The organism is Corynebacterium sp. ACRPZ, from assembly GCF_022346205.1.
GTDB lineage: Bacteria > Actinomycetota > Actinomycetes > Mycobacteriales > Mycobacteriaceae > Corynebacterium > Corynebacterium lehmanniae.
Genome location: NZ_JAKRMR010000010.1, coordinates 1 through 56532, shown reverse-complemented (window position 1 = coordinate 56532; position 56532 = coordinate 1). Strand labels below are relative to the sequence as shown.

Annotated in this window: 53 protein-coding genes and 1 pseudogene (1 of these 54 only partly in view); 26 read left to right on the top strand and 28 right to left on the bottom strand. The window is 66.7% G+C overall.

Annotated features, from left to right (window positions below):
* Positions 1-1771 carry the 5' portion of a DNA primase gene (gene dnaG / locus MHX64_RS08060; RefSeq protein ID WP_239356433.1) on the bottom strand. 263 nt of this gene lie to the left of the window's left edge, so 1771 of the gene's 2034 nt are visible here — the first part of the coding sequence; its start codon is at positions 1769-1771; its stop codon lies beyond the left edge, outside the window.
* 33 nt (positions 1772-1804) lie between these two features.
* Between dnaG and MHX64_RS08055 the strand changes: the two genes are divergently transcribed.
* Positions 1805-2197 (top strand): ribonuclease domain-containing protein, encoded by a 393-nt coding sequence (locus MHX64_RS08055; RefSeq protein ID WP_239356432.1) that lies wholly within the window; start codon positions 1805-1807, stop codon positions 2195-2197.
* Positions 2197-2514 (top strand): hypothetical protein, encoded by a 318-nt coding sequence (locus tag MHX64_RS08050; protein WP_239356431.1) that lies wholly within the window; start codon positions 2197-2199, stop codon positions 2512-2514. Before MHX64_RS08055 ends, MHX64_RS08050 begins: the two co-directional genes overlap by 1 nt.
* 81 nt (positions 2515-2595) lie before the next feature.
* Here the strand turns inward: MHX64_RS08050 and MHX64_RS08045 are convergent, their stop codons facing one another.
* From MHX64_RS08045 to MHX64_RS08035, 3 genes are read right to left on the bottom strand one after another with little or no spacing between them, the layout of a single operon-like run.
* Entirely contained in the window at positions 2596-2946 is a 351-nt protein-coding gene (locus tag MHX64_RS08045; RefSeq protein WP_239356430.1) for a hypothetical protein, read from the bottom strand.
* Positions 2947-2948: 2 nt separating this feature from the next.
* Positions 2949-3407, bottom strand: coding sequence for a prevent-host-death protein (locus MHX64_RS08040; protein WP_239356428.1), 459 nt, complete (start codon positions 3405-3407; stop codon positions 2949-2951).
* 40 nt (positions 3408-3447) lie between these two features.
* Entirely contained in the window at positions 3448-4470 is a 1023-nt protein-coding gene (locus MHX64_RS08035; RefSeq protein ID WP_239356426.1) for an endonuclease domain-containing protein, read from the bottom strand.
* 352 nt (positions 4471-4822) lie between these two features.
* Here MHX64_RS08035 and MHX64_RS08030 point away from each other — a divergent pair, with 352 nt between their 5' ends.
* The 3 genes from MHX64_RS08030 to MHX64_RS08020 are packed head-to-tail and all read left to right on the top strand — an operon-like array spanning position 4823 to position 7702.
* Positions 4823-6535: a carbon starvation protein A gene (locus MHX64_RS08030; protein WP_239356425.1), complete on the top strand. Its 1713-nt coding sequence runs from the start codon at positions 4823-4825 to the stop codon at positions 6533-6535.
* The gene (locus tag MHX64_RS08025) at positions 6519-6776 is read left to right on the top strand and encodes a cory-CC-star protein (protein ID WP_034998339.1); all 258 of its coding nucleotides are present in this window, start codon (positions 6519-6521) and stop codon (positions 6774-6776) included. Before MHX64_RS08030 ends, MHX64_RS08025 begins: the two co-directional genes overlap by 17 nt.
* Positions 6767-7702 carry an ArsA family ATPase gene (locus MHX64_RS08020; protein WP_239356424.1) on the top strand — a complete coding sequence of 312 codons (936 nt, stop codon included), beginning with the start codon at positions 6767-6769 and terminating at the stop codon, positions 7700-7702. The genes MHX64_RS08025 and MHX64_RS08020 overlap by 10 nt, the downstream gene beginning before the upstream one ends.
* A 73-nt stretch (positions 7703-7775) precedes the next feature.
* Here the strand turns inward: MHX64_RS08020 and MHX64_RS08015 are convergent, their stop codons facing one another.
* Complete coding sequence (locus MHX64_RS08015; protein ID WP_239356423.1) at positions 7776-9029, bottom strand: deoxyguanosinetriphosphate triphosphohydrolase; 1254 nt, start codon at positions 9027-9029, stop codon at positions 7776-7778.
* A 20-nt stretch (positions 9030-9049) separates the two neighbouring features.
* Between MHX64_RS08015 and MHX64_RS08010 the strand changes: the two genes are divergently transcribed.
* Positions 9050-11053, top strand: coding sequence for a TPM domain-containing protein (locus MHX64_RS08010; RefSeq protein WP_239356422.1), 2004 nt, complete (start codon positions 9050-9052; stop codon positions 11051-11053).
* 18 nt (positions 11054-11071) lie between these two features.
* Here the strand turns inward: MHX64_RS08010 and MHX64_RS08005 are convergent, their stop codons facing one another.
* From MHX64_RS08005 to MHX64_RS07995, 3 genes are read right to left on the bottom strand one after another with little or no spacing between them, the layout of a single operon-like run.
* On the bottom strand, positions 11072-11530 hold the full coding sequence (locus MHX64_RS08005) for a hypothetical protein (RefSeq protein ID WP_239356421.1): 459 nt from the start codon (positions 11528-11530) through the stop codon (positions 11072-11074).
* Positions 11527-12033: a hypothetical protein gene (locus tag MHX64_RS08000; RefSeq protein WP_239356420.1), complete on the bottom strand. Its 507-nt coding sequence runs from the start codon at positions 12031-12033 to the stop codon at positions 11527-11529. Before MHX64_RS08000 ends, MHX64_RS08005 begins: the two co-directional genes overlap by 4 nt.
* 10 nt (positions 12034-12043) lie before the next feature.
* Positions 12044-13426, bottom strand: a complete 1383-nt coding sequence (locus MHX64_RS07995) for a glycine--tRNA ligase (RefSeq protein WP_239356419.1) — start codon at positions 13424-13426, stop codon at positions 12044-12046.
* A gap of 169 nt (positions 13427-13595) precedes the next feature.
* Between MHX64_RS07995 and MHX64_RS07990 the strand changes: the two genes are divergently transcribed.
* The gene (locus MHX64_RS07990; RefSeq protein WP_239356418.1) at positions 13596-14075 is read left to right on the top strand and encodes a metalloregulator ArsR/SmtB family transcription factor; all 480 of its coding nucleotides are present in this window, start codon (positions 13596-13598) and stop codon (positions 14073-14075) included.
* Positions 14076-14090: 15 nt separating this feature from the next.
* Positions 14091-14528: a Fur family transcriptional regulator gene (locus tag MHX64_RS07985; protein WP_239356417.1), complete on the top strand. Its 438-nt coding sequence runs from the start codon at positions 14091-14093 to the stop codon at positions 14526-14528.
* Here MHX64_RS07985 and MHX64_RS07980 read toward each other — a convergent pair.
* Genes MHX64_RS07980 through era form a run of 3 tightly spaced genes read right to left on the bottom strand, consistent with a single transcriptional unit; the run spans position 14525 to position 16958 of the window.
* Entirely contained in the window at positions 14525-15250 is a 726-nt protein-coding gene (locus MHX64_RS07980) for an isoprenyl transferase (RefSeq protein ID WP_239356415.1), read from the bottom strand. The two genes, MHX64_RS07985 and MHX64_RS07980, sit on opposite strands and share 4 nt — an antisense overlap.
* A gap of 9 nt (positions 15251-15259) precedes the next feature.
* On the bottom strand, positions 15260-15985 hold the full coding sequence (gene recO / locus MHX64_RS07975) for a DNA repair protein RecO (RefSeq protein ID WP_239356414.1): 726 nt from the start codon (positions 15983-15985) through the stop codon (positions 15260-15262).
* Positions 15975-16958 carry a GTPase Era gene (era, locus tag MHX64_RS07970; RefSeq protein ID WP_239356413.1) on the bottom strand — a complete coding sequence of 328 codons (984 nt, stop codon included), beginning with the start codon at positions 16956-16958 and terminating at the stop codon, positions 15975-15977. Before era ends, recO begins: the two co-directional genes overlap by 11 nt.
* Before the next feature lie 139 nt (positions 16959-17097).
* Here era and MHX64_RS07965 point away from each other — a divergent pair, with 139 nt between their 5' ends.
* Positions 17098-18135, top strand: a complete 1038-nt coding sequence (locus MHX64_RS07965; protein ID WP_239356412.1) for an HNH endonuclease signature motif containing protein — start codon at positions 17098-17100, stop codon at positions 18133-18135.
* Positions 18136-18191: 56 nt separating this feature from the next.
* On the opposite strand, the gene pdxY is transcribed toward MHX64_RS07965, so the two are convergent.
* The 11 genes from pdxY to MHX64_RS07910 all read right to left on the bottom strand — a co-directional run bounded on the left by pdxY (position 18192) and on the right by MHX64_RS07910 (position 29662).
* The gene (gene pdxY, locus MHX64_RS07960) at positions 18192-19043 is read right to left on the bottom strand and encodes a pyridoxal kinase PdxY (RefSeq protein ID WP_239356411.1); all 852 of its coding nucleotides are present in this window, start codon (positions 19041-19043) and stop codon (positions 18192-18194) included.
* 9 nt (positions 19044-19052) lie between these two features.
* Entirely contained in the window at positions 19053-20117 is a 1065-nt protein-coding gene (locus MHX64_RS07955) for a 2,3-butanediol dehydrogenase (protein WP_239356410.1), read from the bottom strand.
* 58 nt (positions 20118-20175) lie between these two features.
* Positions 20176-21492, bottom strand: coding sequence for a hemolysin family protein (locus tag MHX64_RS07950; RefSeq protein ID WP_239356409.1), 1317 nt, complete (start codon positions 21490-21492; stop codon positions 20176-20178).
* Positions 21489-22055, bottom strand: a complete 567-nt coding sequence (gene ybeY / locus MHX64_RS07945; RefSeq protein WP_239356408.1) for an rRNA maturation RNase YbeY — start codon at positions 22053-22055, stop codon at positions 21489-21491. Before ybeY ends, MHX64_RS07950 begins: the two co-directional genes overlap by 4 nt.
* Entirely contained in the window at positions 22052-23074 is a 1023-nt protein-coding gene (locus MHX64_RS07940; protein WP_239356406.1) for a PhoH family protein, read from the bottom strand. The genes ybeY and MHX64_RS07940 overlap by 4 nt, the downstream gene beginning before the upstream one ends.
* An 11-nt stretch (positions 23075-23085) precedes the next feature.
* Entirely contained in the window at positions 23086-23784 is a 699-nt protein-coding gene (locus tag MHX64_RS07935) for a 16S rRNA (uracil(1498)-N(3))-methyltransferase (RefSeq protein WP_239356404.1), read from the bottom strand.
* Positions 23781-24905, bottom strand: a complete 1125-nt coding sequence (gene dnaJ, locus MHX64_RS07930; protein WP_239356402.1) for a molecular chaperone DnaJ — start codon at positions 24903-24905, stop codon at positions 23781-23783. The genes MHX64_RS07935 and dnaJ overlap by 4 nt, the downstream gene beginning before the upstream one ends.
* Positions 24906-24915: 10 nt before the next feature.
* On the bottom strand, positions 24916-25929 hold the full coding sequence (hrcA, locus tag MHX64_RS07925; RefSeq protein WP_239356400.1) for a heat-inducible transcriptional repressor HrcA: 1014 nt from the start codon (positions 25927-25929) through the stop codon (positions 24916-24918).
* Positions 25930-25938: 9 nt separating this feature from the next.
* Positions 25939-27057, bottom strand: a complete 1119-nt coding sequence (hemW, locus tag MHX64_RS07920; protein WP_239356398.1) for a radical SAM family heme chaperone HemW — start codon at positions 27055-27057, stop codon at positions 25939-25941.
* Between the two features lie 10 nt (positions 27058-27067).
* A complete protein-coding gene (locus MHX64_RS07915; RefSeq protein ID WP_239306268.1) occupies positions 27068-27736 on the bottom strand; it encodes a hypothetical protein in 669 nt (222 codons plus the stop codon).
* Between the two features lie 87 nt (positions 27737-27823).
* A complete protein-coding gene (locus MHX64_RS07910) occupies positions 27824-29662 on the bottom strand; it encodes a long-chain fatty acid--CoA ligase (RefSeq protein ID WP_239356396.1) in 1839 nt (612 codons plus the stop codon).
* A 53-nt stretch (positions 29663-29715) separates the two neighbouring features.
* Here MHX64_RS07910 and malQ point away from each other — a divergent pair, with 53 nt between their 5' ends.
* On the top strand, positions 29716-31860 hold the full coding sequence (malQ, locus tag MHX64_RS07905) for a 4-alpha-glucanotransferase (protein ID WP_370642088.1): 2145 nt from the start codon (positions 29716-29718) through the stop codon (positions 31858-31860).
* Here the strand turns inward: malQ and MHX64_RS07900 are convergent.
* The 4 genes from MHX64_RS07900 to MHX64_RS07885 form a co-directional block, all read right to left on the bottom strand.
* Positions 31857-31997: a hypothetical protein gene (locus MHX64_RS07900; RefSeq protein WP_181888890.1), complete on the bottom strand. Its 141-nt coding sequence runs from the start codon at positions 31995-31997 to the stop codon at positions 31857-31859. The genes malQ and MHX64_RS07900 overlap by 4 nt on opposite strands.
* Positions 31998-32021: 24 nt before the next feature.
* Positions 32022-32186, bottom strand: coding sequence for a hypothetical protein (locus MHX64_RS07895; protein WP_239356392.1), 165 nt, complete (start codon positions 32184-32186; stop codon positions 32022-32024).
* Positions 32186-33412, bottom strand: coding sequence for a hypothetical protein (locus MHX64_RS07890; protein ID WP_239356391.1), 1227 nt, complete (start codon positions 33410-33412; stop codon positions 32186-32188). The genes MHX64_RS07895 and MHX64_RS07890 overlap by 1 nt, the downstream gene beginning before the upstream one ends.
* Positions 33413-33475: 63 nt before the next feature.
* Positions 33476-35431: a M3 family metallopeptidase gene (locus MHX64_RS07885; RefSeq protein WP_239356390.1), complete on the bottom strand. Its 1956-nt coding sequence runs from the start codon at positions 35429-35431 to the stop codon at positions 33476-33478.
* 32 nt (positions 35432-35463) lie between these two features.
* Here MHX64_RS07885 and MHX64_RS07880 point away from each other — a divergent pair, with 32 nt between their 5' ends.
* Positions 35464-36237, top strand: coding sequence for a carboxylesterase family protein (locus MHX64_RS07880; protein ID WP_239356389.1), 774 nt, complete (start codon positions 35464-35466; stop codon positions 36235-36237).
* Here the strand turns inward: MHX64_RS07880 and MHX64_RS07875 are convergent.
* The gene (locus tag MHX64_RS07875; protein ID WP_239356388.1) at positions 36234-36830 is read right to left on the bottom strand and encodes a hypothetical protein; all 597 of its coding nucleotides are present in this window, start codon (positions 36828-36830) and stop codon (positions 36234-36236) included. The two genes, MHX64_RS07880 and MHX64_RS07875, sit on opposite strands and share 4 nt — an antisense overlap.
* A gap of 72 nt (positions 36831-36902) precedes the next feature.
* Between MHX64_RS07875 and MHX64_RS07870 the strand changes: the two genes are divergently transcribed.
* From MHX64_RS07870 to MHX64_RS07805, 14 genes and pseudogenes are all read left to right on the top strand, one after another.
* The gene (locus MHX64_RS07870) at positions 36903-38804 is read left to right on the top strand and encodes an ABC transporter ATP-binding protein (protein ID WP_239356387.1); all 1902 of its coding nucleotides are present in this window, start codon (positions 36903-36905) and stop codon (positions 38802-38804) included.
* Positions 38805-38815: 11 nt separating this feature from the next.
* Positions 38816-41332, top strand: coding sequence for a glycosyltransferase 87 family protein (locus MHX64_RS07865; RefSeq protein WP_239356386.1), 2517 nt, complete (start codon positions 38816-38818; stop codon positions 41330-41332).
* Complete coding sequence (locus tag MHX64_RS07860; RefSeq protein ID WP_239356385.1) at positions 41265-42386, top strand: MalY/PatB family protein; 1122 nt, start codon at positions 41265-41267, stop codon at positions 42384-42386. Before MHX64_RS07865 ends, MHX64_RS07860 begins: the two co-directional genes overlap by 68 nt.
* A gap of 87 nt (positions 42387-42473) precedes the next feature.
* Entirely contained in the window at positions 42474-43904 is a 1431-nt protein-coding gene (brnQ, locus tag MHX64_RS07855; protein WP_239356384.1) for a branched-chain amino acid transport system II carrier protein, read from the top strand.
* Between the two features lie 13 nt (positions 43905-43917).
* On the top strand, positions 43918-44895 hold the full coding sequence (locus MHX64_RS07850) for an LLM class flavin-dependent oxidoreductase (protein WP_239356382.1): 978 nt from the start codon (positions 43918-43920) through the stop codon (positions 44893-44895).
* Positions 44896-44993: 98 nt separating this feature from the next.
* Positions 44994-45773: a GntR family transcriptional regulator gene (locus MHX64_RS07845; RefSeq protein WP_239356381.1), complete on the top strand. Its 780-nt coding sequence runs from the start codon at positions 44994-44996 to the stop codon at positions 45771-45773.
* A gap of 11 nt (positions 45774-45784) precedes the next feature.
* Positions 45785-47212, top strand: a complete 1428-nt coding sequence (locus MHX64_RS07840) for an ABC transporter substrate-binding protein (protein ID WP_239356380.1) — start codon at positions 45785-45787, stop codon at positions 47210-47212.
* On the top strand, positions 47209-48132 hold the full coding sequence (locus MHX64_RS07835; RefSeq protein ID WP_239356379.1) for an ABC transporter permease: 924 nt from the start codon (positions 47209-47211) through the stop codon (positions 48130-48132). The genes MHX64_RS07840 and MHX64_RS07835 overlap by 4 nt, the downstream gene beginning before the upstream one ends.
* Positions 48129-48908 carry an ABC transporter permease gene (locus MHX64_RS07830; protein ID WP_239356378.1) on the top strand — a complete coding sequence of 260 codons (780 nt, stop codon included), beginning with the start codon at positions 48129-48131 and terminating at the stop codon, positions 48906-48908. Before MHX64_RS07835 ends, MHX64_RS07830 begins: the two co-directional genes overlap by 4 nt.
* Positions 48895-50226, top strand: coding sequence for an ABC transporter ATP-binding protein (locus MHX64_RS07825; protein WP_239356377.1), 1332 nt, complete (start codon positions 48895-48897; stop codon positions 50224-50226). Before MHX64_RS07830 ends, MHX64_RS07825 begins: the two co-directional genes overlap by 14 nt.
* A 6-nt stretch (positions 50227-50232) precedes the next feature.
* A complete protein-coding gene (locus MHX64_RS07820) occupies positions 50233-51132 on the top strand; it encodes a ribokinase (protein ID WP_239356376.1) in 900 nt (299 codons plus the stop codon).
* 81 nt (positions 51133-51213) lie between these two features.
* Complete coding sequence (locus MHX64_RS07815; RefSeq protein WP_239356490.1) at positions 51214-52779, top strand: BCCT family transporter; 1566 nt, start codon at positions 51214-51216, stop codon at positions 52777-52779.
* Positions 52780-52903: 124 nt separating this feature from the next.
* Positions 52904-54151, top strand: coding sequence for an IS256 family transposase (locus MHX64_RS07810; RefSeq protein WP_239356489.1), 1248 nt, complete (start codon positions 52904-52906; stop codon positions 54149-54151).
* A 53-nt stretch (positions 54152-54204) separates the two neighbouring features.
* Positions 54205-54492: pseudogene (locus tag MHX64_RS07805) on the top strand (BCCT family transporter); the annotation flags it as partial.
* Here the strand turns inward: MHX64_RS07805 and MHX64_RS07800 are convergent.
* Positions 54493-55671 carry an alpha/beta hydrolase gene (locus MHX64_RS07800; RefSeq protein WP_239356374.1) on the bottom strand — a complete coding sequence of 393 codons (1179 nt, stop codon included), beginning with the start codon at positions 55669-55671 and terminating at the stop codon, positions 54493-54495.
* Positions 55672-55980: 309 nt separating this feature from the next.
* On the opposite strand from MHX64_RS07800, the gene MHX64_RS07795 reads away from it, so the two are divergent.
* On the top strand, positions 55981-56328 hold the full coding sequence (locus MHX64_RS07795; protein ID WP_239356372.1) for a hypothetical protein: 348 nt from the start codon (positions 55981-55983) through the stop codon (positions 56326-56328).
* Positions 56329-56532: the final 204 nt, after the last annotated feature.

Here is a 56532-nt window from a genome sequence, read left to right as displayed (position 1 = left end):
GCATCTCGCCGGCGACCGCGGCGAGGAAGTTGGAGGCGTCGGGGGCGCCAGCGGCGGCGCTGTCGGGGGTGGCGCCCGGCGCTGAGCCGTCGGGGCCCGGGGCACCCGCGGCGGCTGCGGCGGCACCGGCGCGGGCGCAGCCGCCGGCGGCGGTGATGGCCTCGCGGACCTGGTGGTACGCGTCGTGGGTAAACGCGTCCGGGTTGATGCCGTCGAAGTAGTTGCCGGCCGCGGCCGGGTGCTGCAGAGCCAGCTTCAGGGCTTCGCGCTGGGGCCACAGCACTGGGTCGTCGGGGCGCGGCGGGATGAGGATCTCGGACTGCGCGCCGGAGCTGTCAGGGCCGACGGCCGCACCACCAGCGCCCGCACCAGCACCAGCGCCCGCACCAGTGCCGGCGCGTGCCGGATCCTTTGGTGCGCGCTTCTGCTTCTTCGGCTTCTTCGCCTCGGCGCGGACCTGCTCCAGCACCTCGTCCGGGTTCGGCCAGCCGACCCAGCCGGCCAGTCGCCGGGCGTACTCCTGTTGGAGCACTTTGTCGGAGATGGTGGCGACGACGGGGACGGTGCGTCGTAAGGCTTGCACGCGCCCCTCGGCGGAATCCAGCGAGTAGTCCTTCAAAAGCGACTCGATGACGAACTCGTACACGGGCACGCGCGATGCGACGAGGTCGCGCAGGGCACCGTCGCCGCGCGCAAGGCGCAGGTCGCAGGGGTCCATGCCGTCGGGGGCGACCGCGACGAAGGACTGGGCGCCGAACTCCGCATCGGTCTCGAAGGCGCGCATGGCGGCCTTCTGGCCAGCCTCGTCGCCGTCGAAGGTGTAGATCAGCTCGCCGCGGAAGAAACTGTCGTCGAGCATGAGGCGGCGGATCAGGCTCATGTGGTCGCCGCCGAACGCAGTGCCGCACGTCGCCACGGCGGTGTCCACGCCCGCGGCGTGCATCGCCATCACGTCCGTGTAGCCCTCCACCACCACCGTCTGGTGCTTCTCCGCAATGTTCTTCTTCGCCTTATCGATGCCGAAGAGCACCTTCGACTTGTGGTACAGCAGCGTGTCCTGGGTGTTGATGTACTTGCCCAGGCGGTCGTCCTCGAACAGCTTGCGGGCGCCGAAGCCGATGACGTTGCCGGCTGTGTCCTTGATCGGCCAGATCAAACGGCCGCGGAATTTGTCGATCGGCCCGCGTTTGCCCATCGAGGACAGGCCGGCGTCGATAAGCTCCTGCACCTCAAAGCCCTTGCGCAACAGGTGCTTGGTCATCGGGTCCCACGCGTAGGGCGCGTAGCCGCATTCGAAGTCGTAGATGAGCTCGCGGGAAAAACCGCGCTTGAGCAGCATCTCGCGCGCCAGGGCGGCGTCTTCCGTTTCCAGCTGCTCGCGGAAGAACTCGTGCGCCGCCTTGTTCGCCGCCAGCAGGCGTTGGCGCGTGCCGCGGTCCACCTTGCGAGCGCCCGTGGAACCGCCCTGGTAATTGATGTGGTAGCCGATGTGGTCCGCCACCGCCTCGACCGCCTCGGGGAAGGTCAGCTGCTCCATCTCCATGAGGAAGCTGAACACGTCGCCGCCCTTGCCCGTGGAAAAGCAGTGGTAGTAGCCGTGCGCGGGGCGGACGTGGAAACTCGGGGTGCGCTCGTCCTTGAACGGGCTCAGGCCCTTCAGCGAGTCGTGACCGGCAGGTTTGAGCTGCACGTACTCGCCGACGATCTCGTCGAGCGGCGCGCGCTGACGGATAGCCTCAATGTCACTATCCGGAATTCTGCCCCTAGCCATGCGCTCACTCTAGCGCGTGGCACGATATTGCCCATGAAGCGCCTATCCGTCCTGCTCTCGTGCCTGTTTTTGAGCAGTTGCCTATCGACGCCACCTCCGGCCCCTCCTGAGTCGTCGGCTGAGTCAGCTTCCGGGCTGCCCGCGTGCGGCTCGCTTCCCGACGAAGCCTGGGACACCGTCGACCTCATCGAAGCCGGCGGCCCCTTCCCCCACCCGGACAACGACGACCGCCGCTTCGGCAACTACGAACGCATACTCCCCGAGCAGCCACGCAACTACTACCGCGAGTACACCGTGGACACCCCGGGCGTGAACCACCGCGGCGCGCGCCGCATCGTCACCGGCGGCGGAGCGGACGGCCACGTCGACGAGTGGTTCTACACCGCCGACCACTACGAATCCTTCTGCGAAATGGAGGTCAACTAATGCCCGCTGTTTTTGTGATGCGCCCGGTGCGCTCGATCGAGGACCTCGGCGCCGCCATCATCGCCGCCGTCTACGGCGCGGGCGCGGCTGCTTCCCCCGACGCTGCGTCCCCTGACGGTGCGTCCCCTGACGCTGTGTCCGCAGACGGTGCGTCCCCAGACGCCCGCCCGGTGCCGCGCAACCTCGACGCCCTGGCCGACCTGTTGCGCGAGACCCGCGTGAAACGTGTGGTGGTGACGGATTGGGGGATGCCGGAGGCGTCGATAGGCGGGCTGCTCGAAGTGCTTGCCGACGAAGGCGTCGAGCTTTCCCGCTAGACCCCTAGTAAGAAACCCCTATTAAGGCCCAAAATGGCGCATACTAGGGCTCTGTTACTAGGGGTTTGCGGGTGGCAGGGACTACTTCGTCTCGTTCGGGTGGCTGGTATGCACAGCCTCGAGGAAGACCGTGCGGTCATCGATGTAGAACCAGATCCGCGCTGAACCCTTCAGCGTCGGTTTATGTTGCCACCGCTCGTACGAGCGCCCGCCACGCCGCACGGCCCCAAGCTCTCCCTTCAGCCGATAGTTGGTGGAAGTGGTGGTCGTCGGGGTCCTAGTGAGAAAATCCCATGCGTCGGCCATCGGGTTCCGCATGGTCGCCACCAGGTCGCGCCACCCCTTCTTCGCCCCAGCCGAGGCGAAGCGGATGTCGTATTCGACCTTCTTTGAGGGCCGCGGGACCAGCTCCCCCTTCCTCCCGGCCGCCATGGCTAGGGGCGCTCCACCGGTTCACTGTCTGTAAGCCAGTCGGTTTCCTCTTGCCCGAGCCCTGCCGCGATGGCGGTCGCAGTTTCCTTCCAGGCGGTGAACTCTGCGAGGGCGAGGTGTGGTTGTTCGGTGGCGAAGGAGGCGCGTGCTGCGTCGATAAGCTCTTGCGAACATAATTCCCTGTCCGCCTGCGACAGCGCCAACATCCAGGGGAACGCTCGGGCCATTCGCTCACTGAGGCTGCTGACGCCTTCCGTGGCGACGGTGACGAGTTGCGCCGCGAGCTCCAGCAGCTGCGCCCGCCCCTGCGCCTCCCGCGCGGACATGAGCACCAACGACTCCCCATCGCGGCGCGTGACCGTGACCGGGTGCTTCTCCGCTTCGGCGAACACCTCGGCGGACCGCTTGCTCAGGTCGGATGAGCGGCGGGTGTGCGGTGTGGTTCCTGCTGCAAGTGTCATGGCTCAAAGGGTATTCGGAATGTGTTCGGAAGTCGAGGGGCTAGGGTCTGCTTAGCATGTCGACGGCCTCCTGCAGGTCCGGCGGCAGCGCCACGGCGCGCCCCGGGCTGGTCGGCGTGTAGCCCTTTGGCTTCACCTGCACGGGGAGCAGGCCCCGGGCAATCGGCCAGGCGTTGCGGATGCGTTGGATCAACTCATCTTCGTCGCCCCAGAAGTCGCTGGTGTAGAAGTGCAAGACTTTGTATCCGCGCTCCGCGAGCCAGTCGTCACGCACACGCTGCTTGCGCAGGACGTCATGGGGGACCTCCTCGTATTTTTCCCACCCGTCGACTTCCACGACAAGGTTGTCGCCGATGAGGAAGTCAACCCGGTACCGGCCGATCACCGCCTGGGTGCGGTACGGGACCCCGTGGGCATCGAGGATCAGGCGCAGGAGGGATTCGTAGGGCGAATCCGAAAGTCTGCTGGCCAGCGGCAACGCTTTCCGGGCATTGGCGATCCCTTTCGTGCCGGCCAGACGAGCGATGGTGGCGCGGAACTGGTGCAGCAGTTCCGCGTAGAGGTGGTCGCCGTGGCCGGAGAGCACGCTGTCTATCGCTATGACGCCTTCGCGCACGCCGCGTTCGCGGGCAATGTCGACGGCGGTGCGGATCGCGTTGGTGTAGCGCACGGGCCCGTCATAGATGATGTCGGCTTCCGGGATCATCTGTCGGTGGCGGTACTCGTAACCGGTCCAGCTGCTATTGGTGGAGGCTGGGCGCCCGTTGGGCACCGCGAGTGTGACGGGCTCGCCGCGTGCGATTGTCCACACGCCGTTGAGCCGCGCGGCTGAGCAGTCGACGAGCACGGCTTTCCTGCTCTGGCACCCTGCTGCGTAGCACCTCAGGAAGGCTTTCTGGTACTCCTTGAGGTGCTTCCACGTCTCGGCGCAAAAGTACATGGACTTGGTTAGCTGCACCAGCTGGCCTTCACTGATGCGCCGGTGCGTCTCAGTGTCTGCGGACGACACCCTCCGCAGATCGACCAGCTTTTCCCGCAGCTCTTTCTTGCGCGTGTCTTTCATTAGTCCCCCTTGACTAGTTACCCCGCTGCAGAGATTACAGGAGGCGCGTTGTTCTTGCCGGGTTTCGGGGCCGGCCGCCGGGGCCGCTCGGTGCCCGGCCCCCTGGCCCGCTGCCCGCAGACCCCTAGGAACAAACCCCTAGTAAGGCCGAAAATCGGGCATTCTCGGGAGGGCTTACTAGGGGTTTGCGGGTTTGGCCGAGATGCAGGGACCGCTGGCGACGCCACAAGCGCAAGCCAAGCGCGCCGAAGAATAGAAACCCCCTGAGAAACCCCTAGGAAAGTGTCGTGTGCCATAATCCCAACCAATGTGACACAGACCATGTGAAGCACGACACGATCGGAGAAGACCCATGAGCTCGCTCATCCTGGTGCTCGTCGGCCTGGCGATGATGGCTGCCGGCTACCTGCTGTACTCGAAATTCCTGGGCAAACGCGTCTACCAACTCTCGGACGCGTACACCACCCCGGCGCACACGATGGAGGACGGCGTGGATTTCGTCCCCACGAACAAGTACGTCCTGTGGGGCCACCACTTCACGTCCGTGGCGGGCGCGGCACCGATCATCGGCCCGGCCGTCGCGGTGATTTGGGGCTGGGTGCCGGCGTTTCTGTGGGTCACGCTCGGCACCGTGTTCTTCGCGGGGATGCATGACTTGGGGGCGCTGTGGGCGTCGCAAAGGCATCGCGGGCAGTCGATCGGCACGCTGTCGGGCCGCTACATCGGCGCGCGCGGGCGCAACCTGTTCCTCGTGGTGATTTTCCTCCTGCTGCTCATGGTGAACACGGCATTCGCGGTGGTCATCTCCAACCTGCTCATCTCCACGCCGACGGCGGTGATCCCGACCTGGGGCGCGATCGTCGTCGCGCTGCTGATCGGCCAGGCCATCTACCGCTTCAACTGGAACCTGCCGCTGGTGTCCGTCGTGGGTGTCGCGGCGCTGTACGGGCTGATGATCCTGGGCGACCAATTCCCGCTCGCTCTGCCGGAGACGATGCTGGGCATCCCGGACCGCGGCTGGTGGATCATCTTCCTGTTCGCCTACGCGTTTGTCGCCTCGCTGCTACCGGTGTGGGTGCTGCTGCAGCCGCGCGACTACATCAACGGCCTGCAGCTTTTCGTGGGCCTGATCATCCTCTACGGTTCGTTCTTCATCGTGCGGCCGGAGGTTGTGGCGCCCTCGCTTCGCGACGCCGTCCCCGACGGCACCCCCGGCATCTTCCCCCTGCTGTTCGTCACCATCGCCTGCGGCGCGATCTCCGGTTTCCACGGTGTCGTCGCCTCCGGCACGTCGTCGAAGCAGCTGGACAAGGAAACCGACGCGCGCTTCGTCGGCTACTTCGGCGCGGTCGGCGAGGGCCTGCTCGCGCTAGGCACGATCGTGGCCACCACCTCCGGCTTCAAGACGCTGGCGGATTGGGAGGAGATCTACAACGAGTGGAACGCCGGCGGCGTCGATGCGTTCATCCAAGGCGGCGGCGACCTCATGAACGAAGGCCTGGGCATCCCGACCTCCCTGTCCGCCACCATCCTGGCCACCATGGCCGTGCTGTTCGCCGCCACCACGATGGACTCCGGCATCCGCCTGCAGCGCCTCGTCGTCGCGGAAATGGCGGAGCTGGCCGGCGTGAAGCTCTCCGGCGCGGTGGCCACCATCATCGCGGTGGGCTGCGCGCTGGGCCTGACGTTCTCCATGGGCCTGGACGGCTCCGGCGGCATGCTGATCTGGCCGCTGTTCGGCACCACCAACCAGCTCATGGCGGGCCTGACGCTGTCTGTCGTGGTGATCATTCTGACGCAGCTGCGCCGCCCGACCTGGCCGGTGCTGATCCCGCTGGTGTTCGTCACCGCCATGTCGCTGTGGGCAGCGGTGCTGCAGGTGCGCACGTTCCTCGAGGCGGGCAACTGGCTGCTGCTGGTGTTGGATGTCATCATCATCTGCTGCGCCATCTGGGTCATCGTCGAGGCGTTCACGGCGATCACGAAGTCGCGCAAGGAACCGGCTGTGACCTGGCGTGACGATGAGACGATTCCGGGTGAATTGGCGGATGCGCGAACGTCTTAAAGCAATTGCCCGCGGCCTCGACGAGTTCTACAAAGCCCCGTACCGCCGCGAATTCGCCCGCGCCGCGCGCGAAGAGGACGACCTATTCACCCTGCTCGTTGCCTCGGAAACGCTCGGCATCCCCAACCCCGCAAGCTTCTACACACTCGAGCTGATGCCATTGCTTTACGACGAATTCCACGCCTGGCACACCCGCATGGGCATGGAGCGCTCCCCGCTGGACGGCGTGCGATGCTGCTAGCGACCGCGCCGGTGATGTTCTTCGGCGGCAAGGGCGGAGTGGGCAAAACCACCGTCTCGGCGGCCACGGCGGTGCGCCTCGCCGAGGCCGGCCGGCGCGTGCTGTTGGTGTCCACGGATCCGGCGCACAACTTGGGCCACATCTGGGACGCGCAGCTTTCCGACGCCCCCACGCCACTCGAGCCCAACCTCGACGTCGTGGAGCTCGACCCCGCCGCCACCACCGAGCGGCACCTCGCAGATGTGGAGCGCTCCATGCGCGCGATGATGCCGGAGCGCATGCACCCCGAGATCCGCCGCCACCTGGACCTGGCGCGGCACTCGCCCGGCATGCATGAGGCGGCGATGCTGGAGGCGGTGGCGGAGCTCGTCGATAGGCCTGGCTACGACCACATCATCTTCGACACCGCCCCCTCCGGCCACACCTCGCGCCTGCTCGCGCTGCCGGAGCTCATGGCCGCGTACACCGGCGGACTGATGCAGCGGCGCGAGCAATCCGACAAGTTCTCCCGCGCGGTCCGCGGCCTCGGCGGCACTGTCGACGACCCCGTGGAGCGCCGCAACCAGGAAATCCGCGCCACACTGCTGCGCCGCCGCCGCAAGTTCGAGCGCCTGCGCGACATCCTCACCGACCCCGCGGCCTGCGCATTTCACATCGTGCTCACCGCGGAGCGCCTCCCGGTACTCGAGAGCATCGAGCTTTACGACGACCTCACGTCCAACAGCATCCGCGTCCCGGGTCTGGTGGTCAACCGCCGCAGCCCTCTCGATGCCGGCGAGTTCATGGCCTTGCGCCGCGCCGTGGAGGACTCCGCGCTCGCACTGCTCGACTCGCAGCTTCCCGACGTCCCCCGCGTCGAACTGCCCTGGCTCCCCGGCGAGATCGGCACCCGCGCCGCGCTCGCCGCCATCGCCGAGCGGTTGTAATAAAGAAACCCCTCCACAGCCATGCCGTTAAAACGGGGGACCACTACGGGAGGGGATTACAGCGCCTACCTTACTAGAAGTACCCCTCGAAGGCGGCGGCCTTCTTGGCGGTGCGCTCCAGGCGCGACTCGGTCATGGACGCGATCTGGTCCACGATCACGCGCTCTCGCTCAAGGTCCGTCTCGGCGGCGTTGAACCACGCCTGGAACATCGTGTCCAGGGTGCCTGGCGCGCCCGCGCGGAGGTACTCGTGGACGCGGTAGATGCGGTCGCGCTGCCGGTCCTGGCGCGCCTGGTGCGACGGCTGGTCCATCACGTACAGCACGGCGACGGTCTTGAGCAGGCGGACCTCGGCCTCCACGTCCGGCGGGACGACGAGGCGCCCGTGCTGGCGGCCCAGGGTGACGCCCTCGTTTTCCTCGCGGGTGGCGCGGGTGACGGCGCCGACGTAGCGGCCCACCAGCTGCGACGTCAGCGCCTTCAGCCCGGTCCACGCGCTAAGCGAGTAGTCGAACTCGGCAGCCGACGCGATGGCGGGCAGGGAGCGCAACCGATCGGCGGCGTCGACAAGTGAATCGGCGTCGCCGCCGAACGCGGCCGCGCCCTTGTCGGCCAAGGCGGCGAGCTCCACGAAGTCCCAAAGCACCCGCAGCGAGACGCGCCCGGAGACAATGCCATCTTCGACGTCGTGGACGGAATAGGCGATGTCGTCGGAAAAGTCCATCACCTGCGCTTCCATCGGCGGCGCCCCGTCGGTGTGCCCCTCACGCAGCCACGCCAAAACACCAGCGTCCTCGTCGTAGGCCGAGTACTTCCGGTTCACAGAACCGTCCGCGTTCGTGCGCGTCAGCGGGTACTTCACGGCCGCGTCCAATGATGCGCGGGTGAGGTTGAGGCCGAAGGACGTGCCGTCGATAAGCACTTTGGGCTCCAGGCGCGCAAGGATCCGCAACGTTTGCGCGTTGCCCTCGAAGCCGCACGGCGCGACCTCGTTGAGCGCGACCTCGCCGTTGTGTCCGTACGGCGGGTGCCCGATGTCGTGGGTCAGCCCCGCCATTTCGCACAGGTCGGGGCTTAAGCCCAGGCCTTCGCCGATACCGCGCGAGATCTGCGCGACCTCCAGCGAGTGCGTCAGGCGCGTGCGCGGGGTGTCGCCGTCGCGCGGGCCCACCACCTGCGTCTTGTCCGCGAGCCTGCGCAGCGCCGCGGAGTGCAGCACGCGGGCGCGGTCACGGGCGAAATCTCCGCGCGAATCCGGGGCTAGTTGCGCGCCCTTCGGCGCCTCGTCGGCGCGGCGCTGCGTATCGGCGGCGTTGTAAACGTACACGTCGCGCTACCCTAGTCGGCATGACTAGCCGTTACTTGCGCATCCTCGCCGTGTCCGGCGGCCTTTTTGTCGCCGCCGCACCCAGCTTTGCGACGGAATCTCCGCCCACCCAACTGGTAGCCCAGGCCACCGCCACGAAGGCATCCCTCGAGCCCGGTCGGCTGACGCAGCCGGTGACCGACGACGCCGCAGTGCTCTCCGCAGGCGAGCTCGCCGAGATCGAAGACGCGATCCAAAACGTCAGCAAGACCCAGGGCAAGTCCGTGCGCGTGGTGTTCTTGCGCTCGTTTGGGCAGTACACCCCGCCGGAATGGGTGGACAAGGCCGTGGCGGCGAACGGTTCCAACACCGCCGTGCTGGCGATCTCGCCGGATGAGCGGCTGTATAACGTCGGCGGCGGCGAGGAGTGGACGCAGTCCGAGATCGACCGCATGAACGACGCCGCCTACGCGCAGCTGTCCGAGATGAACTGGTATTCGGCCGCGTTGAATGCGGTGAATGCGGTGGCGGGCGGGAGCTCGTCGTCAGGCGATGGCGCAGGCTGGCTCGCAGGTGGCCTGGGTGTCGCCGCGCTGGCTGGCGGCGGCGTGTACGCGGCGACGCGCAAGGGCTCGAAGAAGCAGCAGGCCAAGCAGATCGAGTCCGCGAAGGCCCTCGACCCGGCGGACACCGACTCGCTCGGGCGCCTGCCCACGCCGACGCTGGAGGAGGTCGCGCGCGACGCGCTGGTCTCCGCCGACGACTCGATTACCCAGGGCAAACAGGAGCTCGAGCTGGCGACATCCGAGTTCGGCGCGGACCGCGTGCGCCCGTTCACCTCCGCGATGAACGAGGCCACCACCACCCTGCAGCGCGCGTTTGCCACGCACCAGAAGCTTTACGACGCCATCCCCGAAACCGAACCCGAAAAACGCGCGATGCTGGTAGACATCATCTCCTCCGCTGGACGCGCCGAGCAGGCGCTTCGCGACAAGACCACCGAGTTCAACGAGATGCGCGGCGTGCTCATGCGCGCGCCCGAAGAGGTGGAGAAGGTGCTTGCGCGCACCGTGGACATCCGGGCGCGCCTGGAGCCCGCGCGTGCGACGTTGGCGCAGCTACAGGGCGAATACCCGGCGCAGATTTTGGAGTCCATCGTGGACAACGTGGACCTCGCCGAAGCGTCGTTGGACGAGGCGGAAAAGGCCCTCGGCGAGGCGCGCACGCTGGCCGACAAGCCGGCCGGGCGCCAGGGCGCACTCTTGGACACGCTGGCCGCCGCCACCCGCGCCGTCAACGTCTCCGACACCAACCTCGCCGCCATCGAGCACGCCGAGGACAACATCCGCGCGGCGAAGGCCAACCTGCCCGCGCTGATTTCGGAGATCCGCGGCGAGCTGCGCGAAATCGAGCAGGTCAAGGGTGCTCGTGCGCAGGGCGCGCCTATCGACGTCACTTCGCTCGACACCGTTTCCGCCAAGGCCCAACGCATGCTGGGCGAAATCGGCGACCGCGACCAGTCCGACCCCCTGGCCCTGTACCAGGAACTGACTAGCATGGACGCCGAAATCGACGAGGCGCTGGACCGGGCGAAGGGCATCGCCGGCGACCAGTCCCGCGCGCTGCAGCTTTTCGACCAGCAAATGCAAGTCGCCGGCACCCAAATCCAGCGCGCCGAGGACCTGATCCTGTCCCGCGGCCGCATCATCGGCTCGCACGCCCGCACCCTGCTCGCGGAGGCCAAACGCCAGTACGCGCAGGCCCACCAGCTGCGCGTGCGCGACCCCCGCACGGGCATCGACGCCGCACGCGCCGCCACTGACACTGCGCGCCGCGCCGAGGCCGCCGCGAACGAGGACCTGCGCCGCTACCAGGCCCAGCGCAACCGCCAGACCGCGGACTCGCTGGCAAGCGCCGTGCTGTGGGGCTCGATGCTCTCCGGCGGCTTCGGCGGGGGCGGAGGTTTCGGAGGCGGTGGCGGTTTCGGAGGCGGAGGCGGCGGCTTCTCCGGCGGGCGCCCCTCCAACCGCGGCGGCACCTTCTAGGCGGCGTCGCGCGGGTGCTTAGTAACGCGTGCGGCGCGCCGGCGCGTCGACGAAGGTCAGCGCCCAGGTCATGAACGCGAGGTCTACCAGCTGGATCTCGTCGAACCCGTCGGCGCGAAGCGTCGGCTCCGCCACGTCGACGCCGAGTTCGCCGGAGGGGAAGCCCCGGGTCACGGCGATGAGCTCACCGTCGCAGTCGCGGATTTCGCGCTTCGGGGTGATTGCGCCCGACAGCAGGTCGAAGCCCGAACGGTTTAAGCTGTAGCGGCGGCCAGCGCAATCTGCGGCGTAGCGCGACACGGTAAACCCGGCTTTGCGCAGGAGGTACTCCTCATTGGTCGCAACGTCGAAGGCGCGGAACTTCACCGGATTATCGGACGTGACGCGCAAAACGGTCTCGCCCACCGTGATCGTGTCGGGGGTGGAATGGGCGATGGACCTTTGGTCGTCGATAAGCGAAGCTTCCTGCCAGATCACAGCACTGCCACCACCACGACAAACAGCGACAGGAACACCAGCGTGGCAATCAGCGCGGTGGAGTTGGCCATCTTGCGGGCCTCCAGCACGCAGCGCGTGAGCCACGCCAGGCCGGCAACCTGCACGGGCGGCAGATGGGTCTCCCCCTCGAACTCGAGGATGGCCTTGCGCACCCCGTTGTGGTCCTGGGTGAACTGGGCGACCTTCTCGCCGTCCGGACCCTCGACCACCCAGTTCTTGGACGTCTCCGGGATCAGGGCGAAGGGCGTGCCGTCCACGACAGCGTCGATGCGCTTCGCGCGCTTCAGGCTGTCGGAGGTGCGCACGACGTCCTCGCCGCCGCACGTGGCCACAGCGCCCGACTCGGCGTGCGCGGTCAGATCCCAGCTCTGGCCGCACACGATCGCGCGGTCGTGCTCGAACACGCCGAGGACGTCCGGGCCGTCCTCAGCCAGCAGCTTCGGCGCGTCCCGGTTCGTGCGGTCCCAGCTCACGTAATGCATGAGCGAAAATTTAGCAGCCGATCAGGCGGGCGGCCAGGTAGGACTCCAGCTCCGCCAGCGGCACGCGCTCCTGCTCCATCGTGTCGCGCTCACGCACGGTGACGGCCTGGTCCTCCAGGGTGTCGAAGTCGTAGGTGACGCAGAACGGGGTGCCCGTTTCGTCCTGGCGGCGGTAGCGGCGGCCGATCGCGCCGGAAGTGTCAAAGTCGACGTTCCAGTGCTGGCGCAGCTTGGCCGCGAGCTCCTCGGCCGGGCCGGACAGCTCCGGCTTCTTCGACAGCGGCAGCACGGCCACCTTCACCGGGGCGAGGCGGCGGTCCAGGCGCAGCACGACGCGGGTGTCGGTGCCGCCCTTGGCGTTGGGGGCTTCTTCCTCGTCGTAGGCGTCGATGAGGAACGCCATCATCGCGCGGCCCAGGCCTGCGGCCGGCTCGATGCAGTACGGGATCCAGCGCTCGTTGTTCTCCTGGTCGAAGTAGCTCAGGTCCTCGCCGGAGGCCTCGGCGTGGGTCTTCAGGTCGTAGTCGGTGCGGTTGGCTACGCCCTCGAGCTCGCCCCACTTGGAACCGGTGAAGCCGAAGGCGTACTCAATGTCGACGGTGCGCTTGGAGTAGTGGGAAAGCTTCTCCTGCGGGTGCTCGTAGAGGCGCAGGTTGTCGGGGTTGATGCCCAGGTCGACGTACCAGTTGTAGCGGTTGTCAATCCAGTACTCGTGCCACTTCTCGTCCTCGCCGGGCTTGACAAAGAATTCCATCTCCATCTGCTCGAACTCGCGGGTGCGGAAGATGAAGTTGCCCGGGGTGATCTCGTTGCGGAAGCTCTTGCCGGTGTTGGCGATGCCGAACGGAGGTTTCATGCGTGACGACGTCATCACGTTCTTGAAGTTCACGAAGATGCCCTGCGCGGTCTCCGGGCGCAGGTAGTGCAGGCCTTCCTTGTCGTCCACCGGACCCAGGTAGGTCTTCATCAAACCGGAGAACGCCTTCGGCTCGGTCCAGTTGCCGGGCTGGCCGGTTTCCGGGTCGTTGATGTCTGCCAGGCCGTTTGCCGGCGGGTGGCCGTGCTTTTCCTCGTAGGCTTCCAGCAGGTCGTCGGCGCGGTAGCGCTTGTGGGTGTACAGCGACTCAACGAGCGGGTCGGTGAACACCTCGACGTGGCCGGAGGCTTCCCACACGCGCGTGGGCAGGATGACGGAGGTGTCAACGCCGACGGTGTCGCGGCGGGATTGCACCATGTGCTTCCACCACTGGCGCTTGAGGTTTTCTTTCAGTTCCACGCCGAGCGGGCCGTAGTCCCACGCGGAGCGGGTTCCGCCGTAGATTTCGCCGGCCGGGTACACCAGCCCGCGGCGCTTGCACAGGTTAACGACGGTCTCAATCTTTGATGCGGGCATCAACATCTCCTGGTGGGAAAGTGCGTGCAAATTACGGTCAACAGCATAGCCCGCCTTACGACGCCTCCGGTCACCCGCCCAGTTTGGACATAAGTCCCACTCTGTTTAGGCATTCTTGTATTCTGAACGAATCATCTGTTTCCCATTGGCGCTGAGGAAAGGGGACGCCGTGAGCGAACGCTACAATTTGGCGGACCTTCCAAAGCTGGCGGACGAGGATCTAGACCGCACCGCTGCGCTTGTAAAAGTGTTGGACTCGAAGACTCGGCTGGAGATTTTGCTGCTCCTGGCCGAGGAAGAACAGGTGGTCCATCAGCTTGTCACCGAGTTGGAGAAGTCGCAGCCGCTGATTTCCCAGCACTTGCGGGTGCTGCGTTCGGCGGGTTTGGTGTCGTCGTCGCGAAAGGGCCGCGAGGTGCTCTACGCGCTGGACCAGCCGGACATCATCGGCATCATCCACGAGCTGGCGTCGCTGGAGAAACTCACCGAGGCCAAGGACGAGCTGGCCGAGCTGCGCAAGCGCAGGCGGGAAAACAGCGGGAGCTCCGGCGGCTCCATCGGCGCGGCGATCGTCGACCCGCCGGCGAACGTGCGTCCCGAAGTGGATCCCGGCCTCGCCCCGCAGACTCCAAAGCCTGTGCGCGACTAGCTAGACTGCAATGGTATGACGCAAACGAACCGCCGGGCGCAATCCCGCCCCGTGCCCAAGCTGGGCCCACGCATGACACGCCAGCGCGCCGCCGTCGTGGAGACGTTGCGGGGGCTGGACAAGTTCGCGTCCGCGAAAACCATCCATGAGCAATTGCTTGACGACGGCGCGTCCGTCGGCCTCACCACCGTCTACCGCACCCTGCAATCGCTTGCCGAGGTCAACGCCGTGGACGTGCTGCAGTCCCCCGACGGCGAGACCCTCTACCGCGACTGCTTATCCGGCCACCACCATCACCACCTGGTGTGCACCGAGTGCGGCCGCAGCGAGGAGATCGAGGGCGGCCCGGTGGAGAAGTGGGCCGAGGTCGTCGCCTCGCACTACGGCTACGAGCTGGTCGGCCACGACGCGGAAGTCTACGGCGTGTGCCGCGCCTGCCAGGCCAAGCGCTAGCTGTCGAACTTGTCCACCGCGCCGCCGAAGCGGCGGTCGCGCTTGGCGTACTCGAGCACCGCGTCCCAGAGGTCTTCCTTGGTGAAGTCCGGGAACAGCACGTCCTGGTACACCATCTCCGCGTACGCCGACTGCCAGATGAGGAAGTTCGACGTGCGCTGCTCCCCCGACGGGCGCAGAAACAGGTCCACGTCCGGCATGTCCGCGCGGTACAGGTAGCGGGCGATGGTTTTTTCGTCGACGGTGGACACGTGAGCGTCGATGAGCTTTTGCACCGCATCTGTGATCTCCGCACGCCCGCCGTAGTTGACGCACATGGCAAGCGTGAGGCCGGTGTTGTTTTTGGTCAGCTCCTCGGCGACCTCGAGCTCTTCGATGACGCTGCCCCACAGCTTCGGGCGGCGCCCGCACCACACCACGCGCACGTTTTTGGCGTGCAGCTCGTCGCGCTGGCGGCGCAGCACCTCGCGCGTGAAGTTCATGAGAAAGTGCACCTCGGAGGGGCTGCGCTTCCAGTTTTCGGTGGAAAACGCGTATGCGGAGAGCCACTCGACGCCGCCGAGCTCGATGCACGCGTCGACGGCGTCCATGAGCTTCTCCTCGCCCACCTTGTGCCCCTCGGTGCGCTTCAGGCCGCGCTTTTGCGCCCAGCGGCCGTTGCCGTCCATCACCAGCGCGATGTGCTTCGGGATGAACTTCGTGTCAATTCTCGGTGCGCCCATGGGCGTCAATTATGCCTGCTCCATAATCTTGAAGCTTTTCAGCCCGGTTTCCAGGTTGAATTGCAGGTGCGCGACGGTTGCGCGGTGAATCTGCGCCACGCGTATCGACGGCACTTCGCTGCCCCTCTCCATCAGCCACATCTCGTGCAGCGTTTCGGGGTGGACGTCCATGGAGCCCGGCGGGCGGCAGTTGTTGCACACCGCCCCGCCTTGGGTGGCGTTGAACGCCTTGTGCGGGCCGGGCGCGCCGCAGTTCGCGCAGTTGAACAGGCTTAAGCCCCAGCCGGCGTGCTCGGTGGCCTGCAGGATGAACGCGTCGAGGACCATCGTGGGGTGCTGGTTGGTCTGCAGGTTTTTCAGCGCGTCCTGGACCAGGGCGAACAGCGTGGGGTCGGCTTCGTCGAAGCTGAGCTTTTCCGCCGTCTCCATCACGGCGCAGGCGGCGGCGTAGCGGTCGAAGTCGTCGATGATGCGGGCGCCGAAGTAGGTGACGGTGTCGGCGGAAGCGATCGTCGAGAGGCCTCGGCCCGGGTAGATCAGCGCGTCGACCTCGACGAACGGCTGCAGGCGGGAGCCGAAGCGGCTCTTCGCCTTGCGCACGCCCTTGGCCACGCCGCGGATAAGGCCGTGATTCTTTGTGAGCAGGACGACGACCCGGTCCGCCTCCCCGAAGTCGTAGGTGCGCACCACAAACGCGCGGTCGCGCCAGTTCGGGCGCGGGGCTTTAGAAGCCAAGCCGGCCCAGCGCCTTCGGGTCCTGCTGCCAGTTCTTCAGCACTTTGACGCGCACGTCCAGGTAGACGTTTTGCCCGGTCAGCTCGATGATCTGCTTGCGGGCGCGGTGCACGATGCCGCTTAAGCGCCGTCCGTCCGGGCCCTCGATGATGCGTTTTTGGCCCGGGCGCTCCAGGTAGAGCACGGCGTAAATTTTGACGCGGCGGTCCTCCTGGATCATCTCGTCGATCTGGACGGCGACGGAGTGCGGCAGCTCGTCGCGAAGCCCCCGCAGCGCTTCCTCGCGGATGAGCTCCGCGATGCGCGTCTCCGTGTCCTCGTCCGTGGTGTGGTCCTCGGGGTAGAAACGCGGGCCTTGCGGGAGCTTATCGACGAGCACGTCAAGCAGCGTATCCACCTGAATCTGCTGCGTGGCCGACACCGGCACCAGCTCCGCGTCCTGGCCGAGCAGCTCGTGCAGCTCCAGCAGGCGCTCGCCGACGGTGTCCTTGCCGGTCTTGTCCAACTTGGTCACGATGCCCACGATCGGCGTATTCGGCTTGGTTTCGCGGATTTGGTCCAGGATGTAGCGGTCGCCGGGGCCGATCTTCTCGTCCGCCGGCACCGTGAAACCGATGACGTCCACGTCGGCGAAGGTGTCCTTGACCACGTCGTTGAGACGCTCGCCCAACAGCGTGCGCGGGCGGTGAATACCCGGGGTGTCCACGACAATGACCTGGGCGTCGTCGCGGTTGATCACGCCGCGGATCGGGTGGCGGGTGGTCTCCGGCTGGTCCGCCATAATCGCGATCTTCTCCCCCACCAGCGCGTTCGTCAGCGTGGACTTGCCGGTGTTCGGGCGGCCCACGAAGCTGACAAACCCCGACCTGAAGCCCTCCGGGGTGTCAGTGAAGCCGCCGGCGTCGGCGCGCTCGAAATCGTTCGCGCTGGCCTCTGCGGGCAGATCGTCCGGGAAATCGGGGAAGTCGTTCATGGCCTGGGATTCTACCTGTCAAGCCCTGAGTGGTTTCGCTGTGGACAACCGTGTTGTGGCGGGGTCTTTTGGCGGGGGTTATCCACAGATTTCGTTTTGGGTCTGGTGTTGGGGGTTGCGCTGGCTTAGCTTTCGGGCCATGAACTTCACTGACTTTGTTTCCGCAGGCGTGGCCGTGCTCGCCGACTTCGACCGCGACGTGGCCATGGCCGCCGGCCTATCGTCTGGCCGGGTGCGCGACTTGGCGCGGGTGCACCACACCTACTTCGGCCCGACCCAGTTCACCCGCAAACAACGCGACGCACTCGCCGCCGCCGAGGGGTTACCTGTGGACCAACTCGTGCACATCGAGAAAAAGTTGCTCGCCGTCGAAGGCGCCGCCGAACGCTGGCGCATTAGGTTGGATTTGGTGCGCCACCGCGGCTCCTACAGAGCGTTAACCAAGCGCATCAAACGGCTGATCAAACAACCCGTCAAACCCGCCCCACCCTCGTGCCGGTTCAGCCGCTCGAAGGCAGGCATGCGCACCATGATCCTCACCTACAACGAGCGCGACCTCGCGGACCTGGAGCACCTGCTGCGCCAACTCATCGACGCCGACGACCCCGCCGCCGCCCAAATGGCCCACACGCTTATCGGGATCCTGCGTGACGGCAAGGGTGTGCCGAAGGCGAATTTCCGGCCGATCATCTTGGTGCCGATCGCCGACTGGGCCCGCATCCAATCCGGCCACGCCGATGAAGTCACCCTGATCTGCACCGACGGCACCACCATGACCGGTGCGGAATACATGGAGCACGAATTCGGCGACATACTCGAAGTCGCCGCGTTCCACCCCCAGGAAGGACCCGTCAACCTCTACTACGGTAAGCGCTGCGCCAACCCCAAGCAAAAAGTCATGTCGAAACTGCTCTGCCCGGGTTGCGCGTTTCCCGACTGCAAACACTCCGCCGAAACTACCCAGACGCACCACATTAACGCGTGGCGCTACGGGGGAATGACCAACATGGACAACCTCGCCGAACTGTGCCCCTTCCACAACGGGGTCAACGCCGACAACAGGCAAGGCCCGTTCGGCTACATCGACAACCCGAACGCCCGCATCTACTGGGTCGCACCCAACGGCACCCGCGTCCCAATGACCACCCCGGGCGCGATGGAACTGCTCTTCGACTAACCACACACCGAAAACCCGCCCCAAAAGGGCGGGCACATCGGCATGCCTGAAAACGGTTAGAGGGCCTCGACCTCGAACTGGAGCTGCGGGTTGGCGTAGTAGTCCTGCGCCTCGACGAGCTTGAGCTCCTGCGAGTCTGCCTCGAGGGTCACGCGCAGCAGGTCGAACACAGACGACGCCGTCTTGGCCAGCGCGTCCTTCGCGTCGCGGCCGCGGAGGTAGTGCCCGGTGAACAGCGCCGCGGTGACGTCGCCGGAGCCGTTGCGTTTAAACGGCAGGCGCGGGGTGCGCACGATCCACTTGCCGTTATCGTCGACGGCGATCATCTCGATGGCGTCCTCAGGCGTCTCCGGGCGCTTTACCGAGGTGACCAGCACGGTGGACGGGCCCATCTCGCGCGCGGCGTCGACGGCGGCGAGGGTGGAATCGAGGTCGGTGACGTCGCGCTCGGTCAGGTACCCCAGCTCGAACTGGTTCGGGGTGATGATGTCGGCGGCCGGCACGATCGTCGAGCGGAACAGCGGCGGGATGGTGTCGGCGACGAAGCAGCCGGACGTCGCCGAGCCCATCACTGGGTCGCAGGTGTAGAGCGCGTCCGGGTTTTCAGCCTTGATGTCGCGCACGGTGCCCACGATCACGTCGGCGATTTCGGGGGAAGCCTGGTAGCCGGTGAGGATGCCGTCGATAAGCGAAAATGCGCCGCGGTCCCGGATGCCGTTAAGCACCGCGGCGACGTCGTCGGCCGGAATGATCGGCCCGCCCCACGCGCCGTAGCCGGTGTGGTTGGAGTAGTTCACGGTGTACACCGGCCAGACCTCGTGGCCGATGCGCTGCAAAGGAAAGACCGCTGCCGAGTTGCCGACATGGCCATACGCGACAGCGGACTGGATGGAGAGAATGTTGCTCATACGAGCATTTTAGAGCTCCGGCGACACCAGGATCTTCACGGCGGTCTCGTTGCGGTTGATCAGGGTGTCGAAGCCCTCGTCGACGACACCGTCAAAGCCGATCTTGCCGGTGATGAACGGCTTCAGGTCGACCTTGCCCTCCTCGACGAGCTTGATGGTCTGCTCGTGGTCGTGGGCGTAGCCGATGATGCCGCGGATGGTCAGCTCCTTCATCACCACGGCGTGGATGTCCAGCTCGGCCTTCTTGGACCAGATGGACTCGACGACAAGGGTGCCCTTGAGCTTCAGGCAATCGACGAGCTGGTCAAGCACGACGTTGACGGAGGTGCACTCGAAGGCGGCGTCGACGCCCTTGCCGTCGGTGATCTTCAGGATTTCTTCCTTGAGGTCCTGCTTGGACGGGTCGATGGCGTGGTCGGCGACACCGGCGTCGAGGGCCTTCTGGCGGCGCAGCTCGGACAGCTCGGAGACGATCACGGTGCAGCCGTATGCCTTAGCGACGGCAGCCGTGAGCACGCCGATCGGGCCAGCACCGCCGATGAGGACCACGTCGCCCTCGCCGGCATCGGAGGCGGAGAATGCGTGGTGGGCGACGGACAGCGGCTCGATGAGCGCGGCCTCGTCCAGCGGCACGTCGTTCTTGATCGGGTGGACCCAGCGGCGCTGCACCGCGATCTTCTCGGAGAGGCCGCCGCCGCCACCGGCAAGGCCGATGAAGTTGACGTCCGGGTGGAGGTTGTACGGGCCCGGCTCCTTCGGGTCGACATCGTCGGGAAGCACGTACGGCTCGACGACGACATGCTGGCCGACCTCAAGGTCGTCCACGCCCTCGCCCAGCGCCGCGACGACGCCGGAGAACTCGTGGCCGAGCGTGACCGGCGGCTCCTCGCCGGTGATCGGGTGCGGGTGGCCCGGCTTCGGGCAGAAGATGGGGCCTTCCAGGTACTCGTGGAGGTCGGTGCCGCAGATGCCGCACCAGGCGATGTCGATGAGCACCTCGCCCTTGCCTGCCTCTGGGGCGTCGATGTCCTCGACGCGGATGTCCTTCTGGCCGTAGTAACGTACAGCGCGCATGTGAAGCTCCTCTCGGTGAAAAACCTGCTTACGTGCGCAATTCTACCGAAAAGTAGGATTAATCGCCGTGGAGCGGCTCTGTGGCCTCCGCCACCGAGACGAGCACGGTGCGGGTCTTCACCCGGCCGCGGCGGTCGCGCCCGCCCTCGGCGGTGTAGCGCACCCCGTCGCGCAGAATCGACGCGCCCGGCAGCGGCACGCGCCCCAGCTCGTACGACAGCAACCCCGCCACCGTGTCGACGTTTTCCGTGACGTCCTCGGCGTACTCCAGCTCGTAGTCCAGGTTGTCGGCGAGGTAATCCACCAGGTCGTCCAGCGGCAGGCGCGCCTGGACGCGGAACACGCGCGGCTCCACCTCGGTGATCGGGGCTTCCTCGTCCTCGTCGTACTCGTCGGTGATCTCGCCGACGATTTCTTCCAGCAGGTCTTCCATGGTGAGGAGGCCGGCGACGGTGCCGTATTCGTCGATAAGCATGGCGATGTGCGTGTTCGACTGCTGCATCTCTTTGAGCAGCACGTCCAGCGGCTTCGAGTCCGGGATGAACAGCGGCTCGCGCATGAACTCCGTAATCGGCGTGGTGGGGTCGATCGGGGTGCCGCGGTCGGTGAACATGTCCTTCAGGTACGCGATGCCGACGATTTCGTCGACACTCTCCCCGATCACCGGCACGCGCGAATGGCCGGAACGCACCATCAGCGCGGTGGCTTGGCGGGCGGTTTTCTCGCCCTCGATCCACACCATCTCCGGCCGCGGCACCATCACCTGGCGCGCGTAGCTGGACGCGAGGTCGAAGATGTTCTGGATCATGCGGCCCTCGGTGGTTTCCACCACGCCTTTTTCCTGCGCGACCTCGACCATCTCGCGCAGCTCGATTTCGGTGGCATACGGCCCGTCGCGGAAGTCCTCGCCGGGGTGGAACAGGTTGCCCACCCAAATCAACAGCTTTGCGACGGGCCCGAGCACCGTTTGGAAGACCCCCAGGCCTTGGGCCGCCTTGAGCGAAATGGTGTAGGGGTTGCGCTTGCCCGCGGTGCGCGCGAACACCCCGACGATGGAAAATTGCAGCAGCGTGACGACGATCACCGCCACCGCAATCGCCCACCCGTCCGAGTCCAGCAGATCCATCGCGAGCATCGCCGCGGTGACGGACGCGACGACATCCAGGACGGTTTTGACCAGCACAAGCGTGTTGACGTGGTTCGCGCGGTGGTCCACCACCCGCAAAAGCGCCGCCGCGCCCGGGGTGTCGTCTTTGACCATGCCCTCGACGCGGGCGCGCGAGATCGGGGCCAGCGCGGACTCGATGGAGCCGAGCAGGCCGGACAACAGCAGCGCGGCGACGGTGACGGCCGCGTAGACGAAGGTCAGCGTCACTCGATGCCCTTCATCAGCTTGTCCAGCTCGTCGCGGTCGGCTGCCGACGGAAACGCGTGCGCGCCGGTCGGCTTCGGCTGGTACTCGATACCGCGGCGGGCGAGGTCGTCGTACCAGTCCGCCAGGATCTCGTTTTGCAGGGCGAACATCTCGCGCTCGTCTTTCGGCTCGATGTGGTCGTAGCCCAACAGGTGCAGCACGCCGTGGACGGTGAGCAGCGCCATCTCATGCGCGAGGTCGTGGCCGGCCATTTCGGCCTGCTTGCGGTCGTAGGCCGGGCACAGGATGATGTCGCCGAGCATCGCCGGGCCGGGCATGTCCGCGTCGGGGCGGCCGCCGCCGGGGGTGAGCTCGTCCATGGGAAAGCTCATCACGTCCGTCGGGCCCTCCAGGTCCATCCAGCGCACGTGCAGATCGGCCATCGTGGGCTCGTCGACCAGAGTGATGGTGGCCTCGGCGTCGGGGTGGACGTCCATGGAGCGCATGGCGAACGACGCGACGTCGATAAGCATTTGCTCATTGACCTCCGCCTCGCCGGACTCATTCAGCACTTCAATGCTCACTGGTTCGCCTCCGCTTCCCGCTCGGCCTCGATCGCTTGCTGGCGCTTCTCGTAGCGCAGGGCGTTCTGCGCGTCGTGGCGGTCGTACGCGGCGACGATGCGCGAAATCAGGTGGTGGCGCACCACGTCGCCGGCGCCGAGCTCCTGGAACGAAATGTCGTCGATGTCCGCGAGGATGCGCCGCGCCACGCGCAGGCCCGAGACGGTGCCGCGCGGCAGATCCACCTGGGACGTATCGCCCGTGACCACCATTTTCGAGCCGAAGCCGAGGCGGGTGAGGAACATCTTCATCTGCGCGCCGGTGGTGTTTTGCGCCTCATCCAGGATGACAAACGCGTCCGACAGGGTGCGCCCGCGCATGTAGGCCAGGGGCGCGACCTCGATGATGCCGGCCTCGATGAGCTTCGGGATCGCCTCCGGGTCCATCATGTCGCGCAACGAGTCGTACAACGGGCGCAGGTACGGGTCGATCTTGTCCGAGAGCGTGCCGGGCAGGAAACCGAGCTTTTCGCCCGCCTCCACCGCCGGGCGGGTCAAAATGATGCGCTTGACCTCTTTGTTCTGCAGCGCCTGGACCGCCTTCGCCACGGCGAGGTACGTCTTGCCGGAGCCGGCCGGCCCGATGCCGAAGGTGATGGTGTTGGCGTCGATCGCGTCGACGTAGGCGCGCTGGCCGGCCGTCTTCGGGCGGATGACCTTGCCGCGGCGCGAGATGATCTCCTCGCCGAGGATGTCGGCGACCGAGCCGGGTGCTTCGGCCTCCATGATGCGCACCGCCTGGATCACTGTGTCCACCCCCAGCGGGACGCCGCGGCGCGCCATGGACTCCAGCTCTTCGACGACGCGCAGCGCGTGCGCCGCCTGCTCCGCGTGCCCCTTGACGGTCAGCTCGGTGCCGCGGGCGTGGAAGCCCACCCCGAGCTGGTCCTCCAAAACCCGCAGGTTGTCGTCGTTTATTCCCAGGACGGACTGTGCGTACGCCGAGTCGAGTTCGACCTTGCGCGTCACCATTTCTTCCATGGGGGCCAACCCTACCAGCGGGAGGTCAACGCCCCGATGGCGCAAAGCCCCGCAAACGCCGCCGAGGCGGTGCGCAGCACCTCGGGCCCGAGCTTGACCGGGCGCGCGCCGAGGACCTCCAGTTCGTCGTCGCCGATGCCGCCCTCGGGCCCGACGATCAGCCACACGTCCTCGCCGAAATCGACATCGCGGATCGAGTCGGTGGCGTCCTCGTGCAGAACCAGAGCGTGGCACTCACGCAGCAGCGCGGACAGCTGGTTCGTCGTCACCGGGTCGCGCACCTCGGGCACCCACGCCCGCCGCGCCTGCTTCGCGCTGGCCAAAGCCTGCGCGCGCCACTTCTCCACCTGCTTGGCCTGCTTGTTCGCCGGCCACCGCGCGATCGTACGGTGCGAAATCCACGGCACAATCGCGTCGGCCCCGGCCTGCACCGCCAGGTCCACCGCGAGCTCCGCGCGCTCGCCCTTCGGCACCGCCTGCACCACCGTCACGCGCGGCGTGGGTTGTGGCACGAACTCTTGCCTTTCGACGACTCCATCAACCCGACCAGCCCCCACCGACGTGACGCGGGTGAGCGCGGTGGACCCTTGGCCGTCGATAAGCATGATGCGCTCGCCGGGCTCGATGCGCTTGACGTGCGCGTGCTTGGCTTCGGCGCCGGTGAGCGTGCCGGCGGCGGGGTCGTCGGTGAAAAAGTACGGCAGGCTCATCGGCGGAAGCGGTCGCGCATGCGGGAGAAGAAGCCCTCGCCGTGCTCGTCGGACTCGACGTGGACCTCCGGGTTGTCCGGGTGGCCGTCGCGGAGGTCCTGCAGGGCGGCGCGCTCGTCGTTGGTCAAGGCGGTGGGCACGGTGACCTGGACGTGGGCGATCATGTCGCCGGCGCCCTCGGCGCGCAGCCGCGGCATGCCCTCGCCCTGCAGGTGGATGGTGTCGCCGGGCTGGGTGCCGCCGGGCACCTCGATGGTGGTCTGCCCGCCGGCGAGGTTGTCCACGCTCAGCTCGGTGCCGAGCGCTGCGTCGTACATCGGCACGGTCAGGCGGACGTGCAGGTCGTTGTTCTCGCGCACGAACACCGGGTGCGGTTTGACCTGCACCTCCACGTAGAGGTCGCCGGCGGGGCCGCCGCCGTGGCCGACCTCGCCCTGGTCCGCCATGCGGATGCGCATGCCGGAGTTGATGCCGGCGGGGATGTTCACGGTCAGATCGCGGGTGGCGCGCACGCGGCCGTCGCCGGCGCACTGGGTGCACGGGTCCTTGATCACTTCGCCGTAGCCGTGGCAGGTGGGGCACTCGCGGGTGGTCATGACGTTGCCCAAAAACGACTGCTGCATCTCCTGGACCTGGCCGGCGCCGCCGCAGGTGCCGCAGGGCACCGGCTTCTCCTCGGTCTTGGACCCGGTGCCGTGGCACTTGTCGCACAGCACGGCGGTGTCGACGGTGACGTCCTTCTTCGTGCCCGCGAACGCTTCCTCCAGGGTGATGGCGGTGCGCAGCAGGGCGTCGTTGCCCGGCTGCACGCGCGAGCGCGGCTGGCGGGCGCCACCGCCGCCGAAGAACGCCTCGAAGATGTCGCCGAGTCCCCCGCCGCCGAAGCCGCCCGCGCCGCCGCCGGCCTCCATCGGGTCGCCGCCGCGGTCGACGATTGCGCGCTTCTGCGGGTCCAGCAGCACCTCCTGCGCCGCCGCGATCTCCGCGAACTTCTCGGCGGCCTCCTCGGACGGGTTCACGTCCGGGTGGTACTTGCGCGCCAGTTTGCGGTACGCCTTTTTAATCTCCTGCTCGGTGGCTTCCTGGTCCACGCCGAGGATGCCGTAGTAATCGCGAGCCATAACTTCCCTTCTATTCGCCCCGCAGAATGCGGCTGATGTAGCGGGCCACGGTGGCAACCTTTTGCATGGTACCGGGGTAGTCCATGTGGGTCGGACCCACTACCCCGAGGCCGCCGAGTGCCTCGTCGCCCGAGCCGTACGCTGTTGTAACAATCGAGGCGCGCGAAAATTCCTCGTCCTCGTTTTCGCGCCCGATGCGCACGCTCACCCGCTCGAGCTCCTGCGCCCCGGCGAGCAGTTTCAGCACCACCACCTGCTGCTCCAGCGCGTCGATGACGCCCTGCAAGCCTCCCGACGGCACGACCAGGTTCGACGAGCCCGCAATGATCAGCCGGTCCGGTGCGGCGTCCACAAGCGTGGTGATCAGCACTTCTGCTGCGCGTGAGGTGGGGTCGGCGAGGTGGGGCGGAGCTTTCGTCGATAGGCGAGAAAGCGCCTCCGAGGCGTCGCGCATGGTTTGGCCCACCAGGGCCTCGTTCAAAAGGTCGCGAAGCAGGCGCACCCCGTCCGGCCCAATCGGCGTCGCAAGCTCAACGTTGCGCTGATCCACGCGCCCGGCGTCCGTGATCAGCACGAGCAAAAGCCGCGTCGGGGTCAGCTCCACCACCTCGCAGTGCTTCACCCGCGACACCGTCAGCGTGGGCAGCTGCACCACCGCCGCCTGGTTGGTCAGCTGGGCAAGCAGCTGCACGGAGCGGCGCAGCACGTCCTCTAAGTCCACGCCGTTTTCCAAGAAATCCAAAATGGCGTGGCGCTCGGCGGCGCTCAACGGCTTGACGTCGTGCAGCGCGTCCACGAACGCGCGGTAACCCGCCTCAGTGGGGATGCGGCCGGACGAGGCGTGCGTCTGAGAGATGTAGCCCTGCTGCTCCAGCACCGCCATGTCGTTGCGGATCGTCGCCGAGGACACCCCCATCTTGTGCCGCTCCACCAGGGATTTCGACCCCACCGGCTCTTGGCTTGCAATGTAGTCCGCCACGATCGCGCGCAGCACCGCCTGGCGCCGCTGGTCCGCAGTACCCATTACGCCTCCTTACTCGGCTGCCAGGATATCGGTGATGATGCCGTCTGCAAGCAGCCGCCCTTTGTCGGTCAGCCGCAGCCTGTCGGTTTGCTCGAGCAACCCCGCGCGCACATGCCTATCGACGACCTCCCGTGCCCCCGCCCCGATCCAAACTGCCGGGATGCCTTCCTTCAGCCGCAGGCCGAGCATGACTGCCTCGGTGTGGGCCTCTGTTTCCGTGATGGGTTCAGTGTCCTGGATGGGCAGCGTGGCGCTGGCAAGCAACTGCGCATATCGCTCGGGGCGCTTGACGTTGAAGAAACGCTCGGAGGCGATGAAGCTGTGCGCGCCCGGGCCCGCGCCCCACCACTGCTGGTTGCGCCAGTAGATGAGGTTGTGGCGGCACTGCCCGCCCGGCTTCGCCCAGTTGGAGACCTCGTACCAGTCGTAGCCGTGGGCGGCGAGCGTGTCGGCGATGATCTCGTAGCGGTCCGCGTAGACGTCCTCCTGCGGCGCAGGCAGCTCGCCGCGGCGGATCTTGCGGGCCATGGCGGTGCCGTCTTCCACGATGAGCGAATACGCGCTGACGTGGTCGACGTCCGTGGCCAGGATGGCGTCGAGGGTGCGGCGGACGTCGTCGTCGGTTTCGGTGGGCGTGCCGTAGATCATGTCCAGGTTCACGTGCGCGAAACCGGCGTCGCGGGCCTCGCGGGCGGCGGCGACCGCGCGGCCCGGGGTGTGCTGGCGGTCCAGCACCTTGAGCACCGGCGTGGAGGCGGACTGCATGCCGAGTGAGACGCGGGTGAAGCCGGCGTCCAGCAGGCCGGCGAAGTAGTCGGGGCTGGTGGATTCCGGGTTGGATTCGGTGGTGACCTCGGCGCCGGGGTTCAGGCCGAAGGTGTTGCGGACGGCGGTGAGGATGCGCCCGAGCCCGTCGGCGCCAAGCAGGCTCGGGGTGCCGCCGCCGATGAACACGGTGTCGGCTTGGGGCATACCGCGCGCGGCGGCGAGCTCGAGTTCTTTCTCGAGCGCGTCCAAGTACTGGGCGTGGGAGGAGTCCACCTCAGTTGGGGTGTAGGTGTTGAAGTCGCAGTACCCGCAGCGCGTGGCGCAAAACGGGACGTGGACGTAAACGCCGAATGAATCCATGGCCTTAAGGCTAGGCGCCGCGGCGGGAACGCTTCGCGGCAACCTTGGCCACGATCCTGTCGATGCGGGCGCGCTCCTCCAAAAACTCCGGCGGGTTGGACCCGCGCATGGTGCGCACGAACGCCGGGTGGTCCACGCAGACGGTTTCCACCCAGCCCATCACGGCCTCCTCGACGATCTCGCCGACGCGCGCGTACATCTGCGGCAGCGACACCACGCCGAGCTCGCGGGCGACCATGTCGGTCTGCTCCAGGCAGTAGGACACGATCTCGCCCAGGTGCTGCACCACCAGGTCGGTGCGGCCGGTCAGCGCGTCCTGCATGGTCTGCACCGAGAACGGTGCTTGGAGGGGGAAGAGGTCGTTTAAACCGGAGGCGTCGAGAAGCTCGGGCTCCGGAATGCGCTCCTCCGGCTTCGCACCCGCGGACAGGTGGCCGGCGGCGCGGCCGGAGGTCAGCGCCTGGCGCAGGCCGATCAGCTCAGCGACGACACGGCGGGCGTCTTGGCGGGCATCGTCGACAATCTCGACGAACTCGGCGAGGCAGTCCTCCGTGAGCTCCCCGTCGTAATCCGCAATCGCCTCGGCGAGGTGCTCGGTGTACTCCGCCACCTCGTCGCCGATGTTGTAAATCTCCTGAGTGAGCTCGCGGTGACGCAGCACGGCGGCAGTCTTGTGCATCGCGAGCCCTCCTTGGAAACGCCTGTGGGAAGTGACAAATTGGCATGCTATGCCACAGCCGCGCGCGTGGAAGGAAGGCGCGCCGAACTACCGCTGATACAGCTTGTCGATGTCCTCCTGGAACCGCTGGAACACCACGTTACGCTTGACCTTCATCGTCGGGGTCATCTCATCGTGCTGCTCAGACAGGTCGCGGTCCAGGATGCGGAACTTCTTGATCGCCTCGGCGCGCGAGACGGTGGCGTTGGCCAGGTTCACCGCGTCCTGCACCTCCGCGCGCAGCGCCGGGTCCTGGGCGAGCTCGGAAACCTTCTTGTTCGCCGGGATGTTGTGGTTGGCCTTCCAGCGCTTGAGCTCCTCCTCGTCCAGGGTGACCAGCACGCCGACGAAGGGTTTGCCGTCGCCGACCACCAGCGCGTTGGAGATCAGCGGGTCCTGGCGGATGATCTCCTCCATCGGGCCCGGGGAGATGTTCTTGCCGCCGGCGGTGACGATCAGGTCCTTCTTGCGGCCGGTGATGGAGACGTAGCCGTCCTCGTCCACCTCGCCGAGGTCGCCGGTGTTGAACCAGCCGTCCGTGAGCGCCTCTTCGGTGGCGGACGGGTTGCCCCAGTACTTCTCAAACACGCCGGGGCCCTTGAACTCGATCTCGCCGTCGTCGTTGATGCGCACCGAGTAGCCGTTGACCGGCCGGCCGACGGTGCCGATCTTGTTGGCGTGGGCGTTGTTCACACACGCCGCCGCGCAGGTCTCGGTCAGGCCGTAGCCCTCGTAGATGGGCACGCCCATGCCGCGGAAGAAGTGCGACAAATCCGCGCTCATGGCCGACCCGCCGGTGATGCCGTACCAGACGGAACCGCCCATGGCCTCCTTGATCTTGCCGTAGACGACCTTGTCGTAGACCGCGCGCTTCGCCTTCTGCACCCGCGACGGGCCCTCCGGGGTGTCCAGCGCCTTCGAGTACTCAACCGCGGCCTTTTCGGCCTCCAAGAACATGCGCTTGCCAATCGCGGAGCCGTCCGCGGCCTTGTTGTAGGCGCCCTCGCGCACCTTCTCAAACACGCGCGGCACACCGACGACAAGGTTCGGGCGCACGCGCTGCAGCTCCACCATCAGCGTCGAGGTGTCCGACCAGTGCGACTGCGTCGCGCCCGAGATCGTCCACGCCAGCGACACCGCGCGCGCCAGCACGTGCGCCAGCGGCAAAAACGTCACCATGCGCTGGCCGGGGAAGGACACCGAGCCGATCTCGTTTTCCAAAAGCGCCCAGCACTGATACGCCCAGTTGCCGTGGGAAATCTCCACGCCCTTCGGCCGGCCGGTGGTGCCGGAGGTGTACACGATGGAGCCCAGGGTTTCGTGGCGGATGGCGGCCACGCGTTCGTCGATAAGCGATTGCTCAACGTCTCGCCCCTCAAACTTCAGCGTCTCCACGCCCGAGGCGTTGAACTCGTAGATGCGCTCGAGCTTTGACGGGGAGTCCGCGAACTTCGCCTTGCCCGTCTCGTCCAGCAAAAACGGGCTCATCAGCTGGGTGTGGTCGCGCGTTTCGGTGAACGCGATCTTCGCGCCGGAGTCCTCCAGAATCCACTGGATCTGGTGCATCGAACTCGACGGGTAAATCGGCACCGAGGCGGCGCCCGCGGCCCAGATGGCGAAATCCACCAGCGACCACTCGTAGCGTGTCGACGACAAGATGGCCACGCGGTCCCCCGGCTCCACGCCCGCGGCGACGAGCCCCTTGGCGACCTCGTAGACCTCCTCCAAAAACTCCGCCGCCGTGACGGAGACCCACTCGTAGTTGCGCGGCCGGTAGTACAGCACCAGGTGGGGGCTCTGCTCGCAGGTGCGAATCAGCCGGCTGAGGCACGTGTCCGTGTCGTTGAGCGTGAATCCAAGTTCCGTGGTGTGCGCGTTTGAAGGCATGGTGTCCAAGACTACCCCAGCGTGCTTGCCCCAGCTTTGGCACAATGCGTGGCGTGACCAACGTTGCCCTGCTTCACGCCCTCGCCGAGTCCTATGGCTTCGGCACGTCCTACCGCGCCTCGAACGGACTGGTCACCGAGCCGCCCGCCGAGTCGTTTATCAAGCTGCTGCGGGCCTTGGGGCTTTCGCTTAACGACGATCCGTCGGACGAAGAGCTCCAATTCCACCTCGATGCCCGCCGCGAATTTTGGGCGACCAGGCCCATGCCGCCGTGCGTGGTGGCCACCGAGGGCGCCGAGAAACACTTCAACGTCCACGTCCACGACGGGCACTGGGCGCACTGCTGGATCCGGCTGGAAGACGGCTCCTCGCGCGACGCGTACCAGGACGAGAACTGGGCCCCGCCGTTCACCGCCGCCGACGGTACCGTGTGGGGCGAGGCGACGTTCCACGTGCCGGGCGATCTGCCCGCCGGCTACCACGAGCTGCACTTGGAGTCCGACAACTTGGATGAGGTCTGCCCGCTGATCGTAGTGCCGGCGTCCTTGTCCACCAACGCCGAAGTGGTGCGCGACCCGGTGTGGGGCGTGATGGCGCAGTTGTACTCGGTGCGCTCGCTGGACTCCTGGGGCATCGGCGACTTCCACGACCTCGGCGCGATCGCCGAAGCGGTGGCCGCGGAAGGCGCGGACTACCTGCTGATCAACCCGGTGCACGCCGCCGAACCCGTCCCGCCGATCGAGGACTCGCCGTACCTTCCCACCTCCCGCCGGTTTGTCAACCCGATCTACATCGCGGTGGAGCAGGTGCCGGAGTATGGGCTGTTGGACGAGGGGGACCGGGAGGACGTCGAGAAGCTTGCTGCGGAGTTGAAGGCGATGAACCACACCGCAGACCCCTTGGAGCGCGACCGGATTTTCGCCGCGAAGCTGGCGGCGCTGCGCACGCTGTTTTACCTTTCGGCGGCGGACGAGGCGCGCACGCGGGACTTCGAGCTGTTCTGCGAGGTTGAGGGCGAGGGGCTGCGCCAGTTCGCCGAGTGGTGCGCGGCGCAGGCGAGCGAGTCGGAGCACCACGGCGCGCCGCGGCATGCGGGCGAGGACCCGCAGGAGCTGGTGCGGTTCTACATGTGGCTGCAGTTCATCGCCGACGAGCAACGCCGCGTGGCGCAAGAGCGCGCGGTGGCGGCCGGGATGCGGCTGGGCATCATGACGGACCTGGCGGTGGGCATCCACCCGGGTGGCGCCGACGCAGCGACGTTGCACGAGGTGCTGGTGCCCGACGCCTCGGTGGGGGCGCCGCCGGACCAGTACTCGCAGCAGGGCCAGGACTGGTCGCAGCCGCCGTGGAACCCGCAGCAGCTGGCGGAAGCCGGCTACGGGCCGTGGCGCGATCTTTTGCGCACCGTGCTGCGCCACTCCGGCGGGATCCGCGTGGACCACGTTTTGGGGCTGTTCCGCCTGTTCTGGCTGCCGCGCATGGACACCCCGTTGCACGGCGCGTACATGAACTACGACTTCGAGGCCATGGTCGGCGTGTTAGTGCTGGAGGCGCAGCGCGCCGGTGCCGTGGTGGTGGGCGAAGACCTGGGCACGTTCGAGCCGTGGGTCCAGGACGTGCTTCGCGACAAGGGCATCCTCGGCACCTCCGTGCTGTGGTTCGAGTCCGTGCCGCCGGAGGCGCCGCGCCCGTCGCAGCAGTACCGCAACCTCGCGCTGACCGCCGTGGGCACCCACGACCTGCCGCCCACCGCCGGCTATCTGGAGGGCGCGCACAACGCGCTGCGCCACAAGCTCGGGCTGGTCAAGGAGTCGCTGGAGGAGCTCAACGCCACCGACGCCGTGTGGATCTCGCAGGTGCTCGCCGCCGCCCAGGCGGAGGGGGCGTTCGACAACTCGCCGCTCGCTGACGTGGACTTTCTCGACCGGGACTTGGGCGAGTACGACGACGTGGACGCCCTCGTCGAGGGGCTGACGCGGTTTATCGCCTCCACCCCGTCCGCGATGACGTGCACGAACCTGGTGGACATGGTGGGCGACACCCGCATTCAAAACCAGCCGGGCACCAACCGCGAGATGTATTCCAACTGGTGCATTCCGCTTTGCGACGCCTCCGGTACCCCCGTTCTCATCGAAGACCTCCCCGACGTCGCGCTGTTTACGCGCATCGCCGAAGCCAGCGCACGAAGCGAGCGCTAGAGCGCGCTGACGATCGCGGCGACGACGACGAGCGCGATGAGCACCCACATCACCTGGGTCACCCGCGACTGCGGGTACTTGCGCTGCGGCTTGGGCAGCTTCTGGTCCTGCTTGCGCAGCTCTTCCGGGTTGGCCATGGTGTGTAAGCCTAGCGCCGCGGGCTAGCGGCGGGAAACCAGGCGCGCGGTGGCCCGGGCGACACCGTCGACAAGGCGCAGCAGCGCGTAGCCGGCCGCGGCGCACACCGGCGCGGCGGCGGCAAGGATCGCGGGGACCTGCAGCCAGGGGCTCAGGCCCATCACCCAACCAAGTAGGGCGCTGCTCATCAGATCAGGCCCATCGCGTAGCCGATCGCCGGCACCAGCACCGCCACGGTGGCCACGACGCCGAGGGTGATCAGCAGCGCTTTGGCGATGTTGTTGTCGCGCGGCTCTTCCACGGTGTCCTCGCTGCTTTGCTCCTGAGTCTCAGGCGTGACGACGGGCGCCTCGCTCGGCACACTCGACGGCGTCGCCGCGCCGACCGGGATGGCCGGCTGCAACGTCGCGGCCGGGATCACCACGGTTTTCTTCGTCGGCCCAGAGATGTGGATGGTGTTGCCGGACACCGACGTCACGGCCGGCGCCGGCTCGCGGGGAGTCTGCGGCGACGCCCCTGGCGCCTCAGAGGCAGGCGCGGGCTCGCGCGTGACCTCCGCGACCGGGTTCACCACGGTGCTGCGCACCGGAGTAGGCACCGCCGGCGTGGACGTTTTCTTGCTCGGCGAGGCCGGTTTTGCCGACGCACCGTAGTGGGAGCGGAGGAACGCGTCGATGCGGGAGTCGTCGTAAAGCGCGCCGCTTTGAAGCGAACTGGCGCGCTCGAAGCCCACGACCTCCTCGCCGCGCTCGTCCACAAGCGCGTTCGCCCCGGACATCACGCCGACGAGCCCGCGGCCCGGCGCGTAGACCGGCCCGCCGGAGTCGCCGTAGTCCGGCATGCCGGGGGCGTCGAAGTAGATGGTTTTCTCGATCATGCCCACGAACGGCCCACAGGTGGCGCGGTTTGTGCCGCCGTGCGAGGCGTAGCCGTGGTAGCACAGCGTCTCGCCGGGCTCGATGTCTTCGATGGGCACGTACTCGCCGCCGAAGGGGTTGGCCTCCACCTCGACGCCGTTGAACCAGTAGATCACCGCCCAGTCGTTGGCGTTGGAGGCGCCGTAGTAGGCGGCGGCCGGGTAGATCATGCCGGCAGGGGTGGTCATTTCGCGGCCCTTGCTGTCGGCGAGGTAGACCAGCGAGCCGGTTTGCCACCCGTAGTTGCCGTTGTCGGCGCAGTGTCCGGCGGTGTAGCTGCGGCGCTGCTTCGAGTCGTTGTAGCCGATGGTGCAGGCGGTGAGGTTGTCGTTGCCGAGGTTGTCCACGAACATGCGGGCACCTTGCTTGACGACGAGCCGCTCCGCCGCCGGCGCCTCCACCCCACCGACGAGACCAGAAGCTGCCAGCGCGGACGCCGCGGCGAGCGCAGCGACGCGTGCGCCCACGCGGGGGCGTCGCACTGTACCGTTCGCCATGCAGCTTTCCTTGTCTTGTCTTTTAACGGTTTCCCCGGAACTGTACAGCACGAACCTGTGCAACTACAGGTCGGAGCCAGCGAGCCCGCGGCGCTGAAGCAGCGGGCGGGTGTCCTTGTCGCGGCCGCGGAAGGCGCGGTAGGCCTCGGCGTAGTCGCGCGAGGAGCCCTTGGACAGGATCGCCTCGCGGAACTTCGCGCCGGTCTGCCGGTTGATTCCCTCCTCGGCGACGAGTTCGTAGCCGTCGGCGTCGAGCGCTTCGGCCCACAGGTAGGAGTAGTAGCCCGCGGAGTAGCCGCCGGCGAAGATGTGGTTGAACCAGGTGGAGCGGTAGCGCGGCTCCAGCCCTTCGACGTTCAGGCCGTACTCGCGTAGGACGTTGTCTTCGAAGGCGTTGATGTCCGACGGGACGTCGTCCGCAAGCGAGTGCCACGCAAGGTCGATCGCGCTGGCCGCGAGGTATTCGGCGGTGGTGAAGCCCTGGCCGAATTGGCGCGAGGCCTCCATCGCCTGCAGAAGCGGCGCCGGGATGACCTCGCCGGTGTCCACGTGGCGGGCGTAGTTGCGGGCGATCTCGGGGGCAAACGCGTAGTTCTCGTTGATCTGGGAGGGGAACTCCACCCAGTCGCGCGGGACGTTGGTGCCGGAATGCGACGGGTAGCGCACGTCGGAGAGCAGGCCGTGCAGGGCGTGGCCGAACTCGTGGAACAGGGTGGTCACCTCGTCGATGGTCAGCAGGTTGGAGCTGACCGACATGACGTTGACCACCACCGGCTTCGTGCCGGCAAGGTGAGACTGGTCCACGAACGAGCTCATCCACGCGCCGCCGCGTTTCGACGGGCGCGCGTTGTAGTCCGTCAGCAGCAGCCCGATGCCGGTGCCGTCCTCCTCCTTCACCTCCCAGACGTCGACGTCCTCGCGGTAGCCGGCCAAATCCTCGCGCTTCTCCACCGTGATGCCGTAGAGCAGGTTCGCGGCGTAAAAGACGCCGTCGGTGAGCACCTGCTCGAGCGGGAAGTACTTGCGCAGCTCCGCCTCGTCGATGCCGAGCTCCTCCTCGCGGCGCTTGGCCTGCCAGTACGGCCAGTCCGCCCCGCCGAGCTCCTCGCCGGCCAGTTCCCCGGCGAGCTTGCGCTCGGCCTCGGCGTTCGCGGCGGCCGCCGGCGCCAGGTCGGCGATGAGCTGGCGCGCTGCCGCGGCGGTGCCGGCGGTCTCCTCCGCGATGACGTAGTCGGCGTGGGTGTCAAAGCCGAGCAGCTTCGCGCGTTCCTGGCGCAGCTTCACCGACTCCAGCACGATTGCCGGGTTGGAGTCGCGGCCGCGGGCGCGGGAGGCGTCGAAAAGCTTGTGCCGCGCGGAAGACTCCTCGAGCTCCGACTGCAGCGCCTGGGTGGTGGGCAGCTCGATCGGCACGACGTAGCGGCCGCCGTCCTCGTACGCGGCGAGCTGGTCGTCGGAAAGCCCGGCGAGCTCCTCGCGCGAAAACTCCACCGCGAGCTTTTTCGTGTCCGCGAGCAGGTTGCGGCCGAAGCGCTCAGACAGCTCGCTGAGGCGCTGGTTGATCTCCTGCAGGCGCGACTTGCCAGCGGCGTCAAGGTCCGCGCCGCGGCGGGTGAAGCGGCGCAGCAGCTCGTCGTGCAGCCTGCGCGACTCGGCGTCTTCCGGCACCTCGACGCCTTTAATACGCTGGTAGAGCGAGTCGTTCTGGTAGATCGAGTCCACGTGCGCCGACAACTTCGGCACGATGCGGTCCGCCACCGCGTCGAACTCGTCGGTGGAGTCGGTGCCCTGCAGGTTGAAAAACCACGACATCACCCGGTCCAAGTCTTGGCCGGCCAGCTCGAAGGCTTCGACGGTGTTTTCCCACGTCGGGGTGTCTGCCGTGGTGATGTCGGCGATTTCCGCGGCGTGGCGCTTCAGCGCTTCTTCAAACGCGGGCTCCACGTGCTCCAGCCGGATCGCGGCGAAGTCCGGCAGGTTGTACGGCAGGGTCGAGGGGGTCAGAAGCGGGTTTGTCATGGCGGTCAGTGTATGCGGATACGATCTGCCGCATGGGTGAAACGGAAATCACATGCGCGGCCGGCACCATCGTGGGCACTGCCCGCGGCGGCAAACGCGTCTTCGACGCCATCCCCTACCTCGCCGAAGCGCGCCCCTTCGACGACCCGGCGCCCATGGAGCAGGGATTGCTTATCGACGCCACCGCGCCGAACCCCAACGCACTTGCCATCAGCACCCCGGTTAGCGCGCGGCCCGGCACGGACTGCCCCGTGGTGGTGTGGCTGTCACAACCGGTCGAGCTGGGCGATGGATTCGTCGAGGTGCACGTGCCCCACCGCCGCGGTTTCGAAGGCTTCCTCCCCTTTGCCGCGGACGCCATCGGGCACTTCCGCGGCGTCGCGGACGTCAAGCTCGCCCTGCGCTGGGTCCAGCAAAACATCGAGGCGTTCGGCGGCGACCCCACCAACATCACCGTCGTCGGCGCCGGCGAGGAGGCCGCGGTGGCGCTGTGGCTGTGCCGGCGCGACCACTACGCCGGCGAGTTCCGCCGGGTGTGGGCCGCGGATCCGGTGTTCCCGCGCGCGCCGTACGAGAAACGCAAGTGGATCGTGCGCTACCTGCTGTCCGCGCCGCTGACGCGTGCGAAGCTCAACGAGTTGGCGGAAAACCGGCCGGCGAGGATTGGGCGGAGCTATCGTCGATACGCAAAGTTCTTCGGGCCCATGGGCCCGCAGCCTTACGACGCTACCGAGCTCGCCGACCTCGCAACCGTGCGCGTCGCAGAAGCCCTGGACCCGCACGCGATCGCCCAGTTCGCCCGCTAGTTGTTCAGGTTGCCCTTGAAGGTGACGTTGCCGATGGTGAACTCCGCGTCCCACAGGTTGCCCGTGGACACGTCGAAGGGGTACTTCGCGTTCACGGTCGCGCCCGGGCCCAGCGGGCGGTCCAGGCCCACAATGTCCACCCCAGCATCCTCCGCGATGGGCATGAACTTCGCGTCCTTCATGTCCGGGTTCGAGGTGGAGTTGACGTTGTAGCGCAGCTTCGGCTCGAGGGCGTCTTCCGGCAGCGGCGCGTCCGACTCGTTGGTGATTGCCACCACCACGACCGAGCCGCCGTTCGGCGCGTACGAGGAGCCCTGCCACTTGTACGACAGTTCCATCGCCGGGTCCTTCACGCGTTCGCCGGTGGTTTCGTCGCTGACCAGCGGCTCCGCCTCGTTGACCTCGAAGGGCTTGCGCTGCACACCGATGCGGTCGTCGGCCTGGCCCTGCGGGGCGTCCTCGGCGGCGGTGACCTGGGTGGAGCTGATGGTGTCCTCCCCCATCTCGGCGTCCGCGCAGGCAGAAAGCGCCAAGGCGGCTGCCAGGGCGGTGGCGGCCAGGGCGGCCTTGGGGCGGCGGGTGCAGTGGGACATGTGCGCCTCTTCTTTTGTCGCGGTGGGAAGCTTTGCTGCACCACTTTACAGCCCTAGTAGGGTGTCGAAATTATGCAGTCTTTGATGCGCGTTGTCCGCAGCGCTTCCGCCCTCTGGCCTTTCTATATCGCGGTTGTGGCGGTGTCGACGCTGGTGGCTGGTTTAGGGTTGGTCACCCCGTTTCTGCTGCGGGAGGCGACTGACACGATCGTGGCCAAACTTGGCGACGCCTCCCTGCCCGACCCCACCCAAACCGTCATCTGGCTCGCCGTGGCGCTGTTCGCCGCCGAGGCCATGGCTTCGGTGCTGCGCAACGTCTCCGGCTACTTGGGCGACGTGATGGTCGCGCGGATCCGCCAGATCCTGTCCACGCGGTATTTTGCCAAGCTGCTGGCATTGCCGCAGCGCTACTACGACAACCAGGTCACCGGCACCATCATCGCCCGGCTGGACCGCTCAATCGCCAACGTCACGCAGTTCATCCAGTCGTTCACCAACAACTTCTTGCCCATGCTGATGCAGGTGGTGGCGATTCTGGGCATCACCGCCTTTTACTACTGGCCGCTGACAGTGCTGCTGGCGCTGCTGTTCCCGCTCTACACCTGGCTCACCGCGCTGACGTCGAAGCGCTGGCAGGTCTTTGAGAAGGAGAAAAACGCCAACATCGATGAAGGCAACGGCCGCTTCGCCGAGGTCGTGGGCCAGGTGAAGGTGACCAAGTCCTACGGCGCCGAGGTGCGCGAGCTGGAGAAGTTCGGCCGCCACTACACCAACACTGTGGACATCACCCGCCCCCAGTCGCGCTGGTGGCACTCCATGGACACCCTGCGCGGCGTGGCCATGAACCTGATCTTCTTGGGCATCTACCTGATCCTGTTCACCCGCACCCTGCACGGGCACTTCACGGTCGGCGAGATGGTCATGCTCATCCAGATGGTCACCATGGCCCGCCAGCCGGTGACGATGATGAGCTGGATCGTGGATTCCGCGCAGCGCGCCATCGCCGGCTCGCGCGACTACTTCAATGTGATGGACGAGCCGGTCGAGCCGACGGCGAACCGGCAGCTCGTCGAGGCGACGAAGGCGTCGGGCATGCCGGAGGTCGTCGCAAAGCAGCAGGCTCCTTTGCAGGTGCGCGAGCCGGTGATCGCGTTCGAGGACGTCACCTTCGAGTATTTGGAGGGCGAGCCTGTGCTTCACAGCGTCAACTTCGCCGCCCACGAAGGCGAAACCATCGCCCTTGTCGGCGAATCCGGCGGCGGCAAATCCACGATCGTGAACCTGCTGTTGGGCCTCTACCCCATCACCCGCGGCCGGCTGCGCGTGTGCGGCGAGGAGATCTCGGAGCTGGACGTGGAGAAGTTGCGCGCCACCACCGGTGTGGTGTTCCAGGAGGCGGCGCTGTTTTCCGGGTCGGTGTTTGAGAACATCGCCTACGGCAAGCCCGACGCGACGCTGGAGGAAGTCGTGGAGGTGGCGAAGCGGGCGAACGCGCACGAGTTCATCATGAAGTTCGCCGACGGCTACGACACCGTCATCGGCGAGCGCGGCCTGCGCCTGTCCGGCGGGCAGCGCCAGCGCGTGGCCGTGGCGCGCGCGATGCTCAAGGACGCGCCGATTTTGATCCTGGATGAGGCCACCTCCGCCCTGGACACCAAGGCCGAGCGCGCCGTGCAGGCCGGCCTGGACCAGCTGATGGAGGGACGCACCACCATCATGATCGCGCACCGGTTGTCCACCATCGCGGGCGTGGACACGATCATCACGCTTCGCGACGGCCACGTCGACGAAATCGGCTCGCCTTCCGAGCTGGCCGTCTCCGGCGGCATCTACTCCGAGCTACTGCGCCTGACCGCGTCGTCGTCGGCCGCGGACCGGGAGCGGCTCAAGGCGTTCGGGTTCCACGTCGACGGCGCCGACGACGAGGATGAGGAAAACGACGCGGACAACGCGGGCGGCGCGCTCACCCCCTAGTATGCCCATTTGTGCGAAAAGTAATCCTCTCTGTGCCGATGATGGCGGTGGCGCTCGTACTGTGCCTGCTGAGTTTGCTGATCGGCTGGTACCAGCACAGCTACGTGCCCTTCTACAGCACGGACCGGCGCGAGGTGGAGGACTTTTTGGTCTACTACCGTGGCGCGAAGGCGTTCTGGGCGAGCCCGAACGTCTACGAGTCCCTGATCAACACGGGTACGGCGGGCGATTTGCCGTACTCGTACCCGCCGTCGTCGCTGCTGTTTTTCTCGCCGCTGACGCTGTTCGGGGAGACGGTGGGCCTGGTGGTGTTTTCGCTGGTGTCGCTGGCAGCCCTGTGGTGGGTGATCACGCTTACGCTGCGCAAGTGCCGCATTGAAGACGCCGGCAAGTGGGCGCTGGTGGGCCTGCCGCTGGCGTTTTGGGTCGACCCGGTCCACAACACGTTCCACCACGGCCAGGTCAACATTGTGCTCATGGCCCTGGTGCTCACGGATCTGTGGTGGGATTCGCCGAAGCGCAAGTACCTGCCCACGGGAGTGCTCACCGGTATCGCGGCCGCGGTGAAGATGACGCCGGCGCTGTTCGGGCTGTACTTCATCTTCACGCGCAACTGGAAGGCGCTGGCCGCGGCGTTTCTCACCGGCGTGATGTCGCTGGGTGTTGCGGGTGCGCTAAAACCGGAGGCGCTGGCGTACTACTTCACCACCCAGATCGGGCAGATGTCCGGCGTGCTGGGGCTGAACCGCTCGCACAACCAGTCCGCACGCGGCCTGGTGGCCCGCTACGTGCCGGAAGCGGCGCAGACCTACTTCACCGCGATCATGTTCGCCGGCATCATCGCGCTCGCGCTGCTGGCCTTGCGACGCCTGCTAGCCGCCCGCGCCAACGAGGCAGCGGTGATGTGCGTCGCGCTGCTGTCGCTGCTCGTCGCTCCGATCACCTGGCAGCACCATTACGTGTGGGTGGTGCCGTTGTGCATCATCATGGTCGTCGGCGGCATCCGCAACGCCAACCCGTGGCCGCCGTTTCTGGTGGCGGTGTATTTGACCATTTCGACGATCTTCATCCCGCACAAGCAGATATTGAACCCGATGTCCACCACCCCGGATTCGTACACCGTGCGCGACTTGGCGCAGTCCAGCCTGGTCGTGTGGGCGATTTTGGTGGTGTTTGTGATGTGGGTGCAGGCGCGGGGATTCGTGCTCGTCGATAGGCAAAAGCCCCTGCGGTTCACCCAGTTCGTGGCCTTCCCGCCGCTGGTGGCCTACGCGGTGCTGTGCACGTTTGCAACAGCCTGGTGGCGCAAGATGGAATCGCCGATGCTGTCAGCGTATGAGGGCGTGTTCCACCCGCTGGAGCACCTGCAGATGCTGCGCGGGGCGGGCGACGGTTTCTTCGCCGAACCGGACATCTACTCGGTGGCGTTCAGCTACCCCGACGGGCGGCAGGACTACTTCCTGCACCCGCCGGTGACCATGCTGTTTGGCAGGTTGCTCGGCGCGGGCGAGATGGGCACGTGGGAGGCGCTGCACACCATCGCGGGCACGCTGGCGGTGTGGTGGATTATCTACCTGCTGTTCAGGCGTTTCCGGTGGCCGTCGCCGGTCGCCTGCGCGACGGTGCTGCTGCCGGCGGTGCTGTGGCGGGACCCGGTGCGGTTCAACTTCTACTACGGCGAGCTGGCCATTTTCGCCGTAGCGTTCGTGGCCACGGACCTGTGGTGGACCCGCCCCGCGCAATTCCAGCGCTGGGTGCCCAAGGGAATGCTCACCGGCATCGCCGCGGCGTTCACCCTACGGCCTGCGGTGTTCGCGCTGTATTTCCTGTTCCGCAAGGACTACCGGGCGCTCGGCTGGATGGGCGGCGCGTTCGCGTCCTTTACCGCGCTCGGCGCGGTGGCGCGCCCGGGCATGACGGCCGCGTATTTCACCGACTACCTGTGGCACATCGGCGAGCGCTACGACCTCTCCCAGGCCCAGAACCTCACCCTGTTCGGCGCCGCACAGCGGTTTACCGGCGCAGACGGCGCGAGCGCACTGTGGGTGCTCGCGGTGCTCGTCGTCGGCGGCGCGCTGATCTACGCCGCCCGCGTTTTTATTCAGCGCGGCGAGGCCCCGATGGGCGCGGTCAGCCTGGCGCTCGCGGCACTGACAGTCTCCTCCTGGGCACCGCCGTACGCGTGGGCGTGGATGCTGCCGGGCGTGTTCATCATCGGCGAGTTCGCGTGGCGCCGCCGCGACGTTGCCGCGCTGCTGACCATGCTCACCTACCTGGGCCTTTCCACCGTGTTCGTGCCGCACTCGCAGTTTAAAAACATGGACACCATCGCCGGACGCGACCGGGTGCTCGGCGACTGGGTCATGTCGTCCGTGGTGTGGTGGACGCTGCTCGCCGCCGCGGTGTTCGCCGCGTGGGCGCTGACCCAACGCAGAGAAGATGATGGCTACCGTAGGCCCCATGCAATTCCCCGACCTAAGCACCCTGCAAGCCCGCGGCACGAGGAAGTGGACGCAGTTCAACCCTGACGTGCTGCCGCTGTTTATCGCGGAGAGCGATTTTCCCACCGCGCCCGCTGTGAAGCAGGCGATCGTGGACGCCGCCGAGCGCGAGATGTTCGGCTACACCCCCGCCCCGCACGCGCACCGCCTCGGCGAGGCCGTCTCCGACTTCTACGCGGAGCGCTACGGCTGGCGCCCGGACGCGGAGCGGATCTTCCCGGTCGCGGACGTGGTGCGCGGCGTGATGCTGGCCATCCAGTACTTCACCGAGGGCGATGTGGTGGTCCCGGTCCCCGCCTACTTCCCCTTCTTGGATGTTGCGGAGGTCGCTGGCCGCAAGCGTGTCGACGTCAGCTCCGCCGGGGGCCTCGACCTGGCAGAAGTGGAAACCGCGTTCCAAAACGGCGCGGGCAGCATCATCGTGACTAACCCGTTCAACCCGGGCGGCTACGTGTTCACCGAATCGCAGCTCGACGAGGTCTGCGCGCTGGCGCGCAAGTACAACGCCCGGGTGATCGTGGACGAGATCCACGCCCCGCTGGTCTACGACGGCACCCACGTCTGCGCCGCGGCGAACAACCCGGACGTGTGCATCACGGTCACCGCGACGTCCAAGGCGTGGAACGTCGCGGGGCTGAAGTGCGCGCAGATGATCTTCTCCAACGACGAGGACGTTAAGACTTGGAACGCGATGTCGGGCGTGGCCAAGGACGGCGTGGGCACCCTGGGCATCGTTGCGGCGGAGGCCTGCTACGACCACGGCCGCGAGTTCTTGGACGAGGAGATCGCGCAGCTCAAGGCCAACCGCGACTGGCTGGTGGAAAACCTGCCCAAGGCGGTGCCGGGCATCGAGATTGAGGTGCCGGCGGCGACCTACCTGATGTTTTTGAACTTCAAGAACACCAAGCTTGTCGACGAAAAACCCGCCGCGTGGCTGCGCCGCCACGCGAAGGTGGCCATGAACGAGGGCGTGGACTTCGGACCCGGCGGCGAGCACCGCGCAAGGCTGAACTTCGCCACCTCGCCGGAGATCCTGGAGGAAGCGGTGCGGCGGATGGGCGGAGCCGTCGCAAAGCTTTAGCATCCCACTTCATGGAACCCTGTTCCCATCTAGCGGTCGGTTGGTCTAGACTCTAGGGAACTTCAACCCAACTAGAGAGGAACGACCATGGGTTCCACAGTGGCATCACAGCCCGAAGGCGGCTCGAAGCGCTCCACCAGCGCGATCGTCGTCACCGGGCTGGCGCTGTTTTCGATGTTCTTCGGCGCGGGCAACCTCATCTTCCCGCCCATGCTGGCCGTGGAGGCGGGCGACAACTTCTGGCCGGCGCTGTTCGGCTTCCTCACCACCGCCTCCCTGCTGCCGGTGCTGGCCGTGATCGCCATCGCGCTGTCAGGCTCGAACCTGCGCGACCTAGCGCAGCGCGCCGGCTCGATTTTCGGCGTGGTCTTCCCGGTGCTGGCGTACCTGTCCATCGGCGCGTTTTACGCGCTGCCGCGCACCGGAGCCGTCTCTTTTGAAACGGCGATCACCCCGCTGTTCGGCTTCGAGTCCTTCGCCTCCTCCGGCGTGTTCAACGTGCTGTTCTTCGGCATCGCGCTGGCGCTGTCCTGGAACCCCACCACCATCATGGAGAAGCTGGGCAAGTTCCTCACCCCGGCGCTTCTGGTGCTGCTGGTCGTGATGATTTCCGTGGCCGCGTTCCGCTGGAGCGCCGAACCGGCCGCGCCGAACGAGCCGTACGACGACGGCCCGCTGACCGCCGGCTTGCTCGAGGGGTACCTCACCATGGATTCCATCGCCGCGCTGGCGTTTTCCATCGTGGTCATCTCCACCCTGCGCCACCGCGGCTTCAACGAGGGCAAGGAGCTGGTCGGCGGCACCATCGCCGCGGGTGTCGGCGCAGGCATCATGCTGGGCCTAGTCTACATCGGCTTGGGCCTGATCGGCCGTGTCATGCCGAACGCCGGCGACTTCGACAACGGCGCCGGCCTTTTGGCCGAGGCCGCCAACCTGACCATGGGCGGTGCCGGCCAGGCCGTGTTCTCCGCCATCGTGCTGCTGGCCTGCCTGACCACCGCGGTGGGCCTGATCACCGCGACCGGCGAGTACTTCTCCGAGCAGTTCCCCGGCTCCTACCACGTCTGGGCCGTCATCTTCGCGGTTGCGTCCATGGTGATCGCCACCCAGGGCCTGGAGTTCGTCATGGCTATCGCCGCGCCGGTGATCGGCTTCCTCTACCCGCCGGCGATCACCTTGATCGCGCTGACGCTCATCGAGCCGGCCTTCCGCGCCCGCACCCGTTTCAGCTGGGCGTTCTTCCTGCCGCTGTGGACGGCCGTGGTGTGGTCCTCGATCGAGACGTTGATCTCGCTGGAGTGGGGCGCTGATGCCCTGACCCCGATCGTGCAGTGGGCGCCGATGTTCGACGCCGGGCTCGGCTGGGTCGTGCCGGTGGTCATCGCCTTCGTCATCGGCCTGGTCGTGGACTTTGTCCGCCCCAAGCCCGCCATGATCCCGGGCACCATGGAATCCGTCGAGGGCGAGGACCTCTCGGCGGAGGGCGACGCTGTCCCCGTTCTGCAAGCCAAGGACTAGTACGGTGGGGCGCATGAACGCCCCACTTTCTCTCATCGATTTCTGCACCCGCTACCCCGGCGAATCCGTCGGCGAGGCGACGCAGCGCTCCGTGGCCTTCGCCCAGCAGGCGGAGGCCTTAGGTTATTCGCGCATCTGGTACGCGGAGCACCACAACATGTCCAGCATCGTCTCCTCCTCGCCGGCGGTGCTGATCAGCCACATCGGTGCGAAGACCAGCCGCATCCGCCTCGGCGGCGTGATGCTGCCGAACCACTCCCCGTACGTCATCGCCGAGCAGTTCGGCATGCTGGAGGAGCTCTACCCCGGCCGCATCGACCTGGGCCTGGGCCGCGCGCCCGGCACCGACCAGCAGACCCTGGGCCGGGCGCTGCGCCGCGACCCGCGCGCCGCCGAGAACTTCCCGCAGGACGTCCAGGAGCTGCAGGCGTGGCTGTCCAACACCTCGCCGCTGCCGGGCGTGACTGCCATGCCGGGCTTTAACACCAACGTGCCGCTGATCATCCTGGGCTCGTCCATGTTCGGCGCCTCTTTGGCGGCGCAGCTGGGCCTGCCGTACGCGTTCGCCTCCCACTTCGCCCCGCAGCACCTGGAGCAGGCCACCGCCTACTACCGCGAGAACTACCAGCCGTCCGAGCGCCACCCGGAGCCGTACTGCATCGCCGCGGTCAACGTCACCGCCGCCGAGAGCGAGGAGGACGCGAAGCGCCAGACGAAGGTGGTGCACCGCAACCGCGTGCGCGCGTTTATGGGCCGCCAGGGCAAGCAGCTTTCCGACGACCAGCTGGACACCGTGGTCAACTCCTACCAGGGCCGCCAGATCATCGACATGCTGCGCTACACCGCCGAGGGCACCGGCGAGCAGGTCGCCGAGTACTTGGAGGCGTTCCGCAAGACTGCCCAGGCCGACGAGCTGATGATTTCCCTGCAGGCCGGCAGCCACGACGAGGTGAGCCGGTCCATGGAAATCCTCGCCGAAGCCTGGGGTTAATCGGGACAGGCCTCCAACTAATAGGAGTTATTCGTCGGCTGGTTTAGTATCGGGTGTCGTTACATACCCGGTTGTCGAAAAAGGACGTGATCCTGCACATGGCGCAACTGCCTACCGGCCCACTCCGCCGCCCGCAGCAGCACGAGGAGATCGCGGACTACCTGCGTGATGAGATCTTCGCGGGCCACATTCCGGCCGGCGAGTCGCTGCCCAGCGAGGTGGAGCTGTGCGAACAGTTCAACACCTCCCGCGGGCCGGTGCGTCAGGCTGTGGCCACGTTGCGCGCCGAGGGGTTGTTGTCCTCCGGCCGCGGCCGCCGCTCGCTGGTGCTGTCCAACACGCGCACCGAGACGTTCGAGGAGATTTTGTCCAACACCTCCTGGATATTCCGGATGGGCAAAGACCCCAGCGAGGACGTGGAACAGTTCGGCCTGGACACCGCCAGCGAGGAGCTGGCGGAGTGCATGCGCATCACCCCCGGCGACGAGGTCTTCGTTGTCCGCCGCGTGCGCAGCGCCGACGGCGAGCCCATGGTGATTGAGCAGATGGCGTTTCTGCCGGTGCTCTCGGAGGTCATCGAATCCGTGGACACCTCCGAGCAGTCCATCCACCGCGAGCTCATCCGCGCCGGCGCGGACTTCAACAACATCTCCCGCGCCTTCACTATCGAGCAGGCGGATGCCGACGTCGCGGGCAAGCTGGGCATCGCCGAAGGCGCCCCGGTGCTGCGCGTGAAGATCAAGGCGCTGACGCACAACGGCGACGTGCTCGAGGCCGCGGTGCACACCTTCCGCGTGGACAAGCTGTCCTTCGGTCTGAACAACGTGCGCGGGCACTCATCCCCGCTGTGGTTCCAGGCGGAATCAGAGATCCGCTAACCTCTTCATACATGCATGCAAGGAGTCTGGTGGCCGCCGTCGCCTTGGCCCTCCCCCTGGCCGCCTGCGGTGATGCCGCGCCGCGCGACAACGTGGTCGTGGCCGCCTCCGGCGCACCGGCCGGGCTGGATTTCACCACCACCGGCGGCGCGGCCGCGCCCCAGGCGCTCGTGGGCAATGTCTACGAAACGCTCGTGCGTATCGACGCCTCCGGTGCCCCCGTGCCCCACCTCGCCGAACGTGTGGAGCGCGATGGCGGCACGTTCACCTTCCACCTGCGCGACGGCGTCACCTTCGCCAACGGCAAACCGTTTACTGCGGACGATGCCGCGTTTTCCATCCACTACGTGCAAAATGAGTGGACCAACGGGCTGAAAGCCCAGATGGATCCGGTCACAGACGTCGAGGTGGTGGACGAGCGGACGCTGCGCGTGACCGTCGAGGGCGGGACCGCTGCTGAGGACGCGTGGCTGTGGTCCATGGGCACCTTGACGGGGGCGATGATGACACCGGCAGGCGTCGACAAGCTTGCGACCGCTCCCCTGGGCACCGGGCCGTACACCGTGGCCCGCTTCGATGTGGGCGAGGCCATCGAGTTCGACGCGCGGGAGGACTATTGGGGCGGCGACGTCGCGCGCGACGGGATGATCCGCTACTTCGACGACCCGGTCTCCGCCGTCAACGCGTTGCGCGTGGGCGACGCGGACGTGGTGTGGGGCATGCAGGCGCCGCAGCTGATAGACACGCTGCCCGAGGACATCCGCGTCGAGGTGGGCACCACCAACGGCGAGGTGCTGCTTTCCATGAACAACACCCGCGCGCCTTTCGACGACCCTGACGTGCGCCGCGCCGTGGCGTACGCGGTGGACCGGGCGGCGGTCAACGAGGTGGTCTACAACGGCCTGGCCACCGACACCGGCGGCGCCCCCGTGCCCCCGACGGACCCCTGGTACCCGGGCCGCGACTTCTACCCCTTCGATCCGGACAAGGCGCGCGAGCTGCTCGCGGGGCGCACCCCGGAGATCACCATCACCGTGCCAAACCGGCCGTACGCACAAGAAGCGAGCGAGCTGATCTACTCGCAGCTTCGCGCCGTTGGCTTCCGCGTGCGCCTCGAAACCGTCGAATTCCCCGCGGTCTGGCTCAACCAGGTGCTCAAGGGCCACGACTACCAGGCATCGATCGTCTCCCACGTGGAGCCGCGCGACGTGCCCATGCTCTTTGGCAACCCGGACTACTACCTGGGCTACGACAACGCGGTGGTGCGCGAGCGCATCGCCGCCGGCGACATGGCCGGCGCTGTGGAGCAGATCATGGACGACGCCGCGGCGCTGACCCTGGCCAACGCGCCGAACATCGTGCTCTACGCCCCCGGCGTTTCCGGCCTGGACCCGAACGTGGTCACCGACTCGCTGCCGCTGAACGAGGTGGAGAAATGATCCGCACGCTGGCAAAACACATCCTCCGCTTCGTGCTGCTGCTCGCCGCGGCCAGCGTGGTCATCTTCACCCTGCTGCGCGCCGTGCCCGGCGACCCGGCGCGCGTGGCGCTGGGGGTCTCCGCCACCGAGGAGGCCGTCGCGGAACTGTCGGCGCGCCTCGGGCTGGATCAGCCGCTGCCGGTGCAGTACTTCGACTGGGTTTCGGGGCTGCTCACCGGCGACTTCGGCATCTCCATGTCCTCCGGCAAAGACATCACCGACACGGTGATCGAGCGCGCCGGGGTGTCGCTGACGCTGACCCTTGTGGCGATGACGGTCTCGCTCGCCGTCGCGGTGCCGGTGGGCGTGTACCTGGCGCGGCGCACCCACTCCCCCGACGGCGCGGTCGTCGGGGCGCTGTCGCAGGTGGGCATCATCGTGCCGTCGTTTCTGGTCGGCATCGCGCTCGTGGCGCTGTTTTCGGTGCGCCTGGGCTGGCTGCCGGCCAACGGCTGGGGCACGCCGGCGCACGCGGTGCTGCCGGTGGCTTCGCTCGCGCTCGTGCAGGCCTCGATCCTCACGCGCTATGTCGCCGCCGCGGTGCGCGAGGAGATGGGCAAGGATTATGTGAGGACGGGCAGGGCCCTTGGTGCGTCGATAGGCAATGTGCTGTTCACCTCGGCGCTTCGAAACGCCGCGCTGCCGGTGATCACGGTCGTCGGCGTGCAGCTCGCGTCGCTGGTGGTGGGCGCCGTGGTGATCGAGCGGGTGTTCACCATCCCCGGTTTGGGCACCATGCTTCTCGACGCAGTAGGCAACCGCGACCTGGCCACCGTCCAAACCGTGATGATGGTAGTCGTGGCGTTCACCCTGGTGGTGAACCTGATCGTGGACCTGACCTACACGGTGGTGGACCCGCGGATTCGGAGGCAGGCATGAGCTGGCAGCGCAAAGTTGGCGCGGCGATCGTCGCGCTGGTGGCCTTCGCGGCGCTGCTGTCGCTCGTGTGGACGCCCTACGACCCGCTACAGACGGAGGTCGCCGCGCGCTTGCAAGGTAGTTCCGCGACGCACTGGATGGGCACCGACCAGTTCGGCCGCGACATTCTCTCGCGCGTCATGGACGGCGCGCGGCTAACGCTGACCGTGGCCGTGGGTGCGGTCGCGCTGTCGGGCCTGGTCGGGGTGCCGCTAGGGATCTGGGCCGGGATGCGGCGCGGCGCGTCGAGGTTTGTCATGGCCGGTGCCGACCTGCTGCTGGCCTTCCCCGCGCTGCTGCTGGCCATCGTGTTCACCGCGGTGTTCGGCGCCTCCATCTGGATTGTCGTGCTGGCCATCGGCATCGCCGGCATCCCCGCCTTCGTGCGCGTGGCGCGCGCAGGCACCCTGCAGGTGATGCAGCGCGACTACATCCTGGCCGCGCGCATCGCCAAGGTCTCCGGCCCTGCGATTGCGTGGCGGCACGTGCTGCCCAACATCTGGCCGCTCGTGCTCACCCAGGTCTCCGTCGCGGTCGCGCTGGCCATCCTGGCGGAAGCCGGCCTGTCGTTTCTGGGGCTCGGCGCGCCCGCGCCTTACGCCTCCTGGGGCCGCATGCTGCAGGCCTCCCAGCCGTACCTGGCCACCTCCCCGCATCTGGCGCTGTGGCCGGGTGCCGCGATCGCGCTGACCGTGCTGGGCTTCAACCTTCTGGGACACGCTGATGATCGTCGTTAAGCACCTGCACATCGAGGGCATCCTCCACGACATCTCCCTCACCGTCGGCGCCGGCGAGCGCGTGGGCATCATCGGCGAATCCGGCTCCGGCAAATCCGTCACCGCGCTTTCCATCATGGGGCTTTCCGACCTGCCCGCGGAAGGATCCATCACCGTCGACGGCACCGAAATGGTGGGCACGCCCGACCGCGTGCGCCGGCGCGTGCGCGGCACCAAGGTCGCGATGGTGTTCCAGGAGCCGATGACCGCCCTCGACCCGCTGAAAAAGATCGGCAAACTCGTCCCGCGCGACCTGCTCCGTGACGTCGGCGTCGACCGCCCCGACGCCTACCCCCACGAACTTTCCGGCGGCCAGCGCCAGCGCGTGCTCATCGCGCTCGCCCTGTCGCAAAACCCGGACGTGCTCATTTGCGACGAACCCACCACCGCCCTCGATGCGATCGTCCAAGCCGAAATTCTCGACCTGCTCGACCGCCTCGTGCGCGAGCGCGGCATGGGATTGCTGTTTATCTCCCACGACCTTTCCGTGGTGCGCCGCATGACCGAACGCGTGCTCGTGTTCAAGGACGGCCGCATCGTCGACGCCGACTCCGACTACGCCCGCGCACTCGCCGCGGCCGCCGAGCCCGGCGCGCCCGCTGGACCGGTCCCCCTCGGCGAGCCGGTAGTAACTCTGGACGGGGTGTCGCTGAAGCGCGGCGCGACCATGGCCGTCGACGATGTCACCCTCACCGTGCGTGAAGGCGAACGCCTGGCCATCGTCGGCGGGTCCGGCTCCGGCAAGACGTCGCTGTTGCACCTCATCGCAGGACTGCGCCAGCCCACCGCCGGCACCGTGAACGTGCGTGGCGACGTGCAGATGGTCTTTCAAGACCCGTACTCGTCGTTGGACCCGCGGATGGATGTGGGGTCGTCGATACGCGAGGCGGGCGTGGATCAGGCCCGCGCGGACGAAATGCTCGAGCGCGTCGGACTCGCCGGCACCGGCAGCCGCAAACCCGCGCAGTTTTCCGGCGGGCAGCGCCAGCGCATCTCCATCGCGCGCGCCGCAGCACCCCGCCCGGACATTTTGCTTGCCGACGAGCCCGTCTCCGCCCTCGACGCCACCATCCAAGACCAGGTGCTCGACCTGCTGCGGGAGAGCGTCGGCAAGCACACGCTCGTCTTTGTCACCCACGACCTGAAGGTCGCCCGCGAACTGTGCCCCACCGTCGCCGTGATGCAGGCTGGGCGCATCGTCGAACACGGTAAGACCGCCGACATCTGGGAAAATCCCCAGCACCCATACACCCAGGAGCTGCTCGCCGCCGTAATATAGGCGACCATGAGCGCGAAGATCTGCGTGGTCGGCTCCATCAACGCCGACCTGACCGTCAACGTTGAACGCCACCCCATCCCGGGCGAGACCCTCATGGGTGCCGGTGGCGACATCACCGCCGGTGGCAAGGGCGCGAACCAGGCCTGCGCCGCCGCCCGACTCGGCGCGCCGGTGGCACTGGTCGGCGCAGTGGGCACCGACGCCAACGCCAAACCCGCCACCGCGCTGCTGCACGAAGCCGGCGTCGACCTCACCCACGTCGAGGAGGCCGCCGAGGTCACCGGCCTTGCCGTGATCACCGTGGCCGCCAACGGCGAGAACACCGTGCTGGTGGTGCCGGGGGCGAACGCGCGGGTGGACGCGGAGTTCGTGGACCGGCACGCGGACGCAGTGGAAACCGCCGAGCTGGTGCTGTTGCAGGGCGAGATCCCCGCCGACGGGTTCGCGCGCGCCGTGGAGCTGGCGCACGGGCGCGTGGTGGTCAACCTCGCCCCCGTGGTGGACGTGCCGCGCAAGGCGCTGGTGAACGCCAACCCGCTGATGGCCAACGAGCACGAAGCCGGCCTGATCCTCAAGCAGCTCGGCCTGGATGGCGCGGGCACGCCGGAGGACCTGGCGCGCCGCCTGCTGGGCGCGGGGTTCGCCTCCGTGGTGCTCACGCTCGGCTCCGCCGGCGCCGTCGTGGCCGAAAACGGCGAGCTCACCCACATGGACTCCCCGAAGGTGGAGGCGGTGGACACCGTCGGCGCGGGCGACGCGTTCGCCGGCGCGTTCTGCCACCGCATCATCGAAGGCGACAGCATGGCCGACGCCGCCCGCTTCGCCTGCCGCGTCGGTGCCTTCTCAGTCACCCGGCCCGGCGCGCAGCCGTCGTACCCGTCCGCGGCAGATACGCTGCCCAGCTAACCGCCACTCACGAAAAGGAGTTTCCAGATGGCCGCCGAAACGCCGCGCGGCCAGAGGCCGTCGACAGGCAGCGCCCGCCCCATGCGCATCCATCGCGCGCAGGGCATCTACCCCGACAACATGCACCCCGGGCTCGTCCCCGGCATCAGCGTCGAAGAGTCCCGACACAATTTCGGATTGGACAAGGTCGTCTTCGGCATCACGGCCGCGGCGATCCTCGCGTTCGTGATCTGGGGCGTGACCGCCCCGCAGCAAGTCTCCGCCGTCTCCTTGAGCGCGCTGTCCTGGGGTCTGCGCAACTTTGGCTGGCTGTTCAACATCATCCTTGTCTCCTGCGTGGTCATCATGGCCGTGCTGGCATTCTCCCGCTTCGGCAACATCAGGCTGGGCAAAGACAACGAAGAGCCGGAGTACTCCTTCTTCTCGTGGGTCGCAATGATGTTTTCTGCCGGCATCGGCGTGGGGATCTTCTTCTTCGGCCCCTCCGAACCGTTGGCCATGTACCTCGATCCACCGCCGCTGACCGTCGAAGGCGGCACTGACGAAGCATTGCACCAGGCGATCGCCCAGGCCGACTTCCATTGGGGGATCTCCCCGTGGGCGGTGTATTCCCTCGTCGGTGCCGCCATGGGTTACTCCTGCTACCGGCGCGACCGTCCCACGCTCATGTCATCCTTGTTCGCGCCGATGGTCAAGCGCTCTGGCCCGTTAGGCACTGTCATCGACATCCTCGCGATTGTCGCCACCCTATTCGGCACCGCTGCCTCCCTGGACATTTCCACCCTGCAGATCGGCGAGGGAATCGCCATCATGCGCAGCGGCGAGTCGGCGCCGTTGGGCGTGCTGCTCACCGTGATGGGTGTCCTCACCCTGGGGTTCGTCATCTCCGCCGTCTCCGGGGTTGGCAAAGGCGTCCGAATCCTGTCCAACATCAACATCTCGCTGACCTCCGCGTCGATCCTGTTCATTTTTGCCACCGGGCCGACACTGTTCCTGATGAATCTGTTGCCGTCCGGCACGCTCACCTACGCCGACCGCTTCTTGGACATGGCGTCGCGCTCGCTGTCCTGGGGCGAAGACACCCTGAAGTTCCAATCCGCCTGGACCGCCTTCTACTGGGCCTGGTGGATCGCCTGGGCGCCGTTCGTGGGCATGTTTGTCGCGCGCATCTCCCGCTGTCGCACCCTGCGCCAGTTCGCTGTCGCAACCACGCTCGTGCCCACCGCGGTGCTCATCTGCGCGTTTAATATTTTTGGCGGCACCGCGATCACCTTCTCCCGCGAAGGCCGGGAAGGCTTCGACGGCAGCGCCACCCCGCAACAGGTTCTCTTTAACATGTTCGGCGAAATGCCGCTCTCCGACGTCACCCCATATGTCCTCATCGGTATCTTGTCGGTGTTCTTCATTACCTCCGCCGACTCCGCATCTGTGATCATGGGCTCCATGTCGTCCAAGGGCGACCCTGAGCCCAACAAGCTCGTGGTGGTGTTCTGGGGCCTCGCCATGATGGGCATCGCCGTGGTCATGCTGCTCACCGGCGGCGAGGATGCCCTGTCCGGCTTGCAATCGCTCACCATTCTGTCCGCGCTGCCGTTCTCGGTGGTGATCCTGTTGGGAGTGTCAGGAAGTTTGTGTGTGAGGCTCTGATCTAGAAGGAGTTTCATCGATAATGACTACGGTGTCACCGAAGAAAGGCCACGACCCGGCGAGGGTCAACGAGATCAGCGAGAAGCTGATGGAAAATCCTGAGCTGGCTAGCCTGATAAGCTAGCTGTCGACGTCCGCTGATGATGCAAGCGACCTGGTCAAAGGCCTGCTGCAGGCATCGATCAACGCTGGTCTGCAAGCGGAAATGGATGCGCACTTGGGATACGGCCATTCCGACCGCAAGGCGAAGGCCCGGGTGGAAACCGCACAGGAGAGCAATCACCGCAACGGGTCGTACACCAAGACCGTTAATTCTGGCTACGGCGCGTTGGAAGTGACCATGCCGAGGGATCGTGCCGGCACGTTTGCTCCAACGATGGTGCCCAAAGGCGCACGCCGGCTCACAGAACTCGACGACATGATCGTCTCGCTATACGCCGGCGGGATGACAGTGCGCGATATCCAGCATCACCTCGCGACCACGCTCGGGGTGGATATGAGCCCGGATACGATCAGCACCATTACCGATGCGGTGTTAGACGAGGTCATGATCTGGCAAAACCGCCAGCTCGACGAGTTTTACCCGGTGATCTTCCTCGACGCGCTACGCGTCAAGATCCGTGACGGCCACCGCGTGGTCAACAAAGCCTGCTACATGGCGGTTGGTGTCGACATGGACGGCATCAAGCACATCCTGGGATTGTGGATCGCCGACAACGAAGGCGCTGCATTCTGGGCATCGGTGTGCGCGGATCTGGCCAACCGCGGTGTCCAGGACGTGTTCATCGTGTGCTGCGACGGGCTGAAAGGTCTACCGGAAGCCGTGGAGACAACCTGGCCAAATTCTATGGTGCAGACCTGCATTGTGGACCTGATTCGGGCTGCGAACCGGTGGGTGTCCTACCAGGACCGCAAATCTGTCTCCCGGGCGCTACGTGAGGTCTACACGGCCGCAAACGAAGACACCGCCCGTGCCGGCTTAGACGCCTTCGAGGCCTCAGAATTGGGCCAGAAATACCCGCAGTCGGTCAAAGTCTGGCGCGACCCCTGGGAGCGGTTCATACCGTTTCTGCAGTTCCTGCCGGCCGCACGCCGGGTGCTCTACACCACCAACTCGATCGAATCGCTCAACTCTGAACTGCGCAAAGCCACCCGCAACCGCGGCCAGTTCCCGAACGACACCGCGGCGCTGAAAACGCTGTGGTTGATGATTTGCAACATCGAAGACAAACGCGCTGCCCAGCGAGCGAAGAAAGCGAAACGTGACATCGAACGCAACGGCTATATTGAAGGAGCGAAAGCCACCGGATGGAAACAAGCCATCAACCAACTAGCCGTGGCGTACCCCGGCCGATTCGCGGACTACTTGTAACCCAAGCCCCCGCACACAAATAATCGGACACTCTCATCCTGTTGCTGGTGTATTCCTTCATCAAAGACCTGTCCACCGACCCGATGGCCATCCGCACTTCGTACGCGCGAAACGCCGTGAAATCTGCTGTCATGCGCGGCATAGAGGAGTACGGCGACGACTTCGAAATTGCCATCGAACCCTCCGCCGAAGGCAGGGGCGCCGGCGCCACCTTCGACTCCACTTCCGACGAGTACACCGGCTGGTATCGCCGCACCGACGAGCAGGGCGAACCCGTTGGCTACGACTATGCCACCGGCGAGTGGTCCGACGGCTACAGCTCCCCAGAAGAGGACCGCTAATTACATCCCCGCCATGTCCAGCAAGCGGCCCAGCACCGCCCCACCGTGGCGGCGCAGCCCGTCGTGCTGGAACCTGTCGGTCTCAAACACCTGCGCGCCGATGTGCGCCGCGGTCTCCAACGAAAGCTCGCGCGGAACGAAGATGTCGTCGGTGTAGACCGCCGCGTACGCGTCGTGACCGCCGGCCAAGCCCACGTAGAGGTTTGACCAGTCGTCCTTCTGCGCCAGCGCATCGGCGGCGGCCGAAAATGGGCGCAGCGCCGGGTCTTCGGCGAATTGGAACGGGAAGATGTGCTCGCCGGTGAGGTAAAACTCCGCATCATCGGGGCTCGCGTCGGGTGCAAAGCCGTCCAGCTCGGCGGACACCCGCTCGGCCGCCCACGCCGTCGCCCCCGGCACGGTGCCACCGTAGATGGACTCGTGCACCGCGGCGTACAGCGGCCCTTTGGCAAAGCTCACGCGATCCCCCACCGCCGCCAGGAAGTCTGTGCGGAGCCTGCCGTTAGCGTGGAACGGCGCCTCAAACAGACGCGCGAGCGACTCGAAGCCGCCCTCGCGGCCCAGCTCGATGCCCACGGTGCGCAGCCGCCGCGCGCTGAGCCGCTCGCCGGTGGGCAGCAGTTCCTCCTGCGCCTCGAGGTGGCGGCACACTTCGCGCACCATCCGCTCGGCCGCGGGATACTGTTCGTTGAACTGCAGGTGGCGGTGCTTCAGCTTCGCAAACGTCGCCCAGTACACCTCGTCTATGCCTTTGCTTATCGACGCCAACCCTCCGGTAAACAACGCCCTGCCCACCCTCTCCGGGCGCGCGGCCAGGTAGTGCAGCAGGCAGAACCCGCCGAACGACTGTCCCAGCACATCCCAGCGGTCGAGCCCCAGCTCCTCGCGCACCGCCTCGGCGTCAGCGACGATTTCGTCGGCGCGTAGGTTGGCGAGCACTTTAGCGTCGATAAGCTCGGGTGTCGCGGCGTCGACCCTTGTGGACCTACCGGTGCCGCGCTGGTCCAACAGCACAACCTGGTAGCCGCGGGCAAGCGCCACGTTCACCCACTCGAAGCGCTCGCGGGGCGCCGGAAAGCCCGGCCCGCCTTGGAGGTACAGCAGCGCCCGGGCGTCCGGATCGCCGACGACGCGTGCGAAGACGGTGAAGCCGCCGCGGGTGATCTCGATCTCTCGCATGTGGAGATTGTAGGAACTGCAGGAGTTTTCGCTGCGTCGTATACGTATGCGCGACGGAATGGAAATCGAATTTTCGCCGGTAATAGTGAACGCGTCGCAGCTCGAGCGCGGACAGATCTATCTGCGGATCAGCGACGCACGGTTCGTTCATGAGTCATATGGGCGGGATCGTTGGACCGTGAATCTTGCGGCGAGGCACCACCCGCGCAGCGAACGCTACGAAGTCCCGGCGGCCGTGCGGGCCGTGGTCCACGCTGTCAGCGCACCGCGCAGGCAGCAGTTGCGCGCACCCGCGCTGAACTCAATGCTTTGTTCGTTGAACTTCCCGATGCTGCGAGCACAGCAGGGTCTTCGGCGCAGCCCGAGGAAACTGTACTCGACACCTTGCTGGAGAAAAAGAAGCGTTTGAATCAAACGCTGTGGCTGGTGTACACGGTCGCTCTCGGTGTGATGCTCGTCGGTTTGTTCGCCTTCCAGATGCCGCAGGTCCTTGTGGCGATCCCGGTTGCCGCCGCGTTGACGGTAGTCGCCTACCGTGTTGCGGGCATCGACATGGCGCAGGAGGAGGTCCTTGATCAGATTGAGCAGGGGCGGCGCAAGGAGCGGGCGGTTCAGCTTCACATGGAGAATGAGCGTCGCAAGGAACTGGGTGGGTAGTCCGCCCGCACCACGGAGCAGTTTGCAAACTCCCCTGAGCAATCCCACCCGCGCATTCGGGCCCAGCGCCGCGCACCCTATACAGTGTTCAGCCATGGACGCACCTCGGCGCGCAACCGCGGCAGCTGCAGCCACGCTCGCTGCGGCGACGCTCGCCGGCTGCTCGGCCGGTCACACCGCCACCAACGCCGCGAAACTCAGCGC

What these genes read in the sequence shown, in the direction of transcription:
- MHX64_RS07985 (WP_239356417.1), top strand. Translation starts at nt 14,091, where the DNA reads ATGACGCAAACGAACCGCCGGGCGCAATCCCGCCCCGTGCCCAAGCTG.
- brnQ (WP_239356384.1), top strand. Translation starts at nt 42,474, where the DNA reads ATGGGTTCCACAGTGGCATCACAGCCCGAAGGCGGCTCGAAGCGCTCC.
- MHX64_RS07935 (WP_239356404.1), bottom strand. Translation starts at nt 23,784, where the DNA reads ATGAGCCTGCCGTACTTTTTCACCGACGACCCCGCCGCCGGCACGCTC.
- MHX64_RS07845 (WP_239356381.1), top strand. Translation starts at nt 44,994, where the DNA reads ATGGCGCAACTGCCTACCGGCCCACTCCGCCGCCCGCAGCAGCACGAG.
- MHX64_RS07885 (WP_239356390.1), bottom strand. Translation starts at nt 35,431, where the DNA reads ATGACAAACCCGCTTCTGACCCCCTCGACCCTGCCGTACAACCTGCCG.
- MHX64_RS07850 (WP_239356382.1), top strand. Translation starts at nt 43,918, where the DNA reads ATGAACGCCCCACTTTCTCTCATCGATTTCTGCACCCGCTACCCCGGC.
- MHX64_RS08010 (WP_239356422.1), top strand. Translation starts at nt 9,050, where the DNA reads ATGACTAGCCGTTACTTGCGCATCCTCGCCGTGTCCGGCGGCCTTTTT.
- MHX64_RS08045 (WP_239356430.1), bottom strand. Translation starts at nt 2,946, where the DNA reads ATGGCGGCCGGGAGGAAGGGGGAGCTGGTCCCGCGGCCCTCAAAGAAG.
- MHX64_RS07830 (WP_239356378.1), top strand. Translation starts at nt 48,129, where the DNA reads ATGAGCTGGCAGCGCAAAGTTGGCGCGGCGATCGTCGCGCTGGTGGCC.
- MHX64_RS07955 (WP_239356410.1), bottom strand. Translation starts at nt 20,117, where the DNA reads ATGCGCGCTGTACGTTACTACGGCCAGAAGGACATCCGCGTCGAGGAC.
- MHX64_RS07875 (WP_239356388.1), bottom strand. Translation starts at nt 36,830, where the DNA reads ATGTCCCACTGCACCCGCCGCCCCAAGGCCGCCCTGGCCGCCACCGCC.
- MHX64_RS07835 (WP_239356379.1), top strand. Translation starts at nt 47,209, where the DNA reads ATGATCCGCACGCTGGCAAAACACATCCTCCGCTTCGTGCTGCTGCTC.
- MHX64_RS07840 (WP_239356380.1), top strand. Translation starts at nt 45,785, where the DNA reads ATGCATGCAAGGAGTCTGGTGGCCGCCGTCGCCTTGGCCCTCCCCCTG.
- MHX64_RS07825 (WP_239356377.1), top strand. Translation starts at nt 48,895, where the DNA reads ATGATCGTCGTTAAGCACCTGCACATCGAGGGCATCCTCCACGACATC.
- MHX64_RS07915 (WP_239306268.1), bottom strand. Translation starts at nt 27,736, where the DNA reads ATGCACAAGACTGCCGCCGTGCTGCGTCACCGCGAGCTCACTCAGGAG.
- MHX64_RS07900 (WP_181888890.1), bottom strand. Translation starts at nt 31,997, where the DNA reads ATGGCCAACCCGGAAGAGCTGCGCAAGCAGGACCAGAAGCTGCCCAAG.
- MHX64_RS07980 (WP_239356415.1), bottom strand. Translation starts at nt 15,250, where the DNA reads ATGGGCGCACCGAGAATTGACACGAAGTTCATCCCGAAGCACATCGCG.
- MHX64_RS07910 (WP_239356396.1), bottom strand. Translation starts at nt 29,662, where the DNA reads ATGCCTTCAAACGCGCACACCACGGAACTTGGATTCACGCTCAACGAC.
- MHX64_RS08050 (WP_239356431.1), top strand. Translation starts at nt 2,197, where the DNA reads ATGCCCGCTGTTTTTGTGATGCGCCCGGTGCGCTCGATCGAGGACCTC.
- MHX64_RS07965 (WP_239356412.1), top strand. Translation starts at nt 17,098, where the DNA reads ATGAACTTCACTGACTTTGTTTCCGCAGGCGTGGCCGTGCTCGCCGAC.
- MHX64_RS08025 (WP_034998339.1), top strand. Translation starts at nt 6,519, where the DNA reads ATGCGCGAACGTCTTAAAGCAATTGCCCGCGGCCTCGACGAGTTCTAC.
- hrcA (WP_239356400.1), bottom strand. Translation starts at nt 25,929, where the DNA reads ATGGGTACTGCGGACCAGCGGCGCCAGGCGGTGCTGCGCGCGATCGTG.
- hemW (WP_239356398.1), bottom strand. Translation starts at nt 27,057, where the DNA reads ATGGATTCATTCGGCGTTTACGTCCACGTCCCGTTTTGCGCCACGCGC.
- MHX64_RS07880 (WP_239356389.1), top strand. Translation starts at nt 35,464, where the DNA reads ATGGGTGAAACGGAAATCACATGCGCGGCCGGCACCATCGTGGGCACT.
- MHX64_RS07890 (WP_239356391.1), bottom strand. Translation starts at nt 33,412, where the DNA reads ATGGCGAACGGTACAGTGCGACGCCCCCGCGTGGGCGCACGCGTCGCT.
- MHX64_RS08000 (WP_239356420.1), bottom strand. Translation starts at nt 12,033, where the DNA reads ATGCATTACGTGAGCTGGGACCGCACGAACCGGGACGCGCCGAAGCTG.
- MHX64_RS07800 (WP_239356374.1), bottom strand. Translation starts at nt 55,671, where the DNA reads ATGCGAGAGATCGAGATCACCCGCGGCGGCTTCACCGTCTTCGCACGC.
- MHX64_RS07940 (WP_239356406.1), bottom strand. Translation starts at nt 23,074, where the DNA reads ATGGAAGAAATGGTGACGCGCAAGGTCGAACTCGACTCGGCGTACGCA.
- MHX64_RS08030 (WP_239356425.1), top strand. Translation starts at nt 4,823, where the DNA reads ATGAGCTCGCTCATCCTGGTGCTCGTCGGCCTGGCGATGATGGCTGCC.
- era (WP_239356413.1), bottom strand. Translation starts at nt 16,958, where the DNA reads ATGAACGACTTCCCCGATTTCCCGGACGATCTGCCCGCAGAGGCCAGC.
- MHX64_RS07870 (WP_239356387.1), top strand. Translation starts at nt 36,903, where the DNA reads ATGCAGTCTTTGATGCGCGTTGTCCGCAGCGCTTCCGCCCTCTGGCCT.
- MHX64_RS08040 (WP_239356428.1), bottom strand. Translation starts at nt 3,407, where the DNA reads ATGACACTTGCAGCAGGAACCACACCGCACACCCGCCGCTCATCCGAC.
- MHX64_RS08020 (WP_239356424.1), top strand. Translation starts at nt 6,767, where the DNA reads ATGCTGCTAGCGACCGCGCCGGTGATGTTCTTCGGCGGCAAGGGCGGA.
- MHX64_RS07860 (WP_239356385.1), top strand. Translation starts at nt 41,265, where the DNA reads ATGCAATTCCCCGACCTAAGCACCCTGCAAGCCCGCGGCACGAGGAAG.
- MHX64_RS07995 (WP_239356419.1), bottom strand. Translation starts at nt 13,426, where the DNA reads ATGCCCGCATCAAAGATTGAGACCGTCGTTAACCTGTGCAAGCGCCGC.
- MHX64_RS07815 (WP_239356490.1), top strand. Translation starts at nt 51,214, where the DNA reads ATGCGCATCCATCGCGCGCAGGGCATCTACCCCGACAACATGCACCCC.
- MHX64_RS07820 (WP_239356376.1), top strand. Translation starts at nt 50,233, where the DNA reads ATGAGCGCGAAGATCTGCGTGGTCGGCTCCATCAACGCCGACCTGACC.
- MHX64_RS08035 (WP_239356426.1), bottom strand. Translation starts at nt 4,470, where the DNA reads ATGAAAGACACGCGCAAGAAAGAGCTGCGGGAAAAGCTGGTCGATCTG.
- dnaJ (WP_239356402.1), bottom strand. Translation starts at nt 24,905, where the DNA reads ATGGCTCGCGATTACTACGGCATCCTCGGCGTGGACCAGGAAGCCACC.
- MHX64_RS08055 (WP_239356432.1), top strand. Translation starts at nt 1,805, where the DNA reads ATGAAGCGCCTATCCGTCCTGCTCTCGTGCCTGTTTTTGAGCAGTTGC.
- pdxY (WP_239356411.1), bottom strand. Translation starts at nt 19,043, where the DNA reads ATGAGCAACATTCTCTCCATCCAGTCCGCTGTCGCGTATGGCCATGTC.
- MHX64_RS07895 (WP_239356392.1), bottom strand. Translation starts at nt 32,186, where the DNA reads ATGAGCAGCGCCCTACTTGGTTGGGTGATGGGCCTGAGCCCCTGGCTG.